The organism is Streptomyces sp. CB02414 (assembly GCF_001905385.1).
Classification (GTDB): domain Bacteria; phylum Actinomycetota; class Actinomycetes; order Streptomycetales; family Streptomycetaceae; genus Streptomyces.
The window spans coordinates 484,182-539,224 of sequence record NZ_LIPF01000006.1 but is presented as its reverse complement, the minus strand read 5'-3'; the positions used below and the strand labels follow the sequence as shown (position 1 = coordinate 539,224).

Below are 55,043 nucleotides of genomic sequence, written 5' to 3'. Positions count from 1 at the left end.
GGGAGCGCGTGTTCCGGGGAGGGAGCCGCGGCCCAGGGAGCGGGTGGCGGCGATCCGGTCGCCGTGCTGCACCGGGCCGCCGACCGGCTGGTGGCCGCCGGGAGCGCCAAGGCGCGCACCGCGATGGAGATGGCCAGCGGCGGGACGCGGGTCACCATCCGGGGCGAGGGCGTCTACGACTTCGAGCGGCGGTTCGGGCGGCTGGAGGTGCGGCTGCCGCAGGACCCCGCGGGCACGAGCGAGCACCGGCCGATCACCGAACTGCTCGCGCCGGGGGCCCTGTTCATGAAGAACCGGGGGGCCGGCGTGCCCGACGACAAGTGGGTGCGGGTGGAGACCGCCTCGCTGTCCGACGGGAACCTCGTGACCGGCGGGGCGACCGACCCCTTCGCCGCCGCCGAGGTGCTGCGCGGGACGCGGACGGCGACGTACGTGGGGCGCACCGAGGTCGGCGGGACCGAGGTGCGGCACTACCGGGGGACCGCCGATCTGGCGCGGGCGGCGCGGGGCGCGTCCGACGGGAACAAGGAGGCGCTGGCCGCCGCCGCCGACGGGTTCGCCACCGCCGAGGTGCCCTTCGACGCCTACCTCGACGACGAGGGCCGCATCCGCAAGGTCCGGCACCGCTTCAGCTTCGTCAACGGGCGGGACGAGGGGACCGTCGACGTCGCCTCGACGACGCTGCTCTACGATTTCGGCGCCGCCGTCCGCGTACGGCTGCCGGACGACGAGGACATCTACGCCGGCAAGATCGCGGCGGGGCCGGGCGGCGACAAGAACTAGCCCTTCCGTGCCATGCGCGGTGTGTAGGCCGCTCCCTACTCTAGGAAGTCGGTGACGGCAGAGACGAGGTGACGCGCGTGGCTCCGGTCGGCGGTACGGCGGTTCAGGACCACGTGGCCCTCGCCGAGATCGAGCTGTGCGGCGAGCTGATCATCGCGGCGTCGGCCGCCCGGGAGCGGCTCAGTCTGGAGAGCATCGACGAAGTGCTGCGGGTGGCCGAGGAGCGCAGGGCCGCTCCGGCCGACCGGTAGTGGCCGGCCGGTCCTGCGGAGCCGCCGGGGGTCAGGTGCGCAGCAGGCGGCCGATCGCCTTCGTGGCCTCCTCCACCTTCGCGTCGATCTCGGCGCCTCCCTTGACGGCCGCGTCGGCGACGCAGTGGCGCAGGTGCTCCTCCAGGAGTTGCAGGGCGAAGGACTGCAGGGCCTTCGTGGAGGCGGAGACCTGGGTCAGTATGTCGATGCAGTAGACGTCCTCGTCGACCATCCGCTGGAGGCCGCGGATCTGCCCCTCGATGCGGCGCAGCCGCTTGAGGTGCTCGTCCTTCTGCTTGTGGTACCCGTGCACGCCCCGGTCGTGGTCGGTCACGACGTCGGTGCCGTCCGTCTCCACCCCGGTCACCTCGTCGACGGCGGGGGAGGGCGCACCTGCGCCGGCCTCAGTGGTCGTCATCGCGTCCTCCTGTGAGATTGGGCAGATAGCGGACATATACCCCTGGCGGGTATATGGTAACGAACTTTGCGGGGTAAGGGGCCTTTGAAAGAAAACCCTGGCAGTGGCCTGGGCGTCGTCCGGGTGTCGCCCCCCTGCTCATCAGTCTTCCTGATGGGCGACACTGGGGGACGGCCCGTTAGCCGTGGCCGGATGATGCGCCTAGCATCAGCCTGACCGAAACCGATGCACCCCGAGGACCCCACGTGCGCTTTCGTCTGACCCCCAGGGAGACGAGCTTCTACGACATGTTCGCCGCATCCGCGGACAACATCGTCACGGGCTCGAAACTCCTGATGGAACTGCTCGGGGCGGACGCATCCGCCCGGGCCGAGATCGCAGAGCGTATGCGGGCCGCCGAACACGCCGGTGACGACGCCACGCACGCGATCTTCCACCAGCTGAACTCCTCGTTCATCACGCCCTTCGACCGCGAGGACATCTACAACCTCGCCTCCTCCCTCGACGACATCATGGACTTCATGGAGGAGGCCGTCGACCTGGTCGTCCTCTACAACATCGAGGAACTGCCCAAGGGCGTCGAGCAGCAGATCGAGGTGCTGGCGCGGGCGGCGGAACTGACCGCCGAGGCGATGCCGAACCTGCGCACCATGGACAACCTCACCGAGTACTGGATCGAGGTCAACCGGCTCGAGAACCAGGCCGACCAGATCCACCGCAAGCTGCTCGCCCACCTCTTCAACGGCAAGTACGAGGCCATCGAGGTGCTGAAGCTCAAGCAGATCGTCGACGTGCTCGAGGAAGCGGCCGACGCGTTCGAGCACGTGGCGAACACGGTGGAGACCATCGCGGTCAAGGAGTCCTGACCCCTTCATGGACACCTTCGCTCTGGTCGTGACCATCGGGGTCGCGCTCTTCTTCACGTACACCAACGGTTTCCACGACTCGGCGAACGCGATCGCGACGTCCGTGTCGACGCGTGCGCTGACGCCCCGCGCGGCGCTCGCGATGGCCGCCGTCATGAACCTCGCCGGCGCGTTCCTCGGCTCCGGGGTCGCCAAGACCGTCAGCGAGGGGCTGATCGAGACGCCCGAGGGCTCGAAGGGGATGGGGATCCTCTTCGCGGCGCTCGTGGGTGCCATCGTCTGGAACCTCATCACCTGGTACTTCGGGCTGCCGTCCTCGTCCTCGCACGCGTTGTTCGGCGGGATGGTGGGGGCCGCGCTGGCCGGGAGCACGACCGTGTACTGGCACGGGGTCGTCGACAAGATCGTCATTCCGATGTTCGTGTCGCCGGTGGTCGGTCTGATCGCCGGTTACCTGGTGATGACGGCCATCATGTGGATCTTCCGGCGGGCCAACCCGCACAAGGCGAAGCGGGGCTTCCGTATCGCGCAGACGGTGTCGGCGGCGGGTATGGCGCTGGGGCACGGTCTGCAGGACGCGCAGAAGACGATGGGCATCGTGGTGATGGCGCTGGTCATCGCCGATGTCGAGGACTACGGCGATCCCATTCCGGTGTGGGTGAAGATCGCGTGTGCGCTGATGCTGTCCGCGGGGACGTACGCGGGGGGCTGGCGGATCATGCGGACGCTGGGGCGGAAGATCATCGAGCTGGATCCGCCGCAGGGGTTCGCCGCGGAGACGACGGGGGCGTCGATCATGTTCGGGTCGGCGTTCCTGTTCCACGCGCCGATCTCGACGACGCATGTCATTACGTCGTCGATCATGGGTGTGGGGGCTACTAAGCGGGTGAATGCCGTGCGGTGGGGGGTTGCGCGGAACATCATCGTGGGGTGGTTCATCACGATGCCGGCGGCCGCGGTGGTGGCTGCGGTGTCGTTCTGGGTGGTCAATCTGGTGTTCCTGTAGCGGCTCGCCTGCGTCCGTGCTGGGCGGGGGTGGGTTTCGCGGGCCGGCGCTGGCCGGGTGCCGCTGCGCCCACCCGTGCCGCCCCAGCGGCACGACTGCCCGCAGCTGGGGCGGTGCGACTGCCCGCAGCTCGGCGAGTATGTAAGAGGGCCCGCCCCCGGAGGGGGCGGGCCCTTTGTGCTCCTCGCGGTGGCACCGCCATGCAGCACCGCGAGGGGATCGGGGTGGGGTCTAGCCGAAGCGGCCGGAGATGTAGTCCTCCGTGGCCTGGACCGACGGGTTGGAGAAGATGCGCTCCGTCTCGTCGATCTCGATCAGCTTGCCGGGCTGGCCGACCGCCGCCAGGTTGAAGAACGCCGTGCGGTCGGAGACGCGCGCCGCCTGCTGCATGTTGTGCGTCACGATGACGATCGTGAAGCGCTCCTTCAGCTCGCCGATCAGGTCCTCGATGGCGAGAGTGGAGATCGGGTCCAGGGCGGAGCAGGGCTCGTCCATGAGGAGGACGTTCGGCTCGACGGCGATGGCGCGGGCGATGCACAGGCGCTGCTGCTGACCGCCGGAGAGGCCGGAGCCCGGCTTGTTCAGGCGGTCCTTCACCTCGTTCCAGAGGTTGGCGCCGCGCAGCGACTTCTCGACGACGTCGTCCATCTCGGACTTCTTGAACTTGCCGTTGAGCCGCAGGCCGGCCGCGACGTTGTCGTACACCGACATGGTCGGGAACGGGTTCGGGCGCTGGAAGACCATGCCGACCTCGCGGCGTACGGCCACCGGGTCGATGCCGGCGCCGTAGAGGTTCTCGTCGTCCAGCATGACCTTGCCGTCGACGCGGCCGCCGGGCGTGACCTCGTGCATGCGGTTGAGCGTGCGCAGGAAGGTGGACTTGCCGCAGCCGGAGGGGCCGATGAAGGCGGTCACGGAGCGGGGCTCGACGGTCATCGAGATGTCCTCGATGGCCAGGAAGGAGCCGTAGTAGGCGTTGAGGCCGCTGACGTCTATGCGCTTGGCCATGGGTATCACTTCTTCTTTCGCGGGTCCGGGTCGCTGACTGTTCTTGCTGTGGCCGCGTCAGCGACCCGTCTTCGGGGCCTTCCAGCGGGCGATCCCGCGGGCCACGAGGTTGAGGATCATGATGAACGCGATGAGCGTCAGGGCCGCCGCCCAGGCACGGTCGTAGGCGGGGTCGGAACCGGCGGTGTACTGGAGGTAGATGTACATCGGCAGCGATTCCTGCGGGTCCTGGAACGGGTTCGCGTTGATGAAGTCCGTGCCCCAGACCAGCAGCAGCACGGGCGCCGTCTCACCGGTGATGCGGGCGATGGACAGCATGACGCCGGTGACGATGCCGCCGATCGACGTGGGCAGGACGACCTTCAGGATCGTGCGCCACTTCGGCACGCCGAGCGCCAGCGACGCCTCGCGCAGCTCGTTGGGGACGAGCTTGAGCATCTCCTCGGTGGAGCGGACCACCACCGGGATCATCAGGATGGACAGGGCGAAGGAGCCGGCGACGCCGGACGGGCCCATGTCCAGGATGAGGACCCACAGGCTGAGGATGAACAGGCCCGCGACGATCGACGGGATGCCCGTCATCACGTCCACGAAGAACGTGACCGCCTTGGCGAGCCGGCCCTTCCCGTACTCGACCAGGTAGATCGCGGTGAGCACGCCGACCGGCACGGAGAACAGGGTGGCGAGGCCGACCTGCTCCAGGGTGCCGAGGATGGCGTGGTAGATGCCGCCGCCGGGCTCGTAGTCGGCGACCACGCCCATCGAGTGGGTGAGGAAGTAGCCGTCGAGGACGTCGACGCCCCGCTTGACGGTCTCCCAGATCAGGGACAGCAGCGGGATCAGGGCCAGCAGGAACGCGACCCAGACCATGCTGGTCGCCACCCGGTCCTTGGCCTGCCGCCCGCCCTCGACGCCCGCCGAGATGGCGTACGTGCCGCCGACGAAGAGGACCACGGCGATCAGGGCCCACTGGATGCTGCTGTTCAGCCCTGCCACGGTGCTGATGCCGAGGCCGGCGAGGGTCGCGCCGGCGGCGACCGCCCACGGGAACCACTTGGGCAGGGTGGCGCCGCGCAGGGAGCTGCGGCTCTTGGGGGTGAGGGTTGCGTGGCTCATGCGTTGGCCCCCGAGTACTCCTTGCGGCGAGCGATGATCATGCGGGCACCGCCGTTGACCAGCAGCGTGATGACGAACAGCACCAGACCGGAGGCGATCAGCGCGTCCCGGCCCATTACGGTCGCCTCGTTGAACTTGCTGGCGATGTTCTGGGCGAAGGTGCCGCCGCCCGGGTCGAGCAGGCTGGCGTTGATGTCGAAGGTCGGCGAGAGGACCATGGCCACGGCCATCGTCTCGCCGAGCGCGCGCCCGAGGCCGAGCATCGAGGCGGAGATGATGCCGGAGCGGCCGAAGGGGATCACCGACATCCGGATGACCTCCCAGCGCGTGGCGCCGAGGGCCAGGGCGGCCTCCTCGTGCATGCGCGGGACCTGCCGGAAGACCTCACGGCTGACGTTGGTGATGATCGGCAGGATCATGATCGCGAGCAGGACGCCGACGGTGAGCATCGAGCGCGGCGCGCCGCCGCTCCACTCGAAGATGCCGGTCCAGCCGAGGTACTCGTCCAGCCAGCCGAAGAGCCCGTCCATGTGCGGCACGAGGAAGAGCGCGCCCCACAGGCCGTAGACGATCGAGGGCACGGCGGCGAGCAGGTCGATCACGTACGCGATGACGCCGCCCAGCTTGCGGGGCGCGTAGTGCGTGATGAACAGGGCGATGCCGACCGAGATCGGGACGGCGATGGCCATCGCGATGACCGACGACACGACGGTGCCGTAGACCAGGACGGCGATGCCGAACTGCGGCGGGTCGCCGCTGGGGTTCCACTCGAAGCTGGTGAGGAAGTTGGCTTCGTTCTCGCTGATGGCGAGGGTGGCGCGGTAGGTGAGGAAGGCCGCGATGGCGGCCATGATGGCCAGCACCAGGATGCCGGACCCGCGGGAGAGCCCGAGGAAGACCCGGTCGCCGGGGCGGGTGGCGCCGCGGGTGGCGCGCTTGCCGTCCTTGCCGGGGGGCTGGTGCGGTACGGGGGCTGCTGCTGGCTTCTGGGGATCAGTGGTTATGTCCATCGGGTTCTCCGGTCTGCGGAGCCCGTCGGGCTCCTGGCGGCGGTGCACCGGACGGTGCGGTCCGGTCCCCGGTCGGGGAACCGGACCGCACTCGGGTCAGCTCAGGCCCGTGATGGTCTCGCGGACCTTGGTGATGATCTCGGTGGGCATCGGGGCGTAGCCGGCGTCCTTCAGCAGGCCCTGGCCGTCCTCCGAGGCGATGTAGTTGAGGAAGGACTTGGTGGCGGGCAGGGACTCGGCCTTGTTGCCCTTGTCGCAGACGATCTCGTACGTGACGAGGACGATCGGGTACGCGCCGTCGGCGGCCGGGGTGTAGTCCAGCTCCAGCGCGAGGTCCTTGCCGGTGCCGACGATCTTGGCGGCGCCGATGGCGGCGGTGGCGTTGTCGACGGTGGCCTCGACCGGCTCGGCGGCCTCGGTCTTGATGTCGACGGTCTTGATGCCGCCCTTGGCGTACGACAGCTCGAAGTACGAGATGGCGCCCGGCGTCTGCTTCACCTGGCCAGCCAGTCCGGAGGAGCCCTGCGCGGACTGGCCGCCCTTGGCCTCCCAGGACTTGCCCGGCTCGTACTTCCAGGCGTCGGGCGCGGCGGCCTTGAGGTACTTGGTGAAGTTGTCGGTGGTGCCGGACTCGTCCGAGCGGTGGAAGGCCTGGATCTTCAGGTCGGGCAGCTTCGCGTCGGGGTTGAGCTTGGCGATCGCCTCGTCGTTCCAGTTGGTGATCTGGCTGTCGAAGATCTTGGCGAGCGTCGCGGCGTCCAGGGCGAGCGTGTCGACGCCCGGGACGTTGAAGCCGACGGCGATGGGGCCGCCGACCATCGGCAGGTCGATGGCCTGGCCGTCCTTGCAGACCTTCTTCGACGCCTCGATCTCGTCCGGCTTCAGCGCGGAGTCCGAGCCGGCGAACGCGGTCTGGCCCTGCGTGAAGGCGGTGATGCCCGCGCCGGAGCCGGTCGGGTTGTAGTTGATCTGGACGCCGTTGCAGGCCGCGACGTACTGCTTGACCCAGGCGTCGATCGCGTTCTTCTGCGCGGAGGAACCGGAGGCCTGGAGCTGGCCCTTGGCGTCGTCGCAGTTGATGTTGCTGTTGGCGGCGTTGCTGGCGTCGCCGCCGTTGCTGTTGCCGCCGGTGTCGTCGGAGCCGCACGCCGTGAGGGCCAGGGCGCCGGAGACGGCGAGAGCACCGAGAGCGAGGGCCCGCCGGTTCTTGCGCTGAAGCTTCACTTGAGGGAGTTCCTTCCAGGAGCCGCCGGCCTGAATTCGGCGGCGTGCGAGGAGTGCGATGAAGACTGGTCGATACGGCCGCGTTCTCGGGATGCGTCCCGTATCGGTAAGGCCGAAATTAGGCAGAAGAGGTGAAGCCGCCGATGGCCGTAAATGAACGCGGGGTGAACCCCTGTGGTCGGTGCGGTGAGGTCACGGAACGCTTACGTCAAGGACACGGAGTGGTTCCGGCGGCGAGCGCCGCGAGGAGGGCGTCGACGAGGGGGCGGTCGCCGGGCCGGGTGAGGCGGGCGCGGGCCTCCGCAGGCGCCAGCCACAGGATGCGGTCGACCTCGGCGGAGGGGGTGAAGGCGCCGGTCGTGGCCGCCGCCGCCCAGTACCTGACCTCCTTGGGGCGGCCGTCGGCGAGGTAGCGCACGTGGGGCAGCTCGGCGCCGGGCGCGGCGGCGTACCCGGTCTCCTCCGCCACCTCGCGCAGGGCGCCCGCGAGCGGGTCCTCGCCTCGCTTGAGCTTGCCCTTCGGGTGCGACCAGTCGTCGTACTTCGGCCGGTGGACGAGGCAGAGCTCCAGGCCGGGCGGGCGGGGGGAGCGGCGCCACAGGACGCAGCCGGCCGCGCGGACGACGGGGACCTCGTCGGGGCTCACGGTGTGTGTCGCCTCCAGTCCTGCGACGGGTCTACGGCAGCCGGATGGGCTCCTTGCGCCAGCTGTGCTGGAACGCGTACCGCGCCGCCTCGACCTCATGCCGCTGGTCGGCGTGGAGCACGCCGAGCGCGTACGCCGTCGCGGGCGCGATGCGCGGGGTGCGCGCGGCCTGGGCGGCGGCAGCGGCGGCCTCGGAGGCGTCGCGGTGCCGGTCCAGGGCCTCGCCGGCCGCCAGGAGGCGTACGTCCGTGCCGCCGTCGGTCTCGTCGGCGTACCCGCCGGACAGCACCTCGAGCGCGTACCGGTGCAGGCGCAGCAGCAGGCGTACCTGGTGCCACTGGGTGTCCTGGGGGTGGGGCGCCGGGTCCGGGGACAGGCCGTGGATCAGGGCCTGGGCGTTGTACGGGTTGCCCGCGGTGACCAGCGGGAGCGCGGCCACGGCGTCGGTGAGGCGGTCCCGGGCCGCGGCGGCCAGCGGGCGCAGGTCGGTGGTGGAGACCGTGGTGTCCTTCAGCGGCACTTCGCTGGCCAGTAAGGCGACCTTGTCGGCGACCGCGTGGAAGCGGCTGCTGCCCAGCGCCTGGAGGGCCGTGGAGTGGGCCCGGGTGCGGGCCAGGGTCAGCTGGCGGTCGAGCAGCGCGCCCGCCTTGGCCGCGCCCACGGTGAGGCTGCCACGGTCGGTGGGGGACGGGCGGGTGGCGGTGGGGGCGAGGGGCGCGGAGACGGTGGGGGTGGTGCGGCCCGCCTGCTGCTGGGAGGGGAGGAGCGCCGTCCCCGAGAGGCGGTGCAGGGCCTGGAGCAGGCGTTCCAGGCGGGACGCGTACGCGTGCTCCAGCGCCAGCGTGCCGGACAGCCACGCCAGCTCGGGGCGCATGGACTCCGCCCACTCGGTGTCCAGCAGCGGCTGGAAGGTGTGCAGGGTGCCGCTGAGGCGGCGGGCCGCACGGCGCAGGGCGCGGGCCGCGTCGACGGGGCCGTCGGGGGCGGCCCCGTCCGGGGCGGCGTGGGCTCCGGTGCCGCGCGCTGCGGCGCCCTGCGTCCCGGTCGCGTGTGCGCCCGCGCCGGTCTCCCGGTGCAGGCGCAGGGCGCGGAGGAACTCCGTGGCCTGGGCGCGCAGGTAGCTCGCGAGGGCGTCACCGCCCGCGGGCACCGGCGGCGGCCCTGCGGCGGCCGCGGGGTCCGTCGGTTCAAGGTGTTGCTGTGCCACGCCGGCGCCTCCGGGCGTCAATGAGCATCTCCTGGACGTTGCGCAGGGGCTGGCCGTCCGGGTCCGTCGCGTGCCGGGTCCACTCGCCGTCCGAGCCGAGGTGCCAGGACGCGGTGGAGTCGGACATGCCGGTCTCCAGCAGCCGGTTCAGGGCCGCCCGGTGGGCCGGGTCGACGACCCTGACCAGGGCTTCTATCCGGCGGTCGAGGTTGCGGTGCATCATGTCGGCGCTGCCGAACCAGACCTCGGGTTCGCCGCCGTTGCCGAAGGCGAAGACGCGGGAGTGCTCCAGGAAGCGGCCGAGGACCGAACGGACCCGGATGTTCTCCGACAGGCCCGCCACGTCCGGGCGCAGCGCGCAGATCCCGCGCACCCATACGTCGACCGGGACGCCCGCCTGGGACGCGCGGTAGCAGGCGTCGATCACGGCCTCGTCGACCATCGAGTTGACCTTGATGCGGACGTAGGCGGGACGGCCGGCGCGGTGGTGCTGGATCTCCTTGTGGATGCGGGAGACCAGGCCGTCGCGCAGGGACTTCGGCGCGACGAGGAGGCGGCGGTAGGTCTCGCGCCGGGAGTAGCCGGAGAGCCGGTTGAACAGGTCGGAGAGGTCCGCGCCGACCTGCGGGTCGGCGGTGAGCAGGCCCAGGTCCTCGTAGAGGCGGGCCGTCTTCGGGTGGTAGTTGCCGGTGCCGACGTGGCTGTAGCGGCGCAGCGTCTCGCCCTCCTGGCGGACCACCAGCGACAGCTTGCAGTGGGTCTTCAGGCCGACCAGCCCGTAGACGACGTGGCAGCCGGCCTCCTCCAGCTTGCGGGCCCACTTGATGTTCGCGTGCTCGTCGAAGCGTGCCTTGATCTCGACCAGCACCAGGACCTGCTTGCCGGCCTCGGCGGCCTCGATGAGCGCGTCGACTATCGGGGAGTCGCCCGAGGTCCGGTACAGCGTCTGCTTGATCGCCAGGACGTCCGGGTCGGTGGCCGCCTGCTCCAGGAAGGCCTGCACGGAGGTGGAGAAGGAGTCGTACGGGTGGTGGAGCAGGACGTCGCGGCTGCGCAGGGCGGCGAAGACGTCCGGCGCGGAGGCGGACTCCACCTCCGCGAGGTCGCGGTGGGTGCCGGCGATGAACTTCGGGTACTTCAGCTCGGGCCGGTCCAGACCGTGGATGCGGAAGAGGCCGGTGAGGTCCAGCGGGCCCGGCAGCGGGTACACCTCGGCCTCGCTGACCTTCAGCTCCCGCACGAGGAGGTCCAGGACCTCACGGTCGATGGACTCCTCGACCTCCAGGCGCACCGGCGGCCCGAAGCGGCGCCGCATCAGTTCCTTCTCCAGCGCCTTGAGGAGGTTCTCGGCGTCGTCCTCCTCCACCTCCAGGTCCTCGTTGCGGGTGACGCGGAAGGCGTGGCTCTCCAGGACCTCCATGCCCGGGAACAGCTCCTCCAGGTGGGCGGCGATGACGTCCTCGATGGGGACGAAGCGGCCCGGGGAGGCCTCCAGGAAGCGGGAGAGCAGCGGGGGGACCTTGACGCGGGCGAAGTGCCGGTGGCCGGTGACCGGGTTGCGGACGACGACCGCGAGGTTCAGGGAGAGGCCCGAGATGTACGGGAAGGGGTGCGCGGGATCGACGGCGAGCGGGGTGAGGACCGGGAAGATCTGGTGCCGGAAGAGGGTGAACAGGCGGGCCTGCTCCTTCTCCGCCAGCTCGCTCCAGCGGACCAGGTGGATGCCCTCCTCGGCGAGGGAGGGGGCGATGTCCTCCTGGAAGCAGGCGGCGTGCCGGGCCATCAGCTCGCGCGAGCGCGCCCAGATCATCTCCAGCACCTCGCGGGGCTGGAGGCCGGAGGCGGAGCGGGTGGCGACGCCGGCGGCGATGCGGCGCTTCAGTCCGGCGACGCGGACCATGAAGAACTCGTCCAGGTTGCTGGCGAAGATCGCGAGGAAGTTGGCGCGCTCCAGGACGGGCGTGTTCGGGTCCTCGGCCAGTTCGAGCACACGTTCGTTGAACGCGAGCCAGCTGCGCTCCCGGTCCAGGAAGCGGCCCTGCGGGAGCTTGGTGCCGTCCGCCTGGAGCCCCTGGGACTCCTCCGACTCCTCGTACGCGTCGAGGTCGGCGTCGATGTCCGGTTCCAGGTCGGAGACGGTCGCGGCCACGGTGTGCGGGCGGTGCGCGGCGATGGAGCCCACGGAGGGCTGCGGGTGCTGCGCGTGCGCCGCCGACTGCGCGGACTGCGCGGGCTGCGTGTGCTGGACCTCTGCCTGGGTGTTCGGCTGCCTCATGAACCCATTCTTCCGCGCAGCGCGCAGTCCAGGCGCGTCGGAAGGCGCGTGATGCCCTGCTCCTGGTTGCTCCGGCACGGTCGGCTGCATTCGGTGAGCGTCGCAAGGCAGTCTGAATCGATGGTTACGGGGACATGACGTCTGGGATAGCGGGCTGCGATCGTGAACCGCCGGCCCCGCCCCGTGCGATGAGGAGACGTGAGCGAAACGAGAAGCGACGGTGAGCTGCTGCGGGCCGTCGCCGCCGACGGCGACCGGCGTGCCTTCGAGGAGCTGTACCGCCGCTACGCACCCTGGCTGACCGCCCGCATGCGCGGCCGCTGCGCCGACCCGGGATCGTCGACGACGTCGTACAGGAGACGTTCCTCGCCGTGTGGCGGGGCAGCGCGTGCTACCGGGAGGACGGCGACGTGGCCGGGTGGCTGTGGCGGATCGGGTCCCGGCGGCTGATCGACGTGATGCGGGGCGACGGCGCCCGGGGCCGGCTGCGGCAGGCCCTGGCGCGGCTGCGGCACCGGGACGAGGCATCGGCGGAGGAGCGGGTGCTGGCCGGGGTGGAGCACGGCGACCTCGCGGGCGCCCTCGTGCGGCTCTCGCCGGAACTGCGCGCGGTGCTCCAGGCCACCGTCGTCGACGGGCTGACCACCCGCGAGGCGGCCGTCCTGCTCGGCATCCCGCCGGGCACGGTCAAGACACGGGCGATGCGGGCCCGCCGACAGCTGCGGGAGGCGCTGGCATGACCTGGCACGTTGACGAGGCCGACCTGCGGGCCTACGCCCGCGGCGAGCTGGCGGCGCCCGCGCTCTGGTCCGCCGACACCCACCTGACCGCCTGCGCCCACTGCCGCGCCGCCCTCGCCCAGGTGAGCGACAGCGCCGCCCTGGACGCGGGATGGGAACGGCTCGACGCCGAGCTGGACGCCCCGAGGCCGGGGTGGTTCGAGGCGCTGCTGGTGCGGTGCGGCGTCGGGGACGGCACCGCGCGGCTGCTCGCCGCCACCCCCGTACTGCGCCGCTCCTGGCTCGGCGCGGTCGTCGCCGTACTGCTGACGGCGTTCCTCGTCGCCTACGCGGCGGGCGCGGCCGACCGGCCCACCCTCTTCCTCGCCGTCGCCCCGCTGCTGCCGCTGGCCTCGGTGGCGCTCGCGTACGGGCCCGCGCTGGACCCGACGTACGAGATGGCCGTCGTCTCGCCGCTGCACGGCTTCCGGCTGCTGATGATCCGTACGGTCGCCGTGCTCTCCGTGGCGCTGGGCGTGGGCGGGCTGGCGAGCCTGGCCATGCCGGGGTACGGGCTGCGGGCACTGGCCTGGCTGCTGCCCGGGCTCGCCCTGACCGCGACCGGCCTGGCGCTGACGCCCCGGCTGGGGCCGGTGGCCGCGCCGTCCGTCGTGGCGGGGGCGTGGGTGGCGGTGCTGCTGGCGGCGGACGCGGCGAGTCCGGCCGGGGACGCGGTGCTCGCGCCGTTCACGGCGGCCGGGCAGGGCGTGTCCGGGCTGGTGGCCGCGCTGGGCGCCGGGCTGCTGTTCGTGCTGCGCGACCGGTTCGACGTGTCCGCGCGCGGTGTCGCGTGAGCCCCTTCTCCTTCCTCCTCTTGAACTTCTCGTTGGACTTCTCGCACGGGAGTGCCGTATGACCCCCACCGTTTCCGCCTCCGGGCTCAGCCTCTCCTACGGCCGGACCCGCGCCCTCGACGACGTGTCGCTGCGGCTCACCCCGGGCGTCACCGGGCTGCTCGGACCCAACGGCGCCGGGAAGACCACCCTCCTGCGGGTGCTCGCTACCGCCGTGCCCGCCGACCGAGGCGCGTTCACCGTGCTCGGGCACGACCCCGGGAGCGCGCGCGGGCGCCAGGAGGTGCGGCGGCGGCTCGGGTACCTGCCGCAGACGCCCGGCTTCCACCCGGACTTCACGGCGTTCGAGTTCGTCGACTACGTCGCCGTACTGAAGGAGATGACGCCTCGTGCCGCCCGCCACCGCGAGGTGCGGCGCGTACTCGAGGAGGTCGGGCTGGGCGACGTGCGCGGGCGGAAGATCAAGAAGCTGTCCGGCGGGATGCGGCAGCGGGTCGCGCTCGCGGCCGCGCTCGTCGGCGACCCCGGGTTCCTCGTCCTCGACGAGCCCACCGTGGGCCTCGACCCGGAGCAGCGGATGCGCTTCCGGGAACTGATCGCCGGGGCGGGCGAGGGACGCACCGTGCTGCTCTCCACCCACCAGACCGAGGACGTGGCGATGCTCTGCCACCGGGTGGTCGTCATGGCCGCCGGCGCGGTGCGCTTCGACGGCACCCCGGCCGAGCTGACCGCACGGGCCGCCGGACGCGTGTGGAGCGGCGCGGCGCGCGACGCGGGGGCGAAGGCCGGGTGGCGCACGGGCGACGGGTCGTTCCGGAACGTGGGCGATCCGCCCGAGGGCGCCGAACTGGTCGAGCCCACGCTCGAGGACGGCTACCTGCTCGCCCTCGACGGCACCGGCACCGGCACGGGCACGGACGCGGAGGTGGCCGCGTGAGCACCGTACTGATGACGACCGCCCCGGACACCGTGGACGCCGGTCCCCGCGGGGCGGGCGCGAAGGCCGTGCTCGCCCTCGCGCGGTTCGAGGCCCGCCGGATGCTGACGAGCATCCCCGTCGTGCTGGTCTTCCTCGGCTACATCGCCTGGATCATCTGGCGCGGCCGCAGTGCCTGGGACGGCTACCCGGCCCTCCAGGACGCCGACCGCGCCACCCAGAGCATGCCGATGTTCGTCGGCCTGGCGGTCCTGGTCGGCGTCAACTTCGCGATGCTGCGGTCCCAGCGGCACGGCACCGAACCGCACTTCGCCGTGCAGGTCATGCCGGCCTGGCAACGCACGGCCGCCCACGCGCTGTCCGTCGTACCGGCCGCCCTGCTCACCGCGGTGTGCGTGGCCGGGCAGTTCACCTGGGCGGCCCTCAAGCCGGGCGCGGTCGGGCACGGTTCGCCCGCCGAGCTGGCCGTCGGACCGCTGACGGTGCTGCTGTTCGGCATGCTCGGGGTGCTGCTGGCGCGGGTGCTGCGGTCGCCGCTCGCCGGACCGCTCACGGTGGTGCTGCTGCTGTTCGCGTTCGCGCTCGGCACGGGACCCAGCGGCACGGACGGCACCTCCTGGCTCTCGCCGGTCGTCGCCGCGATCAGCGTGGACACCCTGCCCTCCGAACTGCTGGGCCGGCCCGCCGCCTGGCACGCCCTGTACCTGACGGGCGCGGCCCTGTGCGCCGCCTTCCTCGCCGTCCTCCTCTCCGGCGGACGGAACCTGGCCGTCCGGGCGGGCGTCGCGCTCACCCTCGCGCTGGCCGTGACGGGCGGGGTCCTCCAGGCCCGGGGCGTGGCGCCGTCGCCGGAGCTGACCGCGGCCCGGGAGCGGGCCTCGGTGCGGCCGGAGCAGACGTGCGTGGAACGGGGCGGATCGACGTACTGCGCCTTCGACGAGTGGGTCCCCCGCGTCGGCACCTGGGCCCGTGTCGTCGAGCGGGTCCAGTCCCTGGCGGGCGGTACGGCCGGGGAGCGGCGGATCGTCGTACGGCAGCGGATCGACGCCCGGTACGGGCTGGAGGGCGACGCCGCGCTCCCGCCGCTCACCGAGCCCGGCCAGGTCACCGTGGGCACCGCCTGGGGCGGCAACCGCGTCCCCGAGTTCTCCAGCGCCGTCGCCGCCGTGCTCGTCGCGGGGACGGAGGCGGCCGGGAGCGAGCTGTGCGACGGGCGGATGGTCACCGCCATGTGGCTGTCCCTCTCCTGGCAGGACGACCCGATGGACGCCCTGCGCCGGGTCCGGCTGGACGACAGCGTGAGGGGTTCGGCCATCGTCCTGTCGCCCACCGACCCGCTGTCCATGACGGAGGGCCAGACGGACGTCGTACGGCGGCTGCTGGAGAACCCGCCGAGCGGTGTCGGCCGGCGGGTGAAGGAGCACTGGGCCGAGCTGACCGCCCCGGGCGTCACCACGGCCCGCGCGGCCGAGCTGCTGGGTGTGAAGGGGCCGGACAAGGGGGACTCGGACTCGTGCGAGGAGTGACGCGCGCCCTGGTCGTCCCCGTGTGGCGCACGCTCCCGTGGCCGGCCCTGGCCGCCGCCGGAGCACTCGGCCTGCTGGCCGCGGCCACGCCGGCCCTGACGGGCGCGGAGCCCGCCCCCTGGCAGACGCTCGTCCTGCTCCGTGGCGTCGCGCTCATCGGCGCCCTCGGCCTGGCCTTCCTCCTGGACGACCCGGCCCGCCACCTCACCACACCGGTCCCCGTCCCGCGTCCGCTGCGGCAGGCGCTGCGGGTGGCCCTGGTCGCCCCGCTCGCCGTCCTGTGGTGGACGGCCGTACTGCTGATCGCCCCGTCGGCGTCCCGGCCCCCGGCCGGTGACATCACCCTGGAGGCGGCGGCGGTGGGCGTCCTGGCCCTCGCGGCCGCCGCGGCCGCGGTACGGCTGACGGACGAGGCACGCCCCGGCCCGGCGGTGGTGGCGGCCCTGCTCCTGGCGGCCGTCGCCGCGCCCCTGCTGGCGCCGGAGAGCTGGGCGCTGTTCGTCCCCGCCGAGGACCCGCGGTGGCCCGAGGCCCACGACCGGTGGGCGGTGCTGCTGGCGGTGGTGGCCGTGGCGTGGGCGGTGTGCGGACCGGAGCCGGTGGGGCGGCGCGGCGGGCGCGTCCGGTGAGGCCGCCTCAGGACTCCGTGCGGTACATCAGGTCCGTCTCGTGGGTGCCGAACCCGAGGCGTTCGTAGACGGACACCGCCGCCGTGTTGTCGGCGTCGACGTACAGCATCGCCGTGGGCAGCCCGCGCTCCGCCAGGTGCCGCAGGCCGATGGTGGTCAGGGTCTTGCCGAGGCCGCCGCCCTGGGTGTCGGGGCGGATGCCGAGGACGTACACCTCACCGAGCCGCTCCTCGGCGTGCACCTTGGTCCAGTGGAAGCCGATCAGCTCTCCGTCCCGCTCCGCCAGGAAGAACCCCTCCGGGTCGAACCACGCCTCGGCCTTGCGGTCGTCGAGGTCGCGCTGCGTGAGCGAGCCCTGCTCGGGGTGGTGGGCGAAGGCGGCGGCGTTCACCGCGAGCCACGCCGCGTCGTCCCGGCCGGGCACGAAGGTCCGCACGGTCACGCCCTCGGGCAGGCGCGGATCGGGCAGCTCCAGGCCGTCCAACGGGCGCCGCATCTGCCGCAGTTCGCGGAAGAGGGTCAGCCCCAGCACCTGAGCGAGGTGCCGGGCGGCGGAGTGGCCGCCGTGCGCCCAGATCCGCAGCCGCTTGCCGGAGGCGGCGAGCAGCGCGGAGCCCAGCGCCCGCCCGTGTCCCTGCCCCCGGTGCGAGGGGTGGACGACCAGCTCGGCGGCCGGGGGCTCGATGGGGTCGGTGCCCTCCAGTTGGGCGTAGCCGACGAGTTCGCCGCCGTCGAGGGTGAGCAGCAGGTGCGAGACGCCCTCCCGCGCCGGACCGCGCAGTTGCAGCCGCCCCTGCTCGGACACGGCCTGCTGACCGTCGTACCGGGCGGCCTCGGCGAGCAGGGCGAGGACGGCCTCCGTCTGCTCCGGGGCGAGTTCGGAGAGGGTGTCGATCGAACGGGAGCGGCCGGGCCGCACGGTGTCGTCGCTGGTCATGCGTACGAGGGTAAAGGGCGGGTGCGGCAAAGGGGCGGTGGTCGCAGGAGTCGGCCCGATGCGCAGGTACACCAGGATGTAACCCGTCACCCCCTGTCGCGCTACGCGCGTTGACTCTAGGCTTTCGCGCCGACGAGCCGTCTCCTCAGCGGCTCGCGCTCACGCACACCCACAGGGGGGCGCATGCCAGCCACAGCACAGTCGCACCATCCGCGCCGCGGACGCCGTACGACCCGTCTCCTCGCCGTCGCCGCCACCGTCGTCACGGCGGGCGCGCTCGCCGCGGCGACACTGCCGGCGTCGGCGAGCACGGCCGGGAACCACCGGGGCCACGGCGGCCATGGAGGTCACGGCCACGGTCATGGCCGCTACCAGGACGTCCAGCTCCTCTCCTTCAACGACCTGCACGGCAACCTCGAACCGCCCGCCGGCTCCTCCGGCCGGGTCACCGAGATCCAGCCGGACGGCACGACGGAGACGATCGACGCGGGCGGCATCGAGTACCTGGCCACCCACCTGCGCGAGGCGCGCAAGGGCAACCGCTACTCCATCACCGCCGCCGGCGGCGACATGGTCGGCGCGTCCCCCCTCCTCTCCGGCCTCTTCCACGACGAGCCGACCATCGAGGCCCTGAACAAGCTGGACCTCGACGTGACGAGCGTCGGCAACCACGAGTTCGACGAGGGCGCCAGGGAACTGGCCCGCCTCCAGAACGGCGGCTGCCACCCCACCGACGGCTGCTACACCGGCAAGGAGTTCAAGGGCGCCGACTTCCCCTACCTGGCGGCGAACGTCCTCGACGAGAAGACGCAGAAGCCCATCCTGAAGCCCTACTGGGTGTGGAAGCAGCGGGGCGTCAAGGTCGGCTTCATCGGCGTGACCCTGGAGGGCACCCCGGACATCGTCTCGGCGGAGGGCGTCAAGGGCCTGGCCTTCAAGGACGAGGTCGAGACGATCAACAAGTACGCCGACGTGCTCCGGCGCCAGGGCGTGAAGTCCATCGTCGCCCTGATCCACGAGGGCGGCTTCCCGGCCTCCTCCTCGTACAACTACGACTGCGACTCCCCGGGCGCCGGCGACGGCATCTCCGGCCCGATCGCCGACATCGCGAAGAACGTGACGCCGCAGGTGGACGCGCTGGTCACCGGCCACACCCACGCGGCGTACGTCTGCACGATCCCCGACCCGGCGGGCAAGCCCCGCATGGTCACCTCGGCGTCGTCCTTCGGCCGCCTCTACACGGACACGACGCTGACCTACGACCGCGCGACGGGTGACATCGCCCGTACGGCCGTGAAGTCGGCGAACCACGTGGTGACGCGGGACGTCCCGAAGGCGCCGGACATGACGCGCCTGATCGACAAGTGGAGCACACTCGCCGCCCCCATAGGCAACCGCGCCATCGGCCACATCTCCGGCGACATCGACCGGGGCGGCACCGAGTCCCCGCTGGGCGACCTGATCGCCGACGCGCAACTCGCCCACGGCAAGTCCCTGGACCCGGAGACCGACCTGGCCCTGATGAACCCGGGCGGCGTCCGCGCGCCCCTCACCTACGCGGCCTCGGGCGCCGAGGGCGACGGAGTCGTCACCTACGCCGAGGGCTTCACCGTCCAGCCCTTCGCCAACACGGTGAACCTGAAGGACTACACGGGCGCCCAGCTCATCCAGGTCCTCAAGGAACAGGTGACCGGCCCGAACGAGGCCTCCCCGAAGATCCTCCAGATCTCCTCCGGCCTCACCTACACCCTGGACCTGACGAAGTCCGGCGCGGACCGGGTCGTCACGGACTCCATCCGCCTGAACGGCGCGCCCATCGACCCGTCGGCCACCTACCGCGTCGCCTCCAACAGCTTCCTCGCGGGCGGCGGCGACGGCTTCCCAACGTTGGGCGAGGGTACGAACGAACTGGTCGGCGCGGACGACCTGACGGCCCTGGAGCAGTACCTGACGGCCAACTCGTCGGCCAGCGACCCGATCGCGCCTCCGGCGGCGGACCGGATCACGGTCGTGCAGTAGGCGCTGCGCGTCTGGGAGAGGGGCCCGGTGTCCGCAGGGGTGCGGATGCCGGGCCCCTCTTCCGTTTCCGTCCCGGGGGCTCAGGCGCGCTTGGGCCCGGTGATCGCCTCACCGATCACGAAACCCATGGCGGGCCCCTTCGGGATCTCGGCGTCCGTCCCGTAGGGCACCCGCACGACCCCCAGCCAGTCGCCCTTGTCGGGCCGGGGCTCGGTCAGCACGGTGACGGTGCCCTGTGCGTCATGGTCATCCACGATCACGTACACCGGAATCCCCGCGCGGGCGTACTCGCGGCGCTTCCTGACCCGGTCCCGGTCCTCGTTCCGCTTCCCGGGAGAGACGACCTCCACCACCAGCCGGACCGCCGCCGCGTCCACACCGAGCCCGTCCTCGTCGGCGTAGGGCTCCAGCTCCTCCGGCGCGACGAAGAGGTCGGGAATCCAGCCCTTGCGCCGGAAAATGACATTGGCGTCCTGGTACGCCGAGTACTCGCCCTCCCCCAGGAAACGCACCAGCGCGTTGCGCAGCCGGTTCACGATCCGGGCATGGGACAGGCGGCCGGTGGGCGACACCTCGATGGCTCCCTCGATGATCTCGGCGCGGTAGCCCTCCGGGAGTTCCATGGCCTTCCACGCCTGCCACACGACCTCGTCCAGGTCGAGCCCGTTCTCCGACCCGATCGCTGTGAACCCGGAATCGGACATGGTCTCAGGCCTCTCGTGCGCAAGAGCGGTCATGGTGGCGTCACCTCCTCAAGTGTGGGCTGGGCGTACTCCAGGGACAAGCAGCGCGGTCACGCTACGTACGGTGATACGGCTGATCAGCGGAAACCAGGCCGGATCACTCGACCGGGTGGCGGATCCGCCCGCCCCGACTGACCGCGATCCGGAGCACGTCCTGAAGCGCCTCGGTCGCCCTCGCCAACGCGCACCGCACCGCCCGCTCCCCGGCCCGCCGGTCCCCGAGCACGGCCCTGGCCCCCGCGAGCACCTCCTCCCCCGACTCCACCAGCGCCTCCTCGACGTCGTCCGCGAGCCGGGAGAGCCGGCTGTCGTCGTTGTCGGTGCTCAGGTAGCAGGGGTTGCCTTCGGGGGTGGTCCAGGGGAGGAGGCGGAGTGGCGACGACTTCATGGCTCATGTCCTCTCGGCGTCTGACCGGTGGTGATTACCGATCGTGCGTCGATCGTCACCGCCTCGTCGTACGCTGCGGAATAGGCCCGGCGTTGTCTGCGGGCCAGACAACGGGGAGGGGCGACATGACTGAAAGCCCGGGTGCGGCACGGGAGTCGAGGCGGGCCGAGCTCGGACAGACGCTCCGGATACTGCGCGAGAAGGCAGGCAGATCGCTCGGGCAGTTGGCGGAGGAGACGTCGTACGACAAGAGCTACCTGTACCGCTTGGAGAAGGGGGAACGGCTCTCCAAACGCGCGGTGATGGAGGACCTGGACAGGTACTACGACACGGGTGACCTCCTGGTTCGCCTATGGAGGGACGCGCACAAGGAAGTCATCAAGGACAAGTACAAGGCGTTCATGGAACTGGAGGCGACAGCCCGGGTCATGTGGCTCTTCCAGCTTCGCGTGCCAGGGCTGCTGCAGACCGAGGACTACGCTCGGACGGTGTTGTCGGGGTTGTCCGGCGCGCAGACAACGGCGGGCAACGGCGAGGCGGTAGAGGAACAGGTGGCGCTGCGCCTGGGGCGTCAGGAGCTGCTGCACCGCTGGCCGGCGCCGAGTGTCCGAGTGATCCTGGACGAAGGGGCGCTGCGGCGACGGGTCCCGGACGTGAAGGTGTGGCGGGATCAGCTGACGTACCTCCTGCACGCGGCGGAACTGCCGTCCGTCGCGCTCCAGGTGCTGCCCTACACGGCAGGTGTGCACGACCTGATGGACAGCCACCTCTGGCTCCTGTGGCAACGAGTCGGCGATCCCGTTGCCTACGTGGAGGGCAACGGTTTCGGTGAGTTGATCGACGATCCGGACAAGGTCCTGTCATTTCGCTTGTCCTACGATCTGGTCAGGGACGCGGCTCTGACTCCGGTGGAGTCGATGGCGTTCATCAAGGGCCTTCTGGAGGAGCGCACACCATGAACCGACTCCCTGACCTCACCACCCTGAGCTGGCGCAAGTCCTCCTACAGCGACGGAGGCGGCACGAACTGCGTCGAGGTCGCCGACGGCTGCCCTGACCTCGTACCGGTCCGGGACAGCAAGGTGCCGGAGGGGCGGGTGCTGGTCTTCCGCGAGACTTCGTGGGCGTTGTTCGTTCGGGAGGCCAAGAAGTCCGCGTGGTGAGTCAGTTCTGACGTAGCAGCCTTGTACCTCCCGCACTTGCTGTCATCAACGGTGTCGTCACCTGGACGTAAACTGATCATTCTGCGATCAGGACATCGACGCGCACGGGGGTGCACATGCGGGCCAACAGGATGGTGGGGCACATTGCGGGAGCCGGGCTCTTCGCTCTTGTCGTCACCGGGTGCGGGGCAGGCGGCTCGGCGCCCGGTAACGGAGGAAGGGCCGGGGAATCTCCCGCACCAGTAGCGCTTCCGGTCGACACGACCATCCGGCAAGCTACGTGGAGCGGCCGGGACGGTACTTACCAGATGAAGGTTGCTCCCAAACGGCTTGCGCGGGGGCCCGCTGCCGACCTCGCGAATGTGCGCCTGGACGATGACCTCAAGAACACGGTCCCGTATTACCTGACCGTCAGTTACATCAACAGCGGCTCGGAGGCTGTGCCCCAGCCCAAGCCAGAAGCGAACTTCACCGTGACCCTCTCGGACGGTACCCCCGGTGAGGCGATCTCCCTCTGGAACACGAATTTCCTTGCTACCGGGTCAAGCGGCGACACGGTGGAAAAATGTGGTAAGTCCGGCGCGAAGATGATTCCGGCGGGTGCCACGGCGACTGTGTGCCAATTGGTGATGCTGCCAAAGGGGCGTACGCCCGCCACGGTGGCCTACTCGGACGAAGCCGGCGACACGCTCCTGTGGAAGGTCGGCGACGGTGAGGGCGACGATGCGGGCCTGCTCGATGCGGGCGAAACTGCTGATTCCTCATGGAAGGACACCAAGGGGGGCAGCGCTCCCTTGCGGGTCACTCCGAAGAGTATCCGTGCCGGGACTCTGGCCGATCTCGGCGACTACGACCTGTCTGGTGAATCGAAGAACCTTGTTCCCTGGTACGTCACCATGGAGTACCGCAACGATGGCTCGGTGAAGGTTCTGCCGGTCATGGACGAAGGCGTGGGCCTGCGCAGTGCCGCTGGCCAAGAAGTGCAGCCGCTGTCCCTGGTTGACTTGTCCCCTTCAGGTGCGCGTCAGGGGCAGGGTGTCGACCAGTGCCGCGGCACCATTCCGAACACTCGACTGGAACCGCATTCCACTGTGACTCTCTGCAGCGTCCACCTGCTGCCCAAGGGTGATCGGCCGGTCATGGTGTCCTTCGAGAGCGAAGAGGAGCAGACGGAACCGCTGATGTGGCGGGCAAGTTAGGGGTCTACGCAGCTCGGGTCTTCTGGGCGTTGACAGGTAGCCAGTTCTGCGGCGGCTTCGCGCCACGTGAGTGCTTTGTCGTTGCGCCTGCAACCCGCTGCGCGTAAAGATGTTCGAGATCATGGGGTTTGAGTGATACACGGGGGTGGATGATGAAGTTCGACATGGGTTCGACGACTCTGTCGGATCTCGGCAAGAGCACGGTCGGCTCGGTGGACGACCTGGGCACGTTGATCACGTGGCTGATCCAGGCGGCGGAGCCGTTGGAGGGGAAGTTCAACGGCGCGGGCAAGGCGGCCTTCGACAGGTTCAAGCTGCATGCCGACGAGATCACCAACGACCTGAACGGCTCGCTCAACGCGATCCTGGGCGGGCAGTCCGGCATGGACACCGCCTTCGGCACCGGTGATCAGGAGCTGGAGGGCAACGCCCACCAGAACATGGGCACCGCCAACTTCGACGCGGCTCGCTTCGGCGCTCGGTAGAGCCGGAGCCCGCAGAGCCGTCACCGTTTCCAAGGGGGAAGTTGAACATGGGACAGAATCTGGACCGCCGTTCGTACGACACCGGCGCCTCGGCCGACGTCCAGACCAGCCTGCACGGGGTCATCGCCCAGCTCGAACGCGTACTGACCGACCGCGACCGAGCCGTGAAGGCCGCGATGGCCGAATTCCAGGCCGACGGCGTCTCGGACGAGTACCACGGCAAGGAGGTCCGGTGGAACCGGGCCGCGACCGAGGTACGCGAGATCATCCGCCTGGTCCGCACGACGATGGAGCAGAACGACGGCACCGCCCAGTCGACGCTGGCCAAGGCGCGGGCGGCCGTGGACAACATCGGGTGAGGCGCTGCCGCGCGGCGTGTTGGCGGGCGATCCAGCGATCGGCGTCGGCAGCCGTGCGATGACGGGGACAGGCAGAACAAGGGGGGAAAGTCATGCCGGGATGGGATATATCTCCGACCGGGGTCGGGACGGTCGTCTCGAACGTGGGGGACGTCTTGACGGTCCTCGACGAAATCGTCCAGGCCTACTCCGCCGATGTGCAGGGGGCGGCCACATCGGCGGGAACCCTCGCTCCCGGCGGGGCCGGTGGAGAGCACAAGGGGCAGGCCGGGCTGGTGGCTGCGGCGCTCGCCGAGTTCATCGAGGGGACTGCGGAGGAAGTGCAGTTCATCGGGGTGCGCGTGGGCAGGTCGCTCAACGGCGCGGTTGTGGCCACCACCGCGTACCAGGACGGCGATCTGGAAATGGCCGCCGAGTTGCAGCGGCGGACCTCGGGCCTTGTGCGACCGGACATGCCGGGCGGTTGGAAGGCCGGCCGCCTGTGATCGAGCCGGCGGCCATTCCGCTGTTCACGGGGGACCTGGGACAGCTTGAGCAGCACATCGACGCACTGCGCGACGAGTCGGACGGTGTCCGTCAGGCGGGCGGGGAGGCGCATCGGCAGTTCCAGGGTCTCTCGGCCTTCTACGAGGCGCCGGAGGCCGAGGACCTGTTCGCCTCCACGGCACCGGCACGCGACGCCGCGGACAGCTTCGGGGACAAGCTCGCCACGGTGGCTGATGCCTTGCGCACCTACGCGGCGGAGGTGGCTCCCATCGCCAAGCGGCTGCAGCAGTTGCAGAGCCAGGCAGCCACTTTTGTCGCGGGGCTGAAGACGAGTACCGGGGAGATCGACGAGAAGTGGGCCAAGGACGCCGACAAGGTCGATGAGCACCGAGCGCTGCTGCACGACGTGAACGCCGCGCAGCACGCCTTCGCGGCGGCCGAGATTGCCTGCAACAACAAGATCACGGCTCTGGTCGGCGGCACGCAGTACGTGCTGAACACGGGCGCCAAACAGTTCGTGCCCCTCGGAGCGCACCTCTACGGCTACAGCACGGACGTCTTGGATCAGGCGGAGGAGCTTCCCTGGGGCACTCCCGTGACCCAGCACCACGACTGGTGGGACATAGACGACTTCGACTACTACCTCCAGCACACGGTGAAGAGCTTTGTGTGGGACGGGCTGATCGTCGACAACGTCTGGGGCACGGTCGACGGCATTCTCTCGATGTCCGGCATGAACGGTGAGCAAGCCTTCAAGGACACGTGGTCCGGCCTCGCCCGGGTGGTCGTCGGCGCGGAGACCTACCTCATGGAGGCCGGCGGTCAGGAGCCTGAGGGGATATGGGCTACCGAATTCGCTCAGGGCAGCAAGGTGTACGCCAAGGAGTTCGGCAAGTCCCTGGTTGCCTGGGACATGTGGTCCGAGAACCCTGCGCGGGCATCCGCCACGGTGGTCTTCAACGTTCTGACCCTGGGCGTCGGTCCGCTGAAGGTGGCCTCGGCCGGCAAGGCAGGTACGACGGCCAAGGTCGCGGCGACCGTTGCCAAGGTCGGCGACGCAATTGACCCGGTCAGCGCGGCGGCCAAGGTGACGGGAATCGCCATGCCTCGGATCGCAGCGGTGACGGAGAGACTGCGTGGCGCCGATTACCTCCCAGCGTCACGCACCGTTACCAGCGTCCTGGAGCACACTGACGCGACCGGTCGCACTGTCCTCGTCATCGAAGACGGCAGCATCGTGATCAGAAAGAACGGTGAAGTTGTCACAGGCGTGCCCGCGCGGGAACGCTCCGTCGAAACCCAGGCCACACCCGAGTGGACGCGAGAAAGGGAACTTGCCGGGGTCAGGCCATCAGAGGCGGCCGCGCACTTGGGAGACCATGTGGCGCGCGGGCCAGGTCGGGACGGGCCGTCGGGCTCCGGCGGCGGACAGGTCTCGGCCGGTCACGGCGGCGACGTCGAGCCACGATCACCGGGGCATCCCACGAGCGCCACCGCTGATGGCTCAAGCGGCCTGGCGGGAAGCGGCGCCAATGTCGCACCGCCGCCTGGGGGTGGAGGGAGGGGTGGCGCACCACGCGTGCTTCTCGATGGCATCGAACCGGAGAGATACAGCCAAGGGGCGGCGACTTCGGGTTCACCTTCCGGGCCAATGCTTCCTGATCAGGAACCGGGCGTACTCGAGGAACTTCAAAGAGCCAAAATACCTCCGGAGGATCAGGCTCGCGTCCTTAGGACCCTCAGAAAGGATCAGTTCGGGTCCGATATCGCAGACCTTGTATCGCGGGGACACCTCAGAGGGGTTAAGAACTATGACGAGATACTGCGAATGTGTAAGCAGGGGGCTAGTAAAGCAAGCAAGAGCATGCTCCCCGCGGCGCACATGGCTTTGAGTCACGCGACAGAGTTGCAGAGTCGAGGCTTCAATGACATGGCCTTCGAGCTCAAAGACGAAGTGACCGGCCTTGATCTCGACGTCACCACGCTTCGCGCGGACGGGACACCTCATTACGGTTACCAGCTCAAAGATGTCGACACCATCGCCGGCATCAAGAGTGCGAGCAAAAAAGCAGCTGATCAGCTCGTGGGGGGTGTCGCCGACGCAAAGATTGCTGTTCTGGATGTGCATCAGTCGATGGCGGACCTCAACGCTAAGATGCTGACCGTAGTCGAATTCCAGGCCAGGAGAGCAGGTGCCACGTTCCATTTGCGGTTCACGGACGGGTCTGTCACCGTTCCGCCCAACGGCCCTGTCTTCCCGTAAGGAACATCTATGTCGACTCTTATGCGTGCCCCACGCGAATGCGGTTCATGGTTTTGGGATCTCGAAGAAGTAGCTGCTCCGGGCTTGGAGTCCGCGCTGGCAACGGCGGCGACAATGGCCGAGGTTCTTCGAAAGCGCGAACTGCTGACTCCGCACAGCCTTGAGTATGGATGGTATGTGCTCGACGCCGGCGGTATCGGTGTGACGACCAGACTGTCTCTAACGGTGCCGCTCGGTGACGAGCTGCTTCCGGAGCGAGTTGTCAACACCCGTCCCTCGGGGTTTCCCAACGCTGAAGTCGATGACCTGCACGTGATCGGTGCGGGGAGCTGGATCGACGCGAACGGTATGGCCCGTCGCGAACCTCGACTTATCGAGCTTTCCGTCTCGCCTGCTCCGGTCGGCCTATCGGCTGAGGTGTTGGTTCACCATGACATCTGGGCATGGTTCGACTTCGCCGGCAGGCCGCATCCCCAGATCTACCAACACAACGCTCCCCGTCTTGCCGATGCCTTGGAGGAGCTCAATGCGGTGCTGGGGGTGCGGGCCGAACCCGGGGAGGCCACATATTTCGGGTCCGCGACGGACCTTGGAATCGCGACTGCCGACGCGCTTGACGACGGGACTGGCCCGAACGTTACTGACAAACTCTGAGCGAGGCTCAGGGGTGGCCGCGCATGGCTCACAACCGAACGCCCCAATGGACCGAGTAGGTATGCACCATGACCGCCCACGACTACGACAACCAGCTCCTCGAGTCCGTCTCCGTCCGCCGCCGGCGCATCCGAGACGCGCTTCTCTTCGGTGCCCAGCGGCAGCGGCGGTCCGTCGACGAGCGGCTGGGGAAGGTGGTCGCCGGGATCGTGATCGCGGCGGTGGTGTGTGCCGGGTGCGTGGGGTGGTCGTTCGTGGCGCACCGGGTCATCGGAGAGGACCCGTACCGGGCTTCGGAGCGGCCGATCTCGAGGGGCGCGACCGCTGTGCCGTCACCTTCGGTAACGGCTTCTATACGATGATAGGTTCGAACACGTGATGTCCACGGGGTCCCTGAGCCGTACCGCGGCCGCGAACCGCACCGCGCTCAGCAGAGTCACCCTGGTCGGTGAGCGGCGTCGGGTGGATCTCGTGTTGCCGTCGCGGGAGCCCGTCGGGGTGTTGTTGCCCGAGGTCATGCGGTTGCTGGACGACCGGGTGGGGGAGCGGCCGGAGTTGCGGCACCTCGTGCTGCCGGACGGGTCCGCCCTCGCGCACGACGGCACTCTGGAGTCGGCCGGCGTGCCGGACGGTGCCGTGCTGCGGCTGGTGCGGGCCGAGGACGCTCCCTCCGCGCCCGTCGTGCACGACGTCACCGACGAAGTCGCCGATGATCTCGACGTGCGGGCGTGGCGCTGGCGGCCTGCCGTGCGCCGTGCCGTCGCCGGGGGTGCGACGGTTCTTTTCGCCCTCGCCGCAGCCGTGTTCGCGCGCGGCGAGTTCTCCGCCGTCGGCGCGAGTGCGGGTGCGCTCGTCGCCGCGCTGCTGTGCGCGGCGGCCGGGGTGCTGTGCGGGCGGGCGCGGCGGCAGGCGCCGGCCGTGACGCTGCTGGTCACCGCGGCCGTTCTGGCCTGCCTCGGGGCGTGGGCCGGTGCCGACGCCAATGGGTGGGGCGGAGCCGCGCGGTTGGCGGGTGTCGGTGCCGCTGTGACCGTCGTGCTCCTGCTCGCCGGGTGGGTCACGCCGCTCGGGCGCGGTGCGCTGGTCGGGGGCGGTGCGCTCGCCGGGTGCCTCGTGCTGTGGGAAGCCGTGCTGGCGTTGCAGGACGACTCCGCGCGCGCCGGTGCGGTCGCGGCCGTGGTCTGCGTCGTCGTACTCGGTGTGCTGCCGCGGCTGGCACTGATGGCGTCCGGGCTCACGGCCCTGGACGACCGGCGGGCCGCCGGAACGTCCGTGAGCCGCTACGACGTCTCCACCGCGCTCGCCGCCACCCACCGCGGGCTGGTGCTCGCGACGGTCGTTCTCGCCGTGTCCGCCGGGGCGGGCGGCCTGCTGGTGCTGCGCACGGTCTCCGTGTGGACGGTACTGGTCGCCGTCGCCGTGACCGTCGCGCTCGCGTTGCGGGCCCGCACGTTCCCGCTCGCCGTCGAGGTCGTGGTGCTGTTCGCCGCCGCCGCGGTCGTCGCCGTACGGCTCGTCGTGCTGTGGAGCGAGTACGCGGGGGCGGCCGGGCCCCTCGCGGTGTTCGGCCTGCTGGCCCTGCTGCCGCTGCTGGTGCTCACCGTGGAGCCCGCCGAGCACGTCCGGGTGCGTCTGCGGCGGGTCGGTGACGTGCTGGAGTCCGTCGCGGTGATCGCCCTGCTGCCGCTGCTCCTGGGCGCGTTCGGCGTCTACGCGCGGCTTCTCGACACCTTCGCCTGAGGACTGGCGGGAAGCGGACGCGGGGTGGGGATCGGTATGACGACGGGTGACGGTGACTGGCAGCGGGATCTGGTGCGGGAGTTGACGGACGGCCCGCAGTCCGGGGGCGGTGCCTCACACTCGGCCGACCCCGGGGCGCGGTCCGAGCCTCGGTCCGAGGTCCGGCCCGAGGTGCGGTCCAAGGCTTCCGCCTCCCCGCAGACCCGCGACCCCCGGACACCCGCGCCCGCCGCCTCTTCCCCGGCCCCCGCCCCCGAGTCCCTCCCCACCATCGACCCCCGCCTCGCCATAGCCCTCGGCCGCCCCCGGCACGGTGACTCCACCGCGCGGCGGGCCGGGGCCGGCCTGCGGCGGCTCACCGCGTCCGCCGGGCGGGAAGTGGCCGAACAGACGCGGTACGCGGAGGAACTGCAGCAGCCCGTCACCACCGGCCGGGTCGTCGCCGTCACCTCGATCCGGGGCGGGGTCGGCAAGTCCACCGTCTCGGCGCTGCTCGGCCGCACCCTCAACCACTACCGGCAGGACCCGGTCCTGACGCTGGAGGCCGATGCCGCCCTCGGCACGCTGCCGGTGCGCATGGGCGCGGAGTCGGTGCGCTGGTCGGCCGGTGATCTCGCCCGCATCCTCACCCCGGCCATGCAGCTCACCGACGTCACCGGCTACCTGGTGCCCGTGGCCGACGGGGGCTGGCTGCTGCCCGCCGGGCAGGGCCGGGTCGGCGCTCCGCTCGACGTGGCCACCTACCGCACCGTCACCCTCGCCCTGCGCCGGTACTTCGCGGTCACCGTCGTGGACTGCGAGACGCTCCCGGGCGAGGTGGCGCGTACGGCGATGGACACCGCCCACGCCCGGGTGGTGGTCGCGCCGATGACCGCCGAAGGCGTCCACGGCACCCGGCAGGTGCTCGACTGGCTGGCGAGCCTCCCCCACTCGGCGCTCGCCTCGACCGTGGTCGCGCTCAGCGCCGCCACTCCCGACGCCACGCTCGACACCAAGGCGGCCGCCGCGCACCTGCGCGAACCCGGCGTGACCGTGGTCGCCCTGCCCTACGACCGGCACCTGGCCCAAGGAGGCCCCATCCACACCGCCAAACTGGCCCGCGACACCCGGGACGCGGCCGTCCGTCTGGCCGCCGAGGTGATGCGGCGGGCGGTGAGGGTGCGATGACCCGGCGACTCGTCCACCGTCCGGCGCGCTCCACCCGCCCCGCCGCCCCCGCCGGGCCGCGCACGATCGAGCCGCCGCCGAACCTGCCCGAGGGCAAGGTCGGCAACGCGGCCACCGCCCTGCTGCCGATGGCCGGTGTGATCAGCTCGGTCGTGCTGATGACCGTCATCCGCAACAGCCGGTTCGCCGTGGTCGGTGCCGTGGTGCTGGTCGCCGCGCTGTTCGGCGCGGTGGCGCTGTTCCTGTCGCAGCGCGGCAAGGCCCAGCGCACGCGGCGCGTGCAGCGCGAGCGGTATCTGGAGTACTTGGAGGAACTGCGGGAGGAACTGGGAGGCGAGGAACGGCAGCGGCGACGTGCGGCCCGCGGACTCAACCCGCCGCCCGAGGCGCTGTACGACCTCGTCCGGGACCCGGCACGGCTGTGGGAACGCCGCCGCGGCGACGCCGACTTCCTGCATCCGCGGCTGGGCAGCGGCGAAGTACCCGTCCAGGAACTGGCCATCGGGCAGAACCAGGCCGGTGGGGTGCTCACTCCGCCGGACCCGTTCATGCTCAACGAGGCCCGGGCGCTGCGCGGCCGCTTCGCCACCGCCGCCGACTTCCCGCTCACGGTGCCGCTGGACCGGGCGGGCAACGTCACCGTCATCGGTGAGCGCGACGACGTACTGCGCGTCGCCCGGGCGCTGCTCGTCCAGACCGCCGTCACGCACGCGCCCGACGACGTCTCGCTCGCCCTCGCCACCGGCGACGAGCACGAGTGGGCCTGGGCGAAGTGGCTGCCGCACGTCCTCGACCCGCAGACGTACGACGGTCCGGTCGCCGCCCGGCGGATCGCCCCGGATCTCGTCCGGCTCGCCCGGCTGTGCCTGCCCGATCTGCGGCAGCGTGCCGCCTACGCCGCCGAGGTGCGGCGCGGACTGTCGGGGCCGGACGCGTTGCGCCTCACCGGCCGGCTGCTCGTGATCAACGACTCCTACGGCGACACCGCCTCCGACCTTCCGCTGCCGGACTCGGCGGTCGGCCCGGCGGCCATGGGCGTCACCGTGCTGCACCTGCTGCGGGAGCAGGTGCACGAGCCCGACCAGGTGAGCGTGCGCATCACCGTCGAGGGTGACCGCGTCGTCGTCGACGATCTGCGCGGCACCACTCGAGACGCCGCCACCCAAGGCACCGTCGACGACGTCACCGTCCCCGGCGCCGAGGGCATCGCCCGCATGCTCGCCCCGCTGCGGCTGTCCGCGGAGTCCGCGGCCGACGGCACTCCCGTCTCCGGCCCGGTCGACTTCCCCGCACTGCTCGGAATCGAGGACCCGGCCGCCCTCGACCTGACCCGGCTCTGGGCGCCACGCGGCGAGCGGGACTTCCTGCGCGTGCCGATCGGGCTCACCGACCGGCACGAGCCGGTACTGCTCGACCTCAAGGAGTCCTCGCAGCTCGGTATGGGGCCGCACGGCCTGTGCGTCGGTGCCACCGGCTCGGGCAAGAGCGAACTGCTGCGCACCCTCGTCCTCGCGCTGGCCACCACCCACTCGCCCGACGACCTGGCCCTGGTGCTCGTCGACTACAAGGGCGGCGCCACCTTCGCGCCCTTCGCCCGGCTCCCGCACGTGGCCGGTGTGATCACCAACCTGGAGAACCGGGCCGGCCTCGTCGAACGCGTCCACTCCAGCCTCGCCGGTGAGGTCCAGCGCCGTCAGCAGGTGCTGAAGGACGCGGGGGACGTCGCCGACATCGGCCACTACGCGGCCCTGCGCGCCACGACCCGGCCGGAACTGGAGCCGCTCCCGCATCTCTTCGTCGTCATCGACGAGTTCGGTGAGCTGATCACCGCCAAGCCCGACTTCATCGACCTGTTCCTGTCCATCGGCCGCATCGGCCGCTCCATCGGCGTGCACCTGCTGCTGTCCAGCCAGCGCATCGAGGGCGGCAAGCTCAAGGGCCTGGACACCTACCTGTCGTACCGGCTGGGACTGCGCACGTTCTCCGCCGACGAGTCCCGCACCGTCCTCGACACCACCGACGCCTTCCACCTGCCGCCGCTGCCGGGCTTCGGCTACCTGAAGGTCGACACCTCAACCTACGAGCGGTTCAAGGCCGGGTACGTCTCCGGCGCCTACCGCGGTCCGACGCCGCGCGAGGAACGCGCCGACGAGCCGCTCGCCCGCCCCTACCCGGTCTACGGCGCACCGGAGGAGTCCGGGACGGAGCCGGTCGACGAACCGGTCGCGACCAGGCGGGAGACCGGGCCGACCGTCCTGTCCGTCATGGTCGATCAGCTCGCCGCGGCCGGGGCCCCGGTGCGTCGCATCTGGCTGCCACCGCTGCCCGAGGCGACGACCCTCGACGGCGCCGCGGGTCCGCTGCGCGCCGGGCCCGGGGGCCTGCGCCTCGCCGAGACGGCCGGGCCGTTGCGCGTGCCGCTCGGCACCGTCGACGACCCGGCCCGGCAGTATCAGCGGCCCTGGCTGCTGGACCTCACGGTCGTCGGCGGCCACGCGGCGGTCGTCGGCGGACCGCAGTCCGGCAAGACCACGCTGCTGCGCACCCTGGCCCTCTCCCTGGCGCTCACCCACACCCCGCAGGACGTCGCCGTGTACGGCCTCGACCTGGCCGGGGGCGGTCTGTCGGCCCTCGCCGGGCTCCCGCACGTCGGCGGCATCGCGGGACGTGCCGACCACGAGCGGGCCGCCCGCACGGTCGCCGAGGTGCGCGCGATGCTGGCCCGGCGGGAGGAAGTGTTCCGCGAGCACGGGATCGACTCCGTCGACCGGCTGCGGCAGCTGCGCGCCCAGGGGAGGCTCCCCGAGCTGGGCGCCACCGACGTGGTTCTCCTCGTCGACGGGTTCGGTGCCCTGCGGGACGAGTTCGCCGATCTCGAGGACGCGGTGACCGACCTGCTCAAGCGGGGCGGCGGCTACGGAGTGCACGTCGTCGCCGCCATGCTGCGCTGGAACGACGTCCGCATCGCCACCCAGTCGATGTTCGGCACGCGTGTCGAGCTGCGGCTCAACGACCCCGCCGACTCCTCCATCGACCGCAAGCTGTCCGAGACCCTGGCCCCGGACGTGCCGGGCCGCGTGCTGACCGACGGCAAGCTGTTCGCCCACACCGCGCTGCCCCGCATCGACGGCCGCGCCGTCACCGACGACCTGGGCCCCGCCCTCGAACGGACCGCGCGCACCCTCCGGGCCTCCTGGCACGGCGACGTCGCCCCGCCCGTCCGCGTCCTGCCCACCCGGCTGCCCGCCGCCCGGCTCCCGTCCCCGGCGGCCGAGCCGCACCGCATACCCCTCGGCGTCGACCAGGACGCCCTCGCCCCCGCGCTGCTCGACCTCTTCGGCCAGGACCAGCACCTGCTGATCCTCGGCGACAACGAGTGCGGCAAGACCAACCTGCTGAAGCTGATCGCCGGACGGCTCGTCGAGCTCCACTCCGACAAGGACCTCGTCTTCGGCGTCTACGACCCCCGGCGCGGACTGCGCGGCGCGATCCCCGAGCCCTACCGCGGCGGCTACGCCCACAACGCCAAGCTCGCCGCGGCCCTGTCCACCGGCATCGCCGCCGAACTGGACAAACGCCTGCCGGACACCGCGGACCCCGACGCCCTGCCCGGGGACGAACCGGCGTTCACCGGGCCGCGGATCGTGATCCTCGTCGACGACTACGACATCCTCACGACCGCCGGCCAGCAGCCCCTGGCGCCCTTCCTGCCCTACGTCTCGTCCGCCCAGGACATCGGCCTGCACTTCGTCGTGGCCCGCCGGGCCGCCGGATCGTCCCGGGCCCTTTACGAGCCCCTGCTGACCGCTCTGCGCGAGACAGGCACGACCACCCTCCTGATGACCGGCGACCGCACCGAGGGCCAGATCTTCCCCGGTCTGTACCTCACGCCGCAGCCGCCGGGCCGGGGCACCCTCGTCCGGCGCGGCCGTCCCCACCAGCTGATCCAGACCGCCCTCACAGGTGAGGAGACCCCGTGACCAAGGACGTCGTCGCCCTCACCCCCGCCATGCCCGACCTGCCGACCCTCCTGGCCGGCCTCTACGCAGGCGGCCCCGACCTGGGCGTAGACACCCTCGCCGACGGGGCGGTGGTCCAGCTCCGCGCACCCGACGGACGTCCCCTGGTCGCGGTGGAGGCGCCCATCCTGGTGCAGGTGCCCGGCGAGACGTCCCGGCTGCTGGGCGACACCGGGCGGGATGCGCCCGTGTGGTGGACGGAGGCACGGGCCTCCACGGCGGTCGCCGAGGCCGGGCGGCTCGCGGGGTCCTTCGCGGGGCGGCTGGCCACCGTGCTCGGCGGCACGGTCTGGCCGCCGGAGGCCGCGACCACCGAGGTGGTGCCGCTGTCCGGTGACGTCTCCGCCGTGCCGGTGCCCGCCACCGGCACTCCCGCCGTGGACGTGCTCACCCCGACCACCGCCGTGGTCATCCAGGACCGCCCGCTCGTCCCTCTGACCAGCTGGCTCTCCGACGCCTTGCGCACGGCGACCGAGAGCGAGCGTGCCTTGCAGATCGTCACCCCGCCCACCGCACGCCTCACCCTGCCCACCCGCACGGCGCTGCACGGCCTGCCCAACCGCTGGGTGGTCCAGGACCCCGAGCACGGTTACTACGACGGTCTGTCCGGCGCCGTACTCCACTGGAAGGGCGGCACCTTCACGCCCGTACGCGACGAGAACGGGAAGGCCTCGCCCGCGGCCCCCTTCACGACCGCCACCGTCACCGGTGAACGGCAGCTGCTCCTCACCCTGCGCACCCGCCACGACCCCGACGCCGATCTCGTACTGGGCCGGGCTCTGGAGACGGCGTTCCGGCACCTGACCGGAGGCCCGCCCGCCGGCTGGAGCACCGCCGAACCCGTCAACCTCCCCTGGTCTCCCCGTGAGCTGACCGACCTGGCGCGGGCCCGTGCGCCCCGGCCCACCTGGCTGGTCGTCGTCGGGACACCCGACCGCCCCGCGCTCGCCACGGTCCGAGTGCTGCGCACACCGGCGGGAGTGGAGGAGGACATCAGCGTGGCCTTCGGCTACGGCGAGGGAGAGGCTGTGCCGCTGGACGCGCTGTCCGGGCTGGCCGCGGAACTGGACGCCGGGCATGGCCTCGTCACGCTGCTCGCTTCCCTCCGTGCCGCGCGCCGCGACCTCACCGTGCCCGCCCGCCCCGAGGCCGCGCCACTGCCCGTCACGTTCACCCTCGGCCGCCTGGAGGCCGAACGCCTCGGTCACCCCGCGGAGGCGGCGGTACGGCACTACCCGCTGGGCGACGGAACGGACGCCGCGGCCTGGGGGCGGTTCCGGGACCTGGCCGGGCGGCTGCTGCCGCGGGGGGAGAGGTCACGGAGTCAAGCCGGTGGGGCGCCGTAGGCACCTTCGGGTGAAGGGAGTGACGGACGGCGGCCTGCTGGGTTGTGGTGTGGCTATGGTGGAGCCATGGCAGAGAACACGACCATTCAGGTGTCGCGCCAGGCCCGCGACCACCTCGCGCAGGTCGCCAAGGAGCGGGGCATGACCCTCGGCCAGCTGGTCGAGCAATTGGCCTCGGAGCAGCCGACGGCGGAGCAGATCGCGGAGCGGGTGGCGACCACGCGCAAGGTGCTGCGTGAACGGCTGGGCTGCACCCTCAGCGACGAGGAATTCGACAGCGGACCGAACGTGCTGGCCAACATCTACGCGATGGCGGCGGACAAGACCCGGGCCCGTGGGGAGCGCGCTGCGTGATCATCCTTGACGCGGACGCGGCTCTGGCGCTCGCCCGTGGCCACGAAGCGCTCCATCGCCTCGCCGACAACGTCGCGCACACGCCGGGTGACTGGCTGCACCTCCCGGCGCTGTGCCTCATGAAAGCCGAGGAGAGCGAGGCGAACGTCGGAGGCGCGCTCATGGCGCTTCCGGGCCTGCAGATCGATCCGCTCGGGCAGGTCGCGGCCATCACCGTCGGGGGAATGGTGCGTGACGGCTGGGGCGGTGCCGACACGTGCCATGCGCTCTACGTGGCCACGCCGCACCTGGACTCGGGGGGCATGTCGATCATCCTGACCGGGCGGGAGGATCTTTACCCGCCGGGCTTCCTCACGGTCGACATCGACTCCCCCGGCATGCTCGGCTACCACTGACCCCCGCCGTCCCCGCCCGTCTCCGGCGGCGGTACCGGCGCGCCCGGCAGCCGTATGGTCGCCGTCGTGCCGCCGCCCTCGCCCGGCGTCAGGCTGACGGTGCCGCCCGCCTGCTGCACCGTGCGGGCCACGATGGACAGGCCCAGGCCCGAGCCGGGCAGGGCGCGGGCGGACGGGGAGCGCCAGAAGCGGTCGAAGACGTGGGGGAGTTCGTCGGCGGGGATGCCTGGGCCGTGGTCGCGGACGGTGAGGACGCCGTCGGTGAGGCGTACGTCGACCGTGCCGCCCTTGGGGCTGAACTTCACCGCGTTGTCCAGGATGTTGACGACCGCGCGTTCCAGGGCGGCCGGTTCCGCGCGCACGTACCAGGGGTGGACGTCCGCCGTGATGGTCAGCTCCGGGCCGCGCAGGCGGGCGCGGCGCAGGGCGGACTCGACGACGTCGTGCCAGGCGAGGATGCGGGTGCGGCCCTCGTGCTGGCCGGTGTCGGGGCGGGAGAGTTCCTGGAGGTCGCCGATCAGCGCGGCCAGCTCCGTCATCTGGGCCTTCACCGAGGCGAGCAGGGCCTTGCGGTCCGCCTCCGGGATCGGGCGGCCGGTCTCCTCGCTGCGGGTCAGGAGTTCGATGTTGGTGCGGAGGGAGGTGAGCGGGGTGCGCAGTTCGTGGCCGGCGTCGGCGATCAGTTGTTGTTGCAGGTCGCGGGAGCTGGCCAGGGAGGAGGTCATGCTGTTGAAGGAACGGGAGAGGCGGGCGATCTCGTCCTCGCTGTCCTCCTCGACCGGGATGCGGACGGTCAGGTCCTCGGTGCGGGCCACGTGCTCCACGGCCTGCGTCAGTTCGTCGACCGGGCGCAGGGCGGTCCGGGCCACCCAGAGGCCGGCGGCGCCCGCGCCGACGACCCCGGCGCCGGCGACGAAGACGAGGACCAGCGCGAGGTTGCTGAGGGAGCTGTTCACCTCGCTCAGCGGGCGGGCGGCGGAGACGGCGACCCCCAGTTCGGGCAGCACGTTGTAGGTGTAGACGCGGTACTGCTTGCCGTCCGGGCCCGTGGCGTCGTGCAGGGCGTCCTTGGCCCCGCCCTCGGCCACGGCACGGTCGGCGTCGGCGAGCGGGACCTTCTCCATGCCGATGATCAGGCAGCTCCCGCCCGTACCGTCCACGAGCTGTACGGACGAGCCGAAGGGGTTCTGTTCGTGGGTGACGGGGTCGTGGGCGCACTCGCCGGTGCGCACATTGACGTACTGGATGACCTGCTGCCTGCTCATGCGGTTCGCCTTCAGCGCCTCGTCCAGCGAGCTGACCAGCACGCTCTTCACCACGAACCAGCACGCCACCGCCGCCGCCGCGACCGCCAGCGCCACCGCCGACGCCACCAGCAGCGACAGCCGGGCCCGGATGGGCAGGGCGCGGACACGGCGGGCGAGGCTCGTCACTCCGCGCCGCCCTGCCGCAGGACGTAGCCGACGCCGCGCACGGTGTGGACGAGACGCGGCTCGCCGGCCGCCTCGGTCTTGCGGCGCAGGTACATGACGTACACGTCGAGGGAGTTGGAGGACGGCTCGAAGTCGAAGCCCCAGACGGCCTTGAGGATCTGCTCGCGGGTGAGGACCTGGCGCGGGTGGGCCATGAACATCTCCAGGAGCGTGAACTCCGTGCGGGTCAGTTCGACCGGGCGTCCGGCGCGCACGACCTCCCGCGTCGACAGGTCCATGGTCAGGTCGGCGAAGGTGAGGGTGTCCTCGTCCTCGGCGGTGGCCTCCACCGCCGCCGCGTACGAGCTGCGGCGCAGCAGCGCGCGGATGCGGGCGAAGAGTTCGTCGAGCTCGAAGGGCTTGACCAGGTAGTCGTCGGCGCCGGCGTCCAGGCCGGTCACCCGGTCGCCGACCGTGTCGCGGGCCGTGAGCATGAGGATGGGCGTCGTGTCGCCCGCGCCGCGGATGCGCCGGGCGGCGGTCAGGCCGTCCATGCGGGGCATCTGGATGTCGAGGACGACCAGGTCGGGGCGGTACGCCGAGGCCTTCTCCAGCGCGTCGGCGCCGTCGACGGCGACCTCGGTGTCGTAGCCCTCGAAGGCGAGGCTGCGCTGGAGGGCTTCGCGGACCGCCGGTTCGTCGTCGACGATCAGGATGCGCTGGATCTCGCGGTCGCGGTCACGGTCGCCGTCTGCGGGGCTCATGGCTCGGGTTCCTCGGATGCGGTGTCGGGGGCGGCTGCGGGCCTCTTCAGCCTCGCATGTTCGCGGCGGCCTCGGGCAGCCGCGCGGGACGCCCGCTCAGCCGTCCGCGCCCGCGCGCAGCTTGGCCAGGTCGGCCTTGACGGTGTTGATCGGGATGGCGAAGCCGAGGCCGACGCTGCCCGCGCTCGCGGAGGACTCGGCAGACGAGTACATCGCGGAGTTGATGCCGATGATGTTGCCGTTCATGTCGATCAGCGCGCCGCCGGAGTTGCCCGGGTTCAGGGACGCGTCGGTCTGGATCGCCTGGTACGTCGTCGTGGACGAGCCGGTGTCGCCGTTGAACTCTTGGCCGCCGAACTCGAACGGCCAGCCGCCGCCCTGCCGCTGCTGCTGTTGCTGCTGGCCCTCGTCGGTGGAGACGGTCACGTCGCGGTCCAGGGCCGAGACGATGCCGCTGGTCACCGTGCCGGTCAGGCCCTCGGGGGAGCCGATCGCCACGACCTGCTGGCCGACCTTCAGGGCGTCGGAGTCGCCGAGGGTCGCGGCCTTGAGGCCGGAGGCGTTCTCCAGCTTGATCAGCGCGAGGTCCTTGCTGCTGTCGGTGCCGACGACCTCGGCCGCGTACTGCTTGCCGTCGTTGGTCGTCACCTTGACGGACGAGGCGCCGGAGACGACGTGGTTGTTGGTGATGATCTCGCCGTCACCGGTGATGATCACGCCGGAGCCGGTGGAGGAACCGGCGGGCGAGGTGGCGCTGATCTCGACGATGCTCGGGCTGACCGCCGCGGCGACGCCGGAGACCGTGCCCTTCTGGCTGGAGGGCACCACGTTGGTGCTGCTGGAGCTGGAGGCGACGGTGTCGCCGCCGGTCAGTTCCTGGATGCCGAAGGCGGTGCCGCCGCCGACGGCCGCCGCGACGATCGCCACGGCGGTGAGGAGGGCGACCGGGCCGCGCCGGGCCCTGCGCTTCTCGCGCGGCTGCTCGGGCTGCCCGTCCTGGAAGGAGGCGAAGGGGGCGGCGGGCGGCTGGGCCGGCGGGGGCGGCCACTCGGGGTCGACGGGAGAGGAGGCGTGCTCGTGGGTTCCCTGGTACGGGTTCTGGTACGGGTTCTCCTGCGCGTGCTCGTACTCGCCGTTCCGGCGGAGGCTCTCGGTCATGTTCATGAGCGTCCCGCCCGCGTATGAGAGCGGCCTGAGTGCTGCCTGAGAAGCCCGGCAGAACCTCGTATGCCCGATATAAAGAGCACGGGGACGGGTGCGGTCGGGAGAGCTACCCGCAGCCGCAGGACTGGCGGACCACCAGCCGCGACGGGAAGACCTTCAGCCGCTCGCGCCGTGAGCCCGCCACCCGCAGGCCGTCGTCCAGGACCAGGTCCACGGCCTCCCGCGCCATCGCCGAGCGGTCGGAGGCGACCGTCGTCAGCGGCGGATCGGCGAGGTCGGCTTCCTTGATGTCGTCGAAGCCGGCCACCGCCAGCTCGCCGGGCACGTCGATGCGCAGCTCGCGGGCCGCGCGCAGCAGGCCGATGGCCTGGTCGTCGGTGGAGCAGAAGATCGCGGGCGGGCGCTGCGGGCCGGCGAGCAGGTCGAGGGCCACGCGGTAGGCGTCGTAACGGTTGTACGGGGCCTCGAAGAGCCGGCCCTCGGTGGAGAGACCGGCCTCCTTCATCGCCCGCTTCCAGCCCTCGACGTGGTCGGAGACCGGGTCGCCGACGGACGGGGTCTCGGCGGTGCCGCCCATGCAGGCGACGTACTCGTACCCGTGCTCCAGCAGGTGGCGCACGGCGAGCTGGGCGCCGCCGAGGTCGTCGGTGACGACGGCGACGTCGTCGATGGCCTCGGGGCGCTCGTGCAGCAGGACGACCCGGGCGTCCCAGGCCTCGATCTCGGCCGCGGCCAGGTCGTTCAGGGCGTGGCTGACCAGGATCAGGCCGGAGACGCGCATGCCCAGGAAGGCGCGCAGGTAGTGGACCTCGCGCTCGCCGACGTAGTCGGAGTTGCCGACGAGGACCATTTTCCCGCGCTCGGAGGCGGCCCACTCGACCGCGTGCGCCATCTCCGCGAAGAACGGCTGGCGCGCGTCCGGCACGATCAGCCCTATGAGGTCCGTGCGCCGCGACGCCATCGCCTGGGCGACCCGGTCCGGGCGGTACCCCAGTTCCTTGATCGCGGCGAGGACACGCTCGCGCGTGGCCGGGGCGACCGGCCGGGGTCCGTTGTTGATGACGTAGCTGACGACGGCGGTGGAAGTCCCCGCCAGTCGCGCCACATCATCCCGAGTCACCTTGGCCACGCGCGGAGTCTACGCGGATGGAACCGCCCTGGGCAGGGCGTATCACACCTTGGTTGACGTCGCCCGCGCCGAGGGGTCCGGCTGCGACCGGGTCCTGGCTTCCTCCACTGGACGCTCGGCCTTCTCCGGCTTCTCCGGCGTGACGAAGCGGTAGCCCACGTTGCGTACGGTGCCGATCAGCGACTCGTGCTCGGGGCCGAGCTTGGCGCGCAGCCGCCGTACGTGCACGTCGACCGTGCGGGTGCCGCCGAAGTAGTCGTAGCCCCAGACCTCCTGGAGCAGCTGGGCGCGGGTGAAGACCCGGCCCGGATGCTGGGCGAGGTACTTCAGCAGCTCGAACTCCTTGAAGGTCAGATCCAGGACCCGGCCCTTGAGCTTGGCGGAGTACGTCGCCTCGTCCACCGACAGGTCGCCGTTGCGGATCTCCATGGGGGAGTCGTCGCCGACGATCTGCCGGCGGCCCATGGCGAGGCGCAGTCGGGCCTCGACCTCCGCCGGGCCCGCGGTGTCCAGCAGTACGTCGTCGATGCCCCAGTCGGCGGTGACGGCGGCGAGGCCGCCCTCGGTGACGACCAGGACCAGCGGGCAGCTGAGCCCCGTGGAGCGCAGCAGCTGGCACAGGCTGCGGACCTGGGGGAGGTCGCGGCGCCCGTCGACGAGGATCACGTCGGCGCCGGGGGTGTCGACGAGGGCGGGGCCCTCCGCGGGCGCGACGCGGACGTTGTGCAGCAGCAGGCCGAGGGCGGGAAGCACCTCCGTCGACGGCTGGAGGGCGTTGGTCAGGAGCAGCAGAGAACTCATCGCGCCCCACCTGCCTGGGTCGTCCTGCGGTCTTGCTGGTCGTGCCCGGTTCGCTCGCCCATAACGTCTGGTTCCTCCTGGGTCCCTGCGAGGACGTTTGCGGCACTGCTTCGTACGGTCGTGCAGGTGGCGGGTCCCGTGCCCGTGGGGCCCGCCGCGCGCTCGGGAGGTGAACGCCCGGCGGCCGTTCGGCGACCGCCCGGCATCGCTCCCGAAAGCACAAAAGGACCCGGGGGCTACGTTGCCCGAGTCCTCTGCCCAGCAGAATAGCCGACATGAGCAACCGACCGGCAGGTCATGTGGCGCGTTCCACCATTCGTCCGAATGCCGAGACGCCCGGCGAGACACCCCCGGAGCAGCCCCGGCGGACGCCGCGCCGCACACCCGCGCGCACCTTCCTCCACACGCCCGACGGGGTCCGGATCGACGCCGTGTACGAGCCCGGCGCGACCGCCCACGGCACCTCCGACCTGGTGTTCGTCGTCGCCCACGGGTTCACCGGCGACGCGGACCGCCCGCACGTGCGCCGTATCGCGGAGGCGTTCGGGCGCCACGGTGCCGTCGTCACGTTCTCCTTCCGCGGGCACGGCGCGTCCGGCGGCCGTTCCACCGTCGGCGACCGCGAGGTGCTGGACCTGGCGGCCGCGGTCACCTGGGCGCGCGGCTTCGGGCACGCCCGCGTGGTGACCGTCGGCTTCTCCATGGGCGGCTCCGTCGTCCTGCGGCACGCCGCGCTGTACGCCGGTGACCGCGAGGCCGGCACGGACGCCGTGGTGTCGGTGAGCGCGCCGGCCCGCTGGTACTACCGGGGCACGGCACCCATGCGCCGGCTGCACTGGCTGGTGATGCGTCCCGCCGGGCGCCTGGTGGGCCGCTACGGCATGCGCACCCGTATCCATCACCGGGACTGGGACCCGGTGCCGCTGTCGCCGGTGGAGGCGGCGGGGCGGATCGCGCCGAGGCCGCTGCTCGTCGTGCACGGCGACCGGGACGGCTACTTCCCCCTGGACCACCCCCGGATGCTGGCCGAGGCGGCCGGTGACCACGGGGAACTCTGGGTGGAGCCCGGCATGGGCCACGCCGAGCACGCGTCCGGCGAGGGGCTGCTGCACCGCATCGGCGACTGGGCGGTGGCGCGGGCGGGCTAGCCTGACATGGTTCACCGCCGAACGGCACCCGACGCCGATCGGCACCGGCGACGAAGGATCCAGATGGCAAAGGTCACGGTGCGCTACTGGGCCGCCGCGAAGGCCGCGGCGGGGGTGGCCGAGGAGGCGTACGACGCGGCCACGCTCGCCGAGGCGCTCGGCGCGGTGCGCGAGCGGCACCCCGGCGAACTCACGCGCGTGCTGCTGCGCTGCTCGTTCCTCGTCGACGGCGACCCCGTGGGCACGCGCGAGCACGAGACGGTACGGCTGGCCGAGGGCGGCACGGTCGAGGTGCTCCCGCCGTTCGCGGGAGGGTGAGCATGACCGACCAGCCGCATCAGCAGTACGGGCAGAATCAGCCGTACGAGGGATACGACGGATACGACGCCCAGGCGTGGCCGTCCGGGCAGCAGGCGTATCAGGACCCGCAGGGCCACCAGGGCCACCAGGGTCACCAGTACGGGTACGGGTACGAGGGCACGGACGCCGCCCAGTACACCCAGCAGTGGCAGGGGCAGACCTGGGAGACCCACGTGCAGCCGCCGGTCTCCGCGGAGGAGACGGCGTATCTCCCGCCGCAGCAGCCGCAGGCACCGCACGCGCCGCAGGGCTACGTACAGCCGCAGCCGCAGCAGTCGTACCAGGCGCACCCACAGACGTACGGGTACTACTCCGAGCCCCAGCCCCAGCCCCAGCCGCAGCCCCAGCCGGCCACTCCCGCCCCCGCCGCACCCCCCGCCTCCGCCGACGAGCCCGGCTACGGCCCCGCGACCGTCGCCGGGAACACGCGGATAACGGATGCCCAGCGTGCCCGTGCCGAGGGGCGCTCGCCGATCATCGACCCCGGCATGCAGCCGGCGGGGCTCACCGCACTGCTGGGCCTGCTGCTGGCCGGCGGGGCGGCGATCGGCACGTACGCGCTGCTCGTCCCGCTCGTCGTCCTCCAGGCCGTCACCGCGGCCGGCTGGTTCCGGCTGAACGGCATGTGGCCCGCCCGGCAGGGCATCGCCCTGGGCTTCGCCGCCGCGCTCGCCGCCGACGCGGCGATGCTGGTGTCCGACCGCTCCCCGGCGGCGATCATCGGCACCCTCGGGGTGTGGGTGCTGCTCTCCCTCGTGCTGCAACTGCGTTCGCACGCCGACCCGGACGAGCGGATGTACGGCCTGATGGCGACCGTCGTCGCGGCGGCCCTGGCCGTGGTCGCGGGCGGGTACCTCGCCGCCGACGCGGACGCCGTGACGGTCGGCGCGATCGCGGTGGCCGTCGCCGCCGTGGCGCGGGCCCTGCCGCTGCCGACCGCCGCGTCCCTGGTCGTGGCGCTGCTCGCGGCGGCCGGGGCGGGGATCGCGGTCGGCGCGGTGACGGACTTCGGGTCGTCGGGGGCGCTGCTCGGCGCGGGCGCCGCGGTGTGCGCGCTGATCGGCCACCGGGTGGCGGCGTACGACTACCCGTCCCGCTTCGTCCACTTCACGGCGGGCGTGGCCCTGCCGCTGGCGGCCGCCGCGCCGGCCGTCTACCTGCTGGGCCGGGCGCTCGGCTGAAACCGGCCGCCTGTCACAGGTGATCGACAAAATGCCGGTGGCCCTTGTCCGCCGCGTTACTCTCGCGCTGGACGGCCGCCGGTCGTCGGAGACCGCCGTCATTGACCGCCCGAGGTGGGGGAACACCGCATGCGTGCACTGCGAATACTGTTGATCGTCGTCGTGATATTGGGCGGTCTCTTCGTGATCGCGGACCGGGTCGCGGTCAACTTCGCCGAGGGAGAGGCGGCGGACCAGCTGCAGAGCACCGAGAACCTGGCCTCGACGCCCGACGTCTCCATCAACGGCTTCCCCTTCCTCACCCAGGTCGTCGGCGGCGAGCTGGACGACGTCGAGATCGGCATCGACGGCTACGAGGCGTCCACCGGCGACGGCGCCGAGAAGATCCGCATCGACCACCTGCGGGCGAACATGAAGGGCGTCGGTTTCTCCAGCGACTTCAGCTCCGCCACGGCGGCCACCGCCACCGGCACCGCGACCATCGCCTATGACGAGCTGATGAAGGCCGCCAAGTCCGAGCCCACGACCGTCGCGCCGGGCGTCACCGCGAAGGTCGTCGGCCTCTCCGACGGCGGCAACGGCAAGATCAAGGTCTCCCTCCAGGCCACGGCGTTCGGCGTCGAACTGCCCGAGCCGGTCGACGTCCTCAGCACGGTCACGGTCAAGGACAACAACGTCGAGGTCGTCGCCGACGGCCTGCCGGAGATCGGCGGCAAGGAGCTGGCCGAGTCCCGCATCCGGGCCATCACCGACTTCCAGCAGACCATCGACGAGCTGCCCGGCGGCGTGCAGCTGGACAAGGTCGAGGCGGCGAAGGACGGCGTCGAGATCACGGTGAAGGGCTCGGACGTCAGGCTGGCCGGCTAGGGCCTGTCTGACAATTCCCGTCTGCCGCGCGACGCCATGCACGCACTCTCGCCGCACCGGCCCCAGACCCGAGTACGGCCAGTACGCGGGTCTGGGGCCGGCACGCCGAGAGCACGCACCTGACGCCGCGCGGCCGCCCTTCGGGCGACGACGGGAATTGTCAGACAGGCCCTAGGGCGGCGACGACCGGGCGTCCGACTGGCGAGACGTGGCAGTCCGCAGCGTAGATGGGTGACGGGCGCCCCCGGTCCGGGAAGCCGTGCGCGGGCGCCCCGATAGTGTCTGCATCCCACATGCCGGGCAATCGTGTCTCATAATCCGACACGCCGGTGACACACCCCGCTGTCCGTCCCTACGATCGGGCCTTATGCAGCACCAGACGAGCGTCCTCCGGCCGCGGGGACAGGCGGATCTCACGAAGCGGCGGGCAGTCGACCTGTGCCGTGTCGCCGCCATGCTCTGTCGCACCGTCTGAGCGGACGGCGACGCCGCCGTCCGTGTCCCCTCACCTCGCCCTGCCCTGGGCACCCGCGCGCCGCCCACCGGCCCGAGCGCGCACACCCTCTCACCGCACGCCCCGCCGCAACTGCCCCGGAGGAGAAATCATGAGCCGCAGCGACGTCCTGGTCGACGCCGACTGGCTGCAGGACCACCTGGACGACCCGACCATCGCGATCGTCGAGGTGGACGAGGACACGTCCGCGTACGACAAGAACCACATCAAGAACGCGATCCGGATCGACTGGACCCAGGACCTCCAGGACCCGGTCCGCCGCGACTTCGTCGACCAGGAGGGCTTCGAGAAGCTCCTGTCGAAGAAGGGCATCTCCAACGACCACACCGTGGTCCTCTACGGCGGCAACAACAACTGGTTCGCGTCCTACGCCTACTGGTACTTCAAGCTGTACGGCCACGACAACGTCAAGCTCCTCGACGGCGGCCGCAAGAAGTGGGAGCTGGACGCCCGCGAGCTGGTCGACGGCACCGACGTGCCCGAGCGCCCGGCCACCGACTACAAGGCCAAGCCGCAGGACACCTCGATCCGCGCCTTCCGCGACGACGTCGTCAAGGCGATCGGCGCGCAGAACCTGGTCGACGTCCGCTCGCCCGACGAGTTCTCCGGCAAGCTGCTCGCCCCGGCCCACCTCCCGCAGGAGCAGTCGCAGCGTCCGGGCCACGTCCCGTCCGCCCGCAACATCCCGTGGTCGAAGAACGCCAACGACGACGGCACCTTCAAGTCGGACGACGAGCTGAAGTCGCTCTACGAGGCCGAGCAGGTCGACCTGGCGAAGGACACCATCGCCTACTGCCGCATCGGCGAGCGCTCGGCCCTGACCTGGTTCGTGCTGCACGAGCTGCTGGGCGTGGAGAACGTGAAGAACTACGACGGCTCCTGGACCGAGTACGGCTCCCTGGTCGGCGTGCCGATCGAGCTCGGCGCCAACAAGTAAGCCCGCCCCCTCTCAACCCCTCAGGAGTACGACATGTGCGGAGCGAAGGCCGGCGGCCCCGACGCCTCGACGATCAAGCCCGGTGAGACCACGATCCAGGGTCAGGTGACCCGTGACGGCGAGCCGGTGACGGGCTACGTCCGTCTGCTGGACGCCACCGGCGAGTTCACGGCGGAGGTCCCGACCTCCGCGACGGGCCAGTTCCGCTTCTACGCGGCCGAGGGCACCTGGACCGTCCGCGCGCTCGTGCCGGGCGGCAGCAGCGCCGACCGCACGGTCGTCGCCCAGCAGGGCGGGCTCGCGGAGGTCGCGATCGCCGTCTGACGGCGACGGTGACGGCGAGGGGCCGCACCCCACGGGTTGGACGCCCGGGGTGCGGCCCCTCGGCATGTCCGGGATGCCGGTTGCGGACCTACCCTGGACACATGTACGCGCGGCGGCGGCACCGCTACTTCGTGATGATGGGCATCTGCATCGCGTTGTTCGTCCTGGCCTGGGGCGTCGTCCGGCTCTGGTCGGTCCCCGCGGCCGTCGCCATGTGCGTGGTCGCCATGGTCATCCCGCCGCTCGCCGCCGTCGTCGCCAACCGTCGCGGCCCCGACGACCGCTGGTGGGACGACCCGTCCGGCGACCCGCAGTCCGACGAGTGGTGGGACGAGCTGGACGGCAAGAAGGGGCGCCACTAGCCACCCGCCCCCCCGGCCCCCCGTCATTTACATCTGGTCCAGCCCCCCGACGAGCCCTTCCAGGCAGCGCACCGCCAGCTCGGCCGGTGAACCGGGGCCCTCGGGCCCCGCCTCCGTGCCGGCCCACGTCTCCATGGCGATCCGGATGGCGTCGGTGGCCGCGGCCGCCAGCAGCCGTACCTCCAGCGGGTCGGCGGCGCCGTCCGTCAGGCGTGCGACGACCGGGACCAGCCGCTCCTCCGACTCCTGGTTCACGCGGTACCACACGGCGCGCAGCGCGGGATCGTCCTGCGCGGCCCGCAGCAGCCCTCGCGTACGCAGCATCGCCTCGGCCGCCCGGTCGTCCGGGACCGCCAGCGCCTCCTCGACCGCGGTGCGCAGCGCAGGCCCGAGCGGGGTGCCCGGCTCCGTGTCGGCGAGCAGCCCCCGCCAGCGGTCGGCGCCGACCGTCAGCAGCGGACCGACCGCGTCCTGCTTGGAGCGGAAGTACCGGTAGAAGGTGCGCAGCGCGACCCCGGCGCGCCGGGCGATCTCCTCGGCCGTCGTGGTGTGCGGGCCCTGGGTGGCGAACAGCTCGGCCGCCGCGTGCGCGATGTCGAGCTGGGTGGCGGCCTTGCGGCGCTCGGTCAGGGACGGGATCGGCGGCTCGGTGCTCACCCCAGAAGCGTACGACCCGCGACCACCTGGCGGCATGCCGTGACGTAGTGGCAAACCGTGCCACCTAGACGTACCGTGAAGCGCATGAAGCGCATGAATCACCTGAATCCCCTGAACCGCTACGAAGGCCGCCGCGCCCTGGTCACCGGCGCCGGCTCGGGCATAGGCCAGGCCACCGCGCTGCGTCTGCTGGCGGAGGGCGGCACCGTCGTGGCCGCGGACGTCAGCGAGAAGGGCCTGAAGGACACCTTCGAGAAGGCGGCCGCTCACGGTCACACGGACCGCCTCACCACCCTCGTCGTCGACATCGCCGACGAGACCTCCGTGCGCGAGGGCGTCAAGGCCGCGACGGACGCCCTCGGCGGACTGGACGTCCTGGTCAACGCCGCCGGCATCCTGCGCTCCTCGCACACCGAGGAGACCAGCCTCGCGGACTTCACCCGCGTCCTGACGGTGAACCTCGTCGGCACCTTCCTGGTGATCCGGGAGGCGATCCCGGCGCTCCTGGCGGGCCGGGACGCGGCCGTGGTCAACTTCAGCTCCACCTCGGCGGCGTTCGCCCACCCGTACATGGCGGCCTACGCGGCGAGCAAGGGCGGCATCCAGTCCATGACCCACGCCCTGGCCAGCGAGTACGCGGGCCGCGGCATCCGCTTCACCGCCGTGCAGCCGGGGTCCATCTCCTCCGGCATGACGGACGGCAGCGGGGCCAGCGGACAGAGCGCCGGTCCCGGGCTGCCCGCGGACGCCGACATGAGCCTCTTCGCGAAGCTCTCGCCCGCCCTCGGCCAGGGGTTCGCCGGCCCGGAGACCGTGGCGTCCGTGGTCGCGATGCTCGGCTCCGAGGACGGCCGCTTCATCACCGGCACCGAGATCCGGATCGACGGCGGCACCCACTTCTGACCTGCCCGCCCCTGGAAAGGAGCCCGACATGCACGACCTGACCGGCAAGAACCTGATCATCACCGGCGGCGCCCGGGGCCTGGGCGCGGAGGCCGCCCGCCAGGCGGTCGCCGCCGGCGCACACGTCCTGATCACCGACGTCCTGGACGACGAGGGCGAGGCCACCGCCCGCGAACTCGGCGACCGCGCCCGCTTCCTGCACCACGACGTGACCTCGGAGGAGGACTGGCGCCGCGCCGCCGACCTCGCGGTCGACGCGTTCGGATCGCTGCACGGCCTGGTGAACAACGCCGGCATCTCGACCGGCACCCTGCTCGAGTCGGAGTCCGTCGAACACTTCCGCAAGGTGCTCGACATCAACCTCACGGGTGTCTTCATCGGCATGAAGACCGTGATCCCCGCGCTGAAGGAGGCCGGCGGCGGATCGATCGTCAACATCTCGTCCGCCGCGGGCCTGATGGGCCTCGCCCTCACGGCGGGCTACGGCGCCTCCAAGTGGGGCGTGCGCGGACTGACGAAGATCGGCGCCGTGGAACTGGGCACCGCCCGCATCCGCGTCAACTCCGTCCACCCCGGGATGACGTACACCCCGATGACCGCGGCCGTCGGCATCGAGCGGGGCGAGGGCAACTACCCCAACACGCCCATGGGCCGGGTGGGCGAGGCCCACGAGATCGCCGGCGCGGTCGTCTTCCTGCTCTCGGACGCCGCGTCCTACGTCACCGGCGCGGAACTGGCGGTGGACGGCGGCTGGACCACCGGTCCGACGGTGGCGTACGTCATGGGGCAGTGAGCGCGGGAGGCGCGGCGGCGGGCGCCGGCGGTCAGTAGACCAGCGCCTGCGTGTCGTCGGCCAGCGCCTCCTGCACGAAGACCTGGGCGCCCGCGATCCGCACGCCCTCGATGACGTCCTTCTCGGTCAGGTCGCGCCGGGCCGCGCACTGGGTGCACAGCGTCACCCGGCCGCCGGCCAGGAGAGAGTCGAGCAGGTCGGGCAGCGGCGCGGCGTGCGGCAGCTCGAACTCGGCCGCGCGCCCCGGCACCGCGAACCAGGCGGACTCCCCGGTCAGCCACAGGGACACCTCGACCCCGCTGGCCACGGCCACCGCCGCCACCGTGAACGCCTGCGAGCAGCGCTCGGGGGCATCGGCCCCCGCCGTCACCTTGATCACGAGCTTCTTCGCCATGCCGGAAGGGTAGCCCTCGCGGGCGGCGTCAGGGCGCGAAGGTGATCGTCACCAGCAGCGTCGCCACGCTGAGCACGGTGAGCAGGCCGCTGACGGTGGCGCCGTCCAGCCTGCACGTGGCGCAGGAGCAGCTACAGCAACGCGAGCGGCGGCGAGTGCGTCGAGGTCGCCCCCGACCTCCCCTCCCTCGTCCCCGTCCGCGACAGCAAGGACCCCCCGCGGCGCGCTCCTCTTCACCGCGCCCGCGTGGGCCGCCTTCGTGGGTGGAGTCCGACGGGAAGCGGCCGGAGGGGCCGCGTAAGCTGGGGGCGGCCCTGTCGTATGCCCCCCGCTCAAGGAGCACCCCGTGGAGATCTTCTTCGAAGCCCTGCTGGTCCTGGTCTGCGTCGGCGTCCTCGCCTTCGCCGGTCTGACCGTGAAGAAGCTGTACCAGGGCCAGCGCTGATCACCGACGCCAGGAAGTACCCCTCATGATCGAGATCCCGTCCGACCTCCACAAGGACCTCGTCCCCCTCGCCTTCCTCCTCGGGAACTGGGCGGGCGCGGGCGTGCACGACTTTCCCGGCGCCGAGAAGTGCAACTTCGGCCAGGAGGTCTCCTTCACCCACGACGGGCGGGACTTCCTGGAGTACCAGTCGCACACCTGGGTGCTGGACAACGACGGCAACAAGGTCCGCCCGCTGGATTCCGAGCACGGCTTCTGGCGCATCGACGCCAACCGCAAGGTCGAGGTCACGATGGTCCGCGACGACGGCGTCATCGAGATCTGGTACGGCGAGATGGCCGAGCAGAAGCCCCAGATCGACCTGGTGACGGACGCGGTGGCCCGCACGGCGGCCTCTCAGCCCTACACCGGCGGCAAGCGGCTCTACGGCTACGTCAAGAGCGACCTGATGTGGGTCGGCGAGAAGCAGACCCCCGAGGTCGAGCTGCGCCCCTACATGTCGGCGCACCTGAAGAAGGTCGTCACCCCGGAGGACGTCGAGCGCTGGGCCAAGGCCCTCCCGGACGACATGCCGGACGACGGGATCGCTTTCTTCAAGTAGTCCTAGACTCAGGGGTGTGGTGAGCACCGACTGGAAGAGCGACCTCAGACAGCGCGGCTACCGGCTGACCCCGCAGCGGCAGCTGGTGCTCGAAGCCGTGGACACCCTCGAGCACGCGACCCCCGACGACATCCTCGGCGAAGTGCGGAAGACGGCGTCGGGGGTGAACATCTCCACGGTGTACCGCACGCTGGAGCTGCTGGAGGAGCTGGGGCTGGTCAGCCACGCTCATCTGGGGCACGGGGCGCCCACCTACCACCTGGCCGACCGGCACCACCACATCCACCTGGTGTGCCGGGACTGCACGAACGTGATCGAGGCCGATCTGTCGGTGGCCGCCGAGTTCACCGCCAAGCTGCGGCGGCAGTTCGGGTTCGACACCGACATGAAGCACTTCGCGATCTTCGGCCGGTGCGAGGACTGTTCCCTGAAGGGTTCAACTACCGAGTCGTAAGTGAGTCGTAGGCTGGGCGTATGAAGAGCCCTCTGCTGTCCCTGCCCGGCGCCGTTCCCGCCGAGGGCGTGGACGAAGGCGTCGCCGCCCACTACGGCGACCTGTTCCGCGAGCAGCGTGCCCTCGCCGACGGCACCGGATTCGTCGACCTCTCGCACCGCGGCGTCGTCAGCGTCACCGGCGACGACCGGCTGAGCTGGCTGCACCTGCTGCTCACCCAGCACGTCAGCGACCTGCCCGCCGGCCAGGCCACCGAGGCGCTGATCCTCTCCGCCAACGGACACATCGAGCACGCCCTGTACCTCGTCGACGACGGCACGACCACCTGGGCCCATGTGGAGCCCGGCAGTCAGGAGTCGCTGATCGGCTACCTGGAGTCGATGAAGTTCTTCTACCGGGTCGAGGTCGCCGACCGCACCGCCGACACCGCGGTCGTGCACCTGCCGGCCGGGTCGATCGCCGAGGCGCCGGGGAGCGCCGTCGTCCGCGAGACGGCGTACGGCCGTGATCTGTTCCTGCCGAGGGAGGAGCTGGAGGCGTTCGCGGCGCAGGCCGGGCCGCCGGCCGGGATCCTCGCCCACGAGGCGCTGCGGGTCGAGCAGCACCGCCCGCGGATCGGCTTCGAGACCGACCACCGGACCATCCCGCACGAGCTGGGCTGGATCGGGACGGCCGTGCACCTCCAGAAGGGTTGCTACCGGGGGCAGGAGACCGTCGCCCGGGTGCAGAACCTGGGCAAGCCGCCGCGCCGGCTGGTCTTCCTGCACCTGGACGGCAGCGAGGTCCACCTGCCGCCGAACGGGGCGGAGGTGCGGCTCGCGGACGACGGTCCGGAGGGCCGGAAGATCGGGTTCGTGACCACGTCCGTACGCCACCACGAGCTGGGGCCGGTCGCCCTCGCCCTGGTGAAGCGGAACGTTCCGGTGGACGCCCGGCTGGTGGCCGAGGACACGGCCGCCGCGCAGGAGACGGTCGTCGAGCCGTAGCCGGCCGCGCTCGGGCCCCGGCGCTCAGACCTCGACGAGGACCGTGAAGGGGCCGTCGTTCGTCAGCGACACCCGCATCTGCGCGCCGAAGCGGCCCGTGGCCACCGTCGCGCCCAGCGCGCGCAGCCGCGCGACGACCTCGTCGACCAGGGGTTCGGCGACGTCGCCAGGGGCGGCGGCGTTCCAGGTGGGGCGGCGGCCCTTGCGGGCGTCACCGTAAAGAGTGAACTGGCTGATCACCAGGAGTGGTGCGTCGACGTCGCTGCACGACTTCTCGTCGTGCAGCACCCGCACCGACCACAGCTTGCGGGCCAGCTGCGCCGCCTTCTCCTCGGTGTCGTCGTGGGTGACGCCGACCAGGACGCACAGGCCCTCGCCCTCGATCGCCCCCACGGTCTCGCCGTCCACCACGACGCTCGCGCCGTCCACCCGCTGTACCACTGCACGCATCCCGTCATGATGCCGTGCGCCCCCAGGGCGCGGGCACGTGGGCCCGTACGGGGTTTCTTTTCGCTCCCTAACCCCCCATCTGGGGCCGATCGGGTCCGATCGTGGGCACTCGGTCACATAACAACCACTTGGGGTGGCACGATGCTCCCAGACGCCGGTCGAGGGGACGGTAGAGGCACATGAGCACAACCAGTACGGGGACGGGGCAGTCGCTGGGGGCTGTCGCGTTGACATATCCGGGCGGCCTGGAGGCACCCAGGCCGCCCGTGCAGCGCACGGACAGCCCGGAGCTGCCCGCGGAGCTTCCCGCGGAGCGGCCCTCGGGCTCATCAGGGACGGGGGACACGGGGGCGCACGATCTGACCACACTGAGCCTGCCCGAGCTGCGCACGCTGCGCCGGGACGCCCAGCGCGAGGAGGCCGATCTCAGCTACGTACGACGGCTGTTGCAGGGGCGGATCGACATCCTGCGCGCGGAGCTGGCGCGGCGCGGTCCGGGCCCGTCGTCGTCCGTGGTCACCACCGCGGCGACGGGGTCCGTCGTCGAACGGCTGTCGGAGATCCTGGCGGACGCCCCGGCCCGGCAGCGGTCCTCCGCGCGGCATGTGACGCTCGCCACTCCGCGCACGGAGGAGTGCCGGCGGCTGGCCGCGGAGATGCTCGGCGAGGTGGAGCTGTCCGACCTGACGGCCCGCACCGACGCGGAGCTGACCGGCGGGATGGGCCGGCTCGTCCGCTACGAGCAGCAGGTCTCCCGGCGCAGGCAGCGGCTCCAGCGGACCGCCGACGACTGCAGCGGCGAGATCGCGCGCCGGTACCGTGAAGGGGAAGCACAAGTCGACGACCTGCTCGTGTGACGGGAGGGGCGGCCGGTCCGGCCGCCCACCGGAGGTCCGGTGACCCCGGGCCGTCGCCGCGCGGCGGGTCACCCGTCCGGAAGGCCCACCGCCGATGTCCGCGCCCCAGCAGCCCCAACCGTCGCAGCCGCGCCAGTCGTCCCAGTCCGCCCCCACGTCCGCCCTGTCGCCCGTCGTGCCGCCCGTCCTCGCCGAGGTCGTCCGGTCCGGGTTCGTCGAAGGGCGGCATCGGGGCAGTCTCGTCGTGCTGGCCGCGGACGGGGCCGTGGAGCTGGCGCTGGGTGAGGTGACGGAGCCGGTCTTCCCGCGGTCCGCCAACAAGCCGATGCAGGCGGCCGGGGTCCTGCGGGCCGGACTGGACCTCGCCGGAGAGCGGCTGGCGCTGGCCGCCGCGAGCCACTCCGGAGAATCGTTTCACCGTGACCTGGTCCGCAAGATGCTCGACGAGCACGGCCTGGACCCGGCCCTGCTCCAGTGCCCGCCCGACCTGCCGCTGGACCCCGAGGAGCGGGACACGTACCTGACCTCGGGCGCGGTCGCCGACCGCGTCACCATGAACTGCTCCGGCAAGCACACCGCGATGCTGGCGGTCTGCGCCGAGCGTGGCTGGCCGCAGGAGACGTACCTCGACCCGGAGCACCCGCTCCAGCGGATCATCCACAGGGTTGTGGAGGACGCGGCGGGCGAGCCGGTCGCCGCCGTCGGCACGGACGGGTGCGGGGCGCCGCTGATGGCGATCAGCCTGGTCGGGCTGGCCCGCGCCTTCCGTTCCTTCGTCGGCGCCGAGCCGGGCTCGGCCGAGCGCCGGGTCGCCGACGCGATGCGCGCCCACCCCGAGTACGTCGCCGGCACCCGGCGCCCCGACACCTGGCTGATGCGCGAGGTTCCCGGCACCCTCTCCAAGATGGGCGCCGAGGCCGTCCAGGCCGTCGCCCTGCCGGACGGCCGCGCCCTGGCCTTCAAGGTCGAGGACGGCGCGACCCGCGCCCTCGGCCCGGTCCTGGCCCGCGCCCTGACGCTGATGGGGGTGGAGAGCCCCGTGGTCGACCGCATCGGCCGTACGCCGCTGCTGGGCGGCGGACGCGAGGTGGGGGAGATCCGGGCGGCCTTCTGACCGGCACAGGGGCCTGCACAGGGGGCGCACGGGGGGCCCGCAAATCCCCGCGACGCGGGCGGGGGCACCGGCCTACCGTGAGCCCATGACCAGCCGCACCGACATAGACGTACGTCCCATCACCGAAGCCGAGTACGCCGACTGGATCCGGGCCCTGAAGACGGGGTTCCTGAGGCCGCCCGCCGTCACCGAGGAGGAGCCGGAGACGCGCCGCGCCGAGTTCGTGCCCGGCCGG

The 55,043-nt window shown here is 71.5% G+C and carries 58 protein-coding genes and 1 pseudogene (2 of these 59 cut by a window edge); 40 read left to right on the top strand and 19 right to left on the bottom strand.

All coding sequences use genetic code 11. From position 1 onward, the window contains the following. Together AMK11_RS22380 and AMK11_RS22375 are read left to right on the top strand one after the other, a co-directional pair. Positions 1 to 783 carry the 3' portion of a hypothetical protein gene (locus tag AMK11_RS22380; RefSeq protein ID WP_073729771.1) on the top strand. 99 nt of this gene lie to the left of the window's left edge, so the window shows 783 of its 882 coding nt (coding positions 100-882); its start codon lies beyond the left edge, outside the window; its stop codon occupies positions 781 to 783. A 68-nt stretch (positions 784 to 851) separates the two neighbouring features. Further along, positions 852 to 1,034, top strand: coding sequence for a hypothetical protein (locus tag AMK11_RS22375; protein ID WP_073729770.1), 183 nt, complete (start codon positions 852 to 854; stop codon positions 1,032 to 1,034). A 31-nt stretch (positions 1,035 to 1,065) separates the two neighbouring features. Here the strand turns inward: AMK11_RS22375 and AMK11_RS22370 are convergent, their stop codons facing one another. After that, complete coding sequence (locus AMK11_RS22370; protein WP_073729769.1) at positions 1,066 to 1,452, bottom strand: metal-sensitive transcriptional regulator; 387 nt, start codon at positions 1,450 to 1,452, stop codon at positions 1,066 to 1,068. A 245-nt stretch (positions 1,453 to 1,697) separates the two neighbouring features. Here AMK11_RS22370 and AMK11_RS22365 point away from each other — a divergent pair, with 245 nt between their 5' ends. Both AMK11_RS22365 and pitH read left to right on the top strand, forming a co-directional pair. Next, on the top strand, positions 1,698 to 2,318 hold the full coding sequence (locus AMK11_RS22365; RefSeq protein WP_030403626.1) for a DUF47 domain-containing protein: 621 nt from the start codon (positions 1,698 to 1,700) through the stop codon (positions 2,316 to 2,318). A gap of 7 nt (positions 2,319 to 2,325) precedes the next feature. Continuing rightward, the gene (pitH, locus tag AMK11_RS22360) at positions 2,326 to 3,324 is read left to right on the top strand and encodes a low-affinity phosphate transporter PitH (RefSeq protein WP_073729768.1); all 999 of its coding nucleotides are present in this window, start codon (positions 2,326 to 2,328) and stop codon (positions 3,322 to 3,324) included. Between the two features lie 231 nt (positions 3,325 to 3,555). On the opposite strand, the gene pstB is transcribed toward pitH, so the two are convergent. The 7 genes from pstB to AMK11_RS22325 all read right to left on the bottom strand — a co-directional run bounded on the left by pstB (position 3,556) and on the right by AMK11_RS22325 (position 11,810). Further along, entirely contained in the window at positions 3,556 to 4,332 is a 777-nt protein-coding gene (pstB, locus tag AMK11_RS22355; RefSeq protein ID WP_073729767.1) for a phosphate ABC transporter ATP-binding protein PstB, read from the bottom strand. Positions 4,333 to 4,389: 57 nt separating this feature from the next. Further along, entirely contained in the window at positions 4,390 to 5,448 is a 1,059-nt protein-coding gene (gene pstA / locus AMK11_RS22350; RefSeq protein ID WP_073729766.1) for a phosphate ABC transporter permease PstA, read from the bottom strand. Next, positions 5,445 to 6,458, bottom strand: a complete 1,014-nt coding sequence (gene pstC / locus AMK11_RS22345; protein ID WP_073729765.1) for a phosphate ABC transporter permease subunit PstC — start codon at positions 6,456 to 6,458, stop codon at positions 5,445 to 5,447. The genes pstA and pstC overlap by 4 nt, the downstream gene beginning before the upstream one ends. Before the next feature lie 96 nt (positions 6,459 to 6,554). Continuing rightward, positions 6,555 to 7,682, bottom strand: a complete 1,128-nt coding sequence (gene pstS, locus AMK11_RS22340) for a phosphate ABC transporter substrate-binding protein PstS (protein WP_073729764.1) — start codon at positions 7,680 to 7,682, stop codon at positions 6,555 to 6,557. A gap of 208 nt (positions 7,683 to 7,890) precedes the next feature. Beyond that, the gene (locus AMK11_RS22335) at positions 7,891 to 8,328 is read right to left on the bottom strand and encodes an NUDIX hydrolase (protein ID WP_073729763.1); all 438 of its coding nucleotides are present in this window, start codon (positions 8,326 to 8,328) and stop codon (positions 7,891 to 7,893) included. Positions 8,329 to 8,359: 31 nt separating this feature from the next. After that, complete coding sequence (locus AMK11_RS22330; RefSeq protein ID WP_073729836.1) at positions 8,360 to 9,535, bottom strand: CHAD domain-containing protein; 1,176 nt, start codon at positions 9,533 to 9,535, stop codon at positions 8,360 to 8,362. Beyond that, positions 9,516 to 11,810 (bottom strand): RNA degradosome polyphosphate kinase, encoded by a 2,295-nt coding sequence (locus AMK11_RS22325; protein ID WP_073729762.1) that lies wholly within the window; start codon positions 11,808 to 11,810, stop codon positions 9,516 to 9,518. The genes AMK11_RS22330 and AMK11_RS22325 overlap by 20 nt, the downstream gene beginning before the upstream one ends. A gap of 198 nt (positions 11,811 to 12,008) precedes the next feature. Between AMK11_RS22325 and AMK11_RS22320 the strand changes: the two are divergent. The 5 genes and pseudogenes from AMK11_RS22320 (at position 12,009) to AMK11_RS22300 (ending at position 16,475) form a co-directional block, all read left to right on the top strand. After that, positions 12,009 to 12,550, top strand: a pseudogene (locus AMK11_RS22320) (RNA polymerase sigma factor). Then, positions 12,547 to 13,383 carry a hypothetical protein gene (locus tag AMK11_RS22315; protein WP_073729761.1) on the top strand — a complete coding sequence of 279 codons (837 nt, stop codon included), beginning with the start codon at positions 12,547 to 12,549 and terminating at the stop codon, positions 13,381 to 13,383. Before AMK11_RS22320 ends, AMK11_RS22315 begins: the two are co-directional and overlap by 4 nt. 58 nt (positions 13,384 to 13,441) lie before the next feature. After that, the gene (locus tag AMK11_RS22310) at positions 13,442 to 14,320 is read left to right on the top strand and encodes an ABC transporter ATP-binding protein (RefSeq protein WP_073729760.1); all 879 of its coding nucleotides are present in this window, start codon (positions 13,442 to 13,444) and stop codon (positions 14,318 to 14,320) included. A gap of 11 nt (positions 14,321 to 14,331) precedes the next feature. Beyond that, entirely contained in the window at positions 14,332 to 15,846 is a 1,515-nt protein-coding gene (locus tag AMK11_RS22305) for an ABC transporter permease (RefSeq protein ID WP_073729835.1), read from the top strand. After that, positions 15,834 to 16,475 (top strand): ABC transporter, encoded by a 642-nt coding sequence (locus AMK11_RS22300; protein WP_073729759.1) that lies wholly within the window; start codon positions 15,834 to 15,836, stop codon positions 16,473 to 16,475. Before AMK11_RS22305 ends, AMK11_RS22300 begins: the two co-directional genes overlap by 13 nt. Positions 16,476 to 16,482: 7 nt before the next feature. On the opposite strand, the gene mshD is transcribed toward AMK11_RS22300, so the two are convergent. Continuing rightward, positions 16,483 to 17,412, bottom strand: a complete 930-nt coding sequence (mshD, locus tag AMK11_RS22295; RefSeq protein ID WP_073729758.1) for a mycothiol synthase — start codon at positions 17,410 to 17,412, stop codon at positions 16,483 to 16,485. A gap of 183 nt (positions 17,413 to 17,595) precedes the next feature. Here mshD and AMK11_RS22290 point away from each other — a divergent pair, with 183 nt between their 5' ends. After that, complete coding sequence (locus tag AMK11_RS22290) at positions 17,596 to 19,431, top strand: bifunctional metallophosphatase/5'-nucleotidase (RefSeq protein WP_073729757.1); 1,836 nt, start codon at positions 17,596 to 17,598, stop codon at positions 19,429 to 19,431. A gap of 80 nt (positions 19,432 to 19,511) precedes the next feature. Here the strand turns inward: AMK11_RS22290 and AMK11_RS22285 are convergent, their stop codons facing one another. Both AMK11_RS22285 and AMK11_RS22280 read right to left on the bottom strand, forming a co-directional pair. Further along, positions 19,512 to 20,168 carry a Uma2 family endonuclease gene (locus AMK11_RS22285; RefSeq protein ID WP_073729756.1) on the bottom strand — a complete coding sequence of 219 codons (657 nt, stop codon included), beginning with the start codon at positions 20,166 to 20,168 and terminating at the stop codon, positions 19,512 to 19,514. A 103-nt stretch (positions 20,169 to 20,271) separates the two neighbouring features. Further along, the gene (locus AMK11_RS22280; protein ID WP_073729755.1) at positions 20,272 to 20,562 is read right to left on the bottom strand and encodes a hypothetical protein; all 291 of its coding nucleotides are present in this window, start codon (positions 20,560 to 20,562) and stop codon (positions 20,272 to 20,274) included. Positions 20,563 to 20,687: 125 nt separating this feature from the next. Between AMK11_RS22280 and AMK11_RS22275 the strand changes: the two genes are divergently transcribed. The 15 genes from AMK11_RS22275 (at position 20,688) to AMK11_RS22205 (ending at position 36,191) form a co-directional block, all read left to right on the top strand. After that, the gene (locus AMK11_RS22275) at positions 20,688 to 21,521 is read left to right on the top strand and encodes a helix-turn-helix domain-containing protein (RefSeq protein WP_073729754.1); all 834 of its coding nucleotides are present in this window, start codon (positions 20,688 to 20,690) and stop codon (positions 21,519 to 21,521) included. Continuing rightward, entirely contained in the window at positions 21,518 to 21,724 is a 207-nt protein-coding gene (locus AMK11_RS22270) for a DUF397 domain-containing protein (RefSeq protein WP_073729753.1), read from the top strand. Before AMK11_RS22275 ends, AMK11_RS22270 begins: the two co-directional genes overlap by 4 nt. Positions 21,725 to 22,032: 308 nt before the next feature. Further along, positions 22,033 to 22,923, top strand: coding sequence for a hypothetical protein (locus tag AMK11_RS22265; RefSeq protein WP_079187605.1), 891 nt, complete (start codon positions 22,033 to 22,035; stop codon positions 22,921 to 22,923). Between the two features lie 152 nt (positions 22,924 to 23,075). Continuing rightward, positions 23,076 to 23,408 carry a hypothetical protein gene (locus AMK11_RS22260; RefSeq protein WP_031019878.1) on the top strand — a complete coding sequence of 111 codons (333 nt, stop codon included), beginning with the start codon at positions 23,076 to 23,078 and terminating at the stop codon, positions 23,406 to 23,408. A gap of 47 nt (positions 23,409 to 23,455) precedes the next feature. After that, the gene (locus AMK11_RS22255; RefSeq protein WP_073729752.1) at positions 23,456 to 23,767 is read left to right on the top strand and encodes a pore-forming ESAT-6 family protein; all 312 of its coding nucleotides are present in this window, start codon (positions 23,456 to 23,458) and stop codon (positions 23,765 to 23,767) included. A 92-nt stretch (positions 23,768 to 23,859) separates the two neighbouring features. Then, positions 23,860 to 24,252: a DUF6507 family protein gene (locus AMK11_RS22250; protein WP_073729751.1), complete on the top strand. Its 393-nt coding sequence runs from the start codon at positions 23,860 to 23,862 to the stop codon at positions 24,250 to 24,252. Then, positions 24,249 to 26,516: a hypothetical protein gene (locus AMK11_RS22245; RefSeq protein WP_073729750.1), complete on the top strand. Its 2,268-nt coding sequence runs from the start codon at positions 24,249 to 24,251 to the stop codon at positions 26,514 to 26,516. The genes AMK11_RS22250 and AMK11_RS22245 overlap by 4 nt, the downstream gene beginning before the upstream one ends. Before the next feature lie 9 nt (positions 26,517 to 26,525). Next, entirely contained in the window at positions 26,526 to 27,170 is a 645-nt protein-coding gene (locus AMK11_RS22240; RefSeq protein ID WP_198941430.1) for a hypothetical protein, read from the top strand. Between the two features lie 68 nt (positions 27,171 to 27,238). Continuing rightward, complete coding sequence (locus AMK11_RS22235; protein WP_073729749.1) at positions 27,239 to 27,532, top strand: hypothetical protein; 294 nt, start codon at positions 27,239 to 27,241, stop codon at positions 27,530 to 27,532. A gap of 16 nt (positions 27,533 to 27,548) precedes the next feature. After that, positions 27,549 to 28,910 carry a type VII secretion integral membrane protein EccD gene (eccD, locus tag AMK11_RS22230; RefSeq protein WP_073729748.1) on the top strand — a complete coding sequence of 454 codons (1,362 nt, stop codon included), beginning with the start codon at positions 27,549 to 27,551 and terminating at the stop codon, positions 28,908 to 28,910. 36 nt (positions 28,911 to 28,946) lie between these two features. After that, positions 28,947 to 30,077 (top strand): hypothetical protein, encoded by a 1,131-nt coding sequence (locus AMK11_RS22225; protein WP_079187604.1) that lies wholly within the window; start codon positions 28,947 to 28,949, stop codon positions 30,075 to 30,077. Next, complete coding sequence (gene eccCb, locus AMK11_RS22220; RefSeq protein ID WP_073729747.1) at positions 30,074 to 34,057, top strand: type VII secretion protein EccCb; 3,984 nt, start codon at positions 30,074 to 30,076, stop codon at positions 34,055 to 34,057. Before AMK11_RS22225 ends, eccCb begins: the two co-directional genes overlap by 4 nt. Further along, complete coding sequence (locus tag AMK11_RS22215) at positions 34,054 to 35,442, top strand: DUF6177 family protein (protein ID WP_073729746.1); 1,389 nt, start codon at positions 34,054 to 34,056, stop codon at positions 35,440 to 35,442. The genes eccCb and AMK11_RS22215 overlap by 4 nt, the downstream gene beginning before the upstream one ends. A gap of 66 nt (positions 35,443 to 35,508) precedes the next feature. Further along, positions 35,509 to 35,796, top strand: coding sequence for a hypothetical protein (locus tag AMK11_RS22210; protein ID WP_073729745.1), 288 nt, complete (start codon positions 35,509 to 35,511; stop codon positions 35,794 to 35,796). Then, positions 35,793 to 36,191: a hypothetical protein gene (locus tag AMK11_RS22205; protein WP_073729744.1), complete on the top strand. Its 399-nt coding sequence runs from the start codon at positions 35,793 to 35,795 to the stop codon at positions 36,189 to 36,191. The genes AMK11_RS22210 and AMK11_RS22205 overlap by 4 nt, the downstream gene beginning before the upstream one ends. Here AMK11_RS22205 and AMK11_RS22200 read toward each other — a convergent pair. From AMK11_RS22200 to AMK11_RS22180, 5 genes are all read right to left on the bottom strand, one after another. Then, complete coding sequence (locus AMK11_RS22200; RefSeq protein WP_073729743.1) at positions 36,182 to 37,624, bottom strand: sensor histidine kinase; 1,443 nt, start codon at positions 37,622 to 37,624, stop codon at positions 36,182 to 36,184. The two genes, AMK11_RS22205 and AMK11_RS22200, sit on opposite strands and share 10 nt — an antisense overlap. Next, on the bottom strand, positions 37,621 to 38,367 hold the full coding sequence (locus AMK11_RS22195; RefSeq protein WP_073729742.1) for a response regulator transcription factor: 747 nt from the start codon (positions 38,365 to 38,367) through the stop codon (positions 37,621 to 37,623). Before AMK11_RS22195 ends, AMK11_RS22200 begins: the two co-directional genes overlap by 4 nt. A gap of 96 nt (positions 38,368 to 38,463) precedes the next feature. Next, the gene (locus tag AMK11_RS22190) at positions 38,464 to 39,531 is read right to left on the bottom strand and encodes a S1C family serine protease (protein WP_073729741.1); all 1,068 of its coding nucleotides are present in this window, start codon (positions 39,529 to 39,531) and stop codon (positions 38,464 to 38,466) included. A gap of 106 nt (positions 39,532 to 39,637) precedes the next feature. Then, a complete protein-coding gene (locus AMK11_RS22185; RefSeq protein WP_079187603.1) occupies positions 39,638 to 40,660 on the bottom strand; it encodes a LacI family DNA-binding transcriptional regulator in 1,023 nt (340 codons plus the stop codon). Positions 40,661 to 40,702: 42 nt separating this feature from the next. After that, positions 40,703 to 41,461, bottom strand: a complete 759-nt coding sequence (locus tag AMK11_RS22180; protein WP_073729739.1) for a response regulator transcription factor — start codon at positions 41,459 to 41,461, stop codon at positions 40,703 to 40,705. 275 nt (positions 41,462 to 41,736) lie between these two features. Between AMK11_RS22180 and AMK11_RS22175 the strand changes: the two genes are divergently transcribed. From AMK11_RS22175 to AMK11_RS22140, 7 genes are all read left to right on the top strand, one after another. Next, complete coding sequence (locus AMK11_RS22175; RefSeq protein WP_198941429.1) at positions 41,737 to 42,609, top strand: alpha/beta hydrolase; 873 nt, start codon at positions 41,737 to 41,739, stop codon at positions 42,607 to 42,609. A 63-nt stretch (positions 42,610 to 42,672) separates the two neighbouring features. Continuing rightward, on the top strand, positions 42,673 to 42,927 hold the full coding sequence (locus AMK11_RS22170; protein ID WP_073729737.1) for a MoaD/ThiS family protein: 255 nt from the start codon (positions 42,673 to 42,675) through the stop codon (positions 42,925 to 42,927). A 2-nt stretch (positions 42,928 to 42,929) separates the two neighbouring features. After that, positions 42,930 to 44,150 carry a hypothetical protein gene (locus AMK11_RS22165; RefSeq protein ID WP_073729736.1) on the top strand — a complete coding sequence of 407 codons (1,221 nt, stop codon included), beginning with the start codon at positions 42,930 to 42,932 and terminating at the stop codon, positions 44,148 to 44,150. Positions 44,151 to 44,279: 129 nt separating this feature from the next. Further along, complete coding sequence (locus tag AMK11_RS22160; RefSeq protein WP_073729735.1) at positions 44,280 to 45,017, top strand: LmeA family phospholipid-binding protein; 738 nt, start codon at positions 44,280 to 44,282, stop codon at positions 45,015 to 45,017. A gap of 605 nt (positions 45,018 to 45,622) precedes the next feature. Next, positions 45,623 to 46,468: a sulfurtransferase gene (locus AMK11_RS22150; RefSeq protein WP_073729734.1), complete on the top strand. Its 846-nt coding sequence runs from the start codon at positions 45,623 to 45,625 to the stop codon at positions 46,466 to 46,468. A gap of 33 nt (positions 46,469 to 46,501) precedes the next feature. Continuing rightward, the gene (locus tag AMK11_RS22145) at positions 46,502 to 46,792 is read left to right on the top strand and encodes a DUF1416 domain-containing protein (protein ID WP_073729733.1); all 291 of its coding nucleotides are present in this window, start codon (positions 46,502 to 46,504) and stop codon (positions 46,790 to 46,792) included. Positions 46,793 to 46,893: 101 nt separating this feature from the next. Continuing rightward, entirely contained in the window at positions 46,894 to 47,154 is a 261-nt protein-coding gene (locus AMK11_RS22140) for a DUF3099 domain-containing protein (protein WP_043382014.1), read from the top strand. Positions 47,155 to 47,181: 27 nt separating this feature from the next. Here the strand turns inward: AMK11_RS22140 and AMK11_RS22135 are convergent, their stop codons facing one another. Continuing rightward, a complete protein-coding gene (locus tag AMK11_RS22135; RefSeq protein WP_073729732.1) occupies positions 47,182 to 47,811 on the bottom strand; it encodes a TetR family transcriptional regulator in 630 nt (209 codons plus the stop codon). A gap of 84 nt (positions 47,812 to 47,895) precedes the next feature. Between AMK11_RS22135 and AMK11_RS22130 the strand changes: the two genes are divergently transcribed. Then, complete coding sequence (locus tag AMK11_RS22130) at positions 47,896 to 48,714, top strand: SDR family NAD(P)-dependent oxidoreductase (RefSeq protein WP_107429718.1); 819 nt, start codon at positions 47,896 to 47,898, stop codon at positions 48,712 to 48,714. A gap of 28 nt (positions 48,715 to 48,742) precedes the next feature. Beyond that, the gene (locus tag AMK11_RS22125; RefSeq protein ID WP_073729731.1) at positions 48,743 to 49,507 is read left to right on the top strand and encodes a glucose 1-dehydrogenase; all 765 of its coding nucleotides are present in this window, start codon (positions 48,743 to 48,745) and stop codon (positions 49,505 to 49,507) included. A gap of 31 nt (positions 49,508 to 49,538) precedes the next feature. Here the strand turns inward: AMK11_RS22125 and AMK11_RS22120 are convergent, their stop codons facing one another. Next, positions 49,539 to 49,901 carry a DsrE family protein gene (locus AMK11_RS22120; RefSeq protein WP_073729730.1) on the bottom strand — a complete coding sequence of 121 codons (363 nt, stop codon included), beginning with the start codon at positions 49,899 to 49,901 and terminating at the stop codon, positions 49,539 to 49,541. 470 nt (positions 49,902 to 50,371) lie between these two features. Here AMK11_RS22120 and AMK11_RS22110 point away from each other — a divergent pair, with 470 nt between their 5' ends. Genes AMK11_RS22110 through ygfZ form a run of 3 tightly spaced genes read left to right on the top strand, consistent with a single transcriptional unit; the run spans position 50,372 to position 52,387 of the window. After that, positions 50,372 to 50,947: an FABP family protein gene (locus AMK11_RS22110; RefSeq protein ID WP_073729729.1), complete on the top strand. Its 576-nt coding sequence runs from the start codon at positions 50,372 to 50,374 to the stop codon at positions 50,945 to 50,947. A 16-nt stretch (positions 50,948 to 50,963) separates the two neighbouring features. Next, positions 50,964 to 51,401, top strand: a complete 438-nt coding sequence (locus AMK11_RS22105; protein ID WP_073729728.1) for a Fur family transcriptional regulator — start codon at positions 50,964 to 50,966, stop codon at positions 51,399 to 51,401. Positions 51,402 to 51,421: 20 nt separating this feature from the next. Next, entirely contained in the window at positions 51,422 to 52,387 is a 966-nt protein-coding gene (ygfZ, locus tag AMK11_RS22100; RefSeq protein WP_073729727.1) for a CAF17-like 4Fe-4S cluster assembly/insertion protein YgfZ, read from the top strand. 24 nt (positions 52,388 to 52,411) lie between these two features. Here the strand turns inward: ygfZ and dtd are convergent, their stop codons facing one another. Then, a complete protein-coding gene (dtd, locus tag AMK11_RS22095) occupies positions 52,412 to 52,837 on the bottom strand; it encodes a D-aminoacyl-tRNA deacylase (RefSeq protein WP_073729726.1) in 426 nt (141 codons plus the stop codon). Positions 52,838 to 53,016: 179 nt separating this feature from the next. Here dtd and AMK11_RS22090 point away from each other — a divergent pair, with 179 nt between their 5' ends. The 3 genes from AMK11_RS22090 to AMK11_RS22080 all read left to right on the top strand — a co-directional run. Then, on the top strand, positions 53,017 to 53,694 hold the full coding sequence (locus AMK11_RS22090; RefSeq protein ID WP_073729725.1) for an RsiG family protein: 678 nt from the start codon (positions 53,017 to 53,019) through the stop codon (positions 53,692 to 53,694). A gap of 94 nt (positions 53,695 to 53,788) precedes the next feature. Beyond that, a complete protein-coding gene (locus AMK11_RS22085) occupies positions 53,789 to 54,808 on the top strand; it encodes an asparaginase (RefSeq protein WP_073729724.1) in 1,020 nt (339 codons plus the stop codon). Between the two features lie 85 nt (positions 54,809 to 54,893). Further along, on the top strand, positions 54,894 to 55,043 hold the 5' portion of the coding sequence (locus AMK11_RS22080; protein WP_073729723.1) for a GNAT family N-acetyltransferase. 1,104 nt of this gene lie beyond the right edge of the window; 150 of the gene's 1,254 nt are visible here — the first part of the coding sequence; its start codon is at positions 54,894 to 54,896; its stop codon lies beyond the right edge, outside the window.

Bases quoted from the DNA above. Each gene is read 5' to 3' on its own strand.
- AMK11_RS22180 (WP_073729739.1), bottom strand. From the start codon at position 41,461: ATGAGTTCTCTGCTGCTCCTGACCAACGCCCTCCAGCCGTCGACGGAG.
- AMK11_RS22110 (WP_073729729.1), top strand. From the start codon at position 50,372: ATGATCGAGATCCCGTCCGACCTCCACAAGGACCTCGTCCCCCTCGCC.
- eccCb (WP_073729747.1), top strand. From the start codon at position 30,074: ATGACCCGGCGACTCGTCCACCGTCCGGCGCGCTCCACCCGCCCCGCC.
- AMK11_RS22190 (WP_073729741.1), bottom strand. From the start codon at position 39,531: ATGAACATGACCGAGAGCCTCCGCCGGAACGGCGAGTACGAGCACGCG.
- AMK11_RS22090 (WP_073729725.1), top strand. From the start codon at position 53,017: ATGAGCACAACCAGTACGGGGACGGGGCAGTCGCTGGGGGCTGTCGCG.
- dtd (WP_073729726.1), bottom strand. From the start codon at position 52,837: ATGCGTGCAGTGGTACAGCGGGTGGACGGCGCGAGCGTCGTGGTGGAC.
- pstC (WP_073729765.1), bottom strand. From the start codon at position 6,458: ATGGACATAACCACTGATCCCCAGAAGCCAGCAGCAGCCCCCGTACCG.
- AMK11_RS22310 (WP_073729760.1), top strand. From the start codon at position 13,442: ATGACCCCCACCGTTTCCGCCTCCGGGCTCAGCCTCTCCTACGGCCGG.
- AMK11_RS22305 (WP_073729835.1), top strand. From the start codon at position 14,332: ATGACGACCGCCCCGGACACCGTGGACGCCGGTCCCCGCGGGGCGGGC.
- pitH (WP_073729768.1), top strand. From the start codon at position 2,326: ATGGACACCTTCGCTCTGGTCGTGACCATCGGGGTCGCGCTCTTCTTC.
- AMK11_RS22145 (WP_073729733.1), top strand. From the start codon at position 46,502: ATGTGCGGAGCGAAGGCCGGCGGCCCCGACGCCTCGACGATCAAGCCC.
- AMK11_RS22085 (WP_073729724.1), top strand. From the start codon at position 53,789: ATGTCCGCGCCCCAGCAGCCCCAACCGTCGCAGCCGCGCCAGTCGTCC.
- AMK11_RS22270 (WP_073729753.1), top strand. From the start codon at position 21,518: ATGAACCGACTCCCTGACCTCACCACCCTGAGCTGGCGCAAGTCCTCC.
- AMK11_RS22315 (WP_073729761.1), top strand. From the start codon at position 12,547: ATGACCTGGCACGTTGACGAGGCCGACCTGCGGGCCTACGCCCGCGGC.
- AMK11_RS22165 (WP_073729736.1), top strand. From the start codon at position 42,930: ATGACCGACCAGCCGCATCAGCAGTACGGGCAGAATCAGCCGTACGAG.
- AMK11_RS22120 (WP_073729730.1), bottom strand. From the start codon at position 49,901: ATGGCGAAGAAGCTCGTGATCAAGGTGACGGCGGGGGCCGATGCCCCC.
- AMK11_RS22130 (WP_107429718.1), top strand. From the start codon at position 47,896: ATGAAGCGCATGAATCACCTGAATCCCCTGAACCGCTACGAAGGCCGC.
- AMK11_RS22240 (WP_198941430.1), top strand. From the start codon at position 26,526: ATGTCGACTCTTATGCGTGCCCCACGCGAATGCGGTTCATGGTTTTGG.
- AMK11_RS22210 (WP_073729745.1), top strand. From the start codon at position 35,509: ATGGCAGAGAACACGACCATTCAGGTGTCGCGCCAGGCCCGCGACCAC.
- AMK11_RS22275 (WP_073729754.1), top strand. From the start codon at position 20,688: ATGACTGAAAGCCCGGGTGCGGCACGGGAGTCGAGGCGGGCCGAGCTC.
- AMK11_RS22175 (WP_198941429.1), top strand. From the start codon at position 41,737: ATGAGCAACCGACCGGCAGGTCATGTGGCGCGTTCCACCATTCGTCCG.
- AMK11_RS22290 (WP_073729757.1), top strand. From the start codon at position 17,596: ATGCCAGCCACAGCACAGTCGCACCATCCGCGCCGCGGACGCCGTACG.
- pstA (WP_073729766.1), bottom strand. From the start codon at position 5,448: ATGAGCCACGCAACCCTCACCCCCAAGAGCCGCAGCTCCCTGCGCGGC.
- AMK11_RS22260 (WP_031019878.1), top strand. From the start codon at position 23,076: ATGAAGTTCGACATGGGTTCGACGACTCTGTCGGATCTCGGCAAGAGC.
- AMK11_RS22235 (WP_073729749.1), top strand. From the start codon at position 27,239: ATGACCGCCCACGACTACGACAACCAGCTCCTCGAGTCCGTCTCCGTC.
- AMK11_RS22225 (WP_079187604.1), top strand. From the start codon at position 28,947: ATGACGACGGGTGACGGTGACTGGCAGCGGGATCTGGTGCGGGAGTTG.
- AMK11_RS22325 (WP_073729762.1), bottom strand. From the start codon at position 11,810: ATGAGGCAGCCGAACACCCAGGCAGAGGTCCAGCACACGCAGCCCGCG.
- AMK11_RS22250 (WP_073729751.1), top strand. From the start codon at position 23,860: ATGCCGGGATGGGATATATCTCCGACCGGGGTCGGGACGGTCGTCTCG.
- AMK11_RS22280 (WP_073729755.1), bottom strand. From the start codon at position 20,562: ATGAAGTCGTCGCCACTCCGCCTCCTCCCCTGGACCACCCCCGAAGGC.
- AMK11_RS22125 (WP_073729731.1), top strand. From the start codon at position 48,743: ATGCACGACCTGACCGGCAAGAACCTGATCATCACCGGCGGCGCCCGG.
- AMK11_RS22160 (WP_073729735.1), top strand. From the start codon at position 44,280: ATGCGTGCACTGCGAATACTGTTGATCGTCGTCGTGATATTGGGCGGT.
- AMK11_RS22140 (WP_043382014.1), top strand. From the start codon at position 46,894: ATGTACGCGCGGCGGCGGCACCGCTACTTCGTGATGATGGGCATCTGC.
- AMK11_RS22285 (WP_073729756.1), bottom strand. From the start codon at position 20,168: ATGACCGCTCTTGCGCACGAGAGGCCTGAGACCATGTCCGATTCCGGG.
- AMK11_RS22370 (WP_073729769.1), bottom strand. From the start codon at position 1,452: ATGACGACCACTGAGGCCGGCGCAGGTGCGCCCTCCCCCGCCGTCGAC.
- AMK11_RS22150 (WP_073729734.1), top strand. From the start codon at position 45,623: ATGAGCCGCAGCGACGTCCTGGTCGACGCCGACTGGCTGCAGGACCAC.
- AMK11_RS22170 (WP_073729737.1), top strand. From the start codon at position 42,673: ATGGCAAAGGTCACGGTGCGCTACTGGGCCGCCGCGAAGGCCGCGGCG.
- AMK11_RS22255 (WP_073729752.1), top strand. From the start codon at position 23,456: ATGGGACAGAATCTGGACCGCCGTTCGTACGACACCGGCGCCTCGGCC.
- eccD (WP_073729748.1), top strand. From the start codon at position 27,549: ATGTCCACGGGGTCCCTGAGCCGTACCGCGGCCGCGAACCGCACCGCG.
- ygfZ (WP_073729727.1), top strand. From the start codon at position 51,422: ATGAAGAGCCCTCTGCTGTCCCTGCCCGGCGCCGTTCCCGCCGAGGGC.
- AMK11_RS22195 (WP_073729742.1), bottom strand. From the start codon at position 38,367: ATGAGCCCCGCAGACGGCGACCGTGACCGCGACCGCGAGATCCAGCGC.
- mshD (WP_073729758.1), bottom strand. From the start codon at position 17,412: ATGACCAGCGACGACACCGTGCGGCCCGGCCGCTCCCGTTCGATCGAC.
- AMK11_RS22265 (WP_079187605.1), top strand. From the start codon at position 22,033: ATGAAGGTTGCTCCCAAACGGCTTGCGCGGGGGCCCGCTGCCGACCTC.
- pstB (WP_073729767.1), bottom strand. From the start codon at position 4,332: ATGGCCAAGCGCATAGACGTCAGCGGCCTCAACGCCTACTACGGCTCC.